Consider the following 56,643-nt stretch of genomic DNA (forward strand, 5'->3'; position numbering starts at 1 on the left):
CCGATCAACAAGATCACTGAAGCAGCAAAGCGCCGCCAGGGCGTTGACCCAGAAGAGCCGGCTCCGACCACAGAGCAGCTGCTTACCGAGATTCGCGACCTCATGGAGGCGCAAAAGGTTGCAACTTCCCCGAACTCCGTAGCTGGCGACACCACCGTTGACCCAGACTCCCCTGGCCGTCACCAGGCTTAATTCCGCGAGGAATTAATTGCCGCTGTGGTTTCTTCTAAACCACCAAGGGGCTCCGCACCTTCCGTCATGGGAGGACGCGGAGCCCCTTTTTCATCTTCTTCTTTGAACGTGCTCTCGGGTCTCAATCTTGCCTTGTCCTTGTAGACCTGTCCGTCAAGGATTGATCGTTTAACCCAAGGGGTCGGCTTGGAGACTTCACCTATGCCCCATAGTGCGGAGGAATCTGTTCACGATAGAACTGCTCATTGTGTGGCTGTTCAGCCGGCTGTTCCTCGTCCAGAGTTACCTCGCGTGTGGCGTCCGAGCCGCGCTCATCCCCAGTTTCATCAAACGCGGAGACAAAGTCCGGACGATCTGCTGTGCGGTCATAGTTGCTCTCAGCACGGCGAACCACGCGGCGACGCTTGCCGGGTTGAACCATTTTAATCAGCTCCTCGCCGCTTATTGAACGCTATATTTCTGCAGCTGATCAATAAGGTGGTGGACCAACGGCGCAAGAGTAGCCATGCCGTCACGCACTGCCGCGCGAGAAGACGCAAGGTTCACGATGACCGTGGACCCCGAAACGCCAGAGATACCACGAGAGGTACACGCGTCTACAGCGCCACAAGCTTGACCAGAGGAACGAAGCGCCTGAGCGATTCCAGGAACCATTTGGTCGAGCACCGAACGCGTAGCGTCAGGGGTCTTGTCACGTGGCCCAACGCCTGTGCCGCCAATCGTAAGGACCAAATCGACGCCACCAACAACGGCTGTCTCTATAACCTGCCGAATCTTGGACTTCTTCGAGCGGACAATGATTGAGCCATCAACCTGAAACTCAGCTTCCGCCAACAACTCCCCGACCAAACGCGAGGTTCCCTCAGCGTGCCGCTCAGGATGATCAGTAACAATCACAACCAGTGCGCGGCGAGGAGCATTGAGGCCTTGCTCTTGCTCGCTCGCGAAGAGGAATGCATCATCTGGCTCAGCGACGTCCAAAAGCGCTCCAGTGGATTCCGGGACTTCAATGGCGCCAGTGTTGGTCTCGATATCAGCATCGTGTGCCAAAGCTGCTCCTTAAATAGGGCCGATATATCAAGGCGTCTTCTTGGAATACGTCTGAAATATGTTCTGTAGTTGTTAGATAACTTACTCCCCTGACAGGGTTACCTCTACCTGTCGGGGATCTTTGCCGTCTTCGCCGCTGACCTCAAGAGTGACCTTGGCGCCAAAGTCCTGCGAACGAGCTGCTGCGATGAGGGAATCCGAGTTATCGATTAGGCGATCATTGACACGGGTCACAAGATCACCCGCTTTCAGCCCCGCTTTCTCAGCTGGGCTATCTGGCTCGACTTCCACGATGCGAGCACCGTTACCACTGTCTCGCGCATCGACCTTCACACCCAGCGTTGGGTGCTTTACAGAACCGTTGTTGATAAGTTGCTCAGCCATGCGCTTGGCAAAGTTCGACGGGATAGCGAACCCCAAGCCAATAGATCCAGCCTCACTCGAGCCAGAATTGGACAAGGAGGCAATCATGGAATTCATTCCCACCAAATTGCCATTAATGTCCACGAGTGGGCCACCGGAGTTGCCGGGATTGACCGCAGCGTCAGTTTGGATGGCGTCGACAAGCGAGCTCTCCCCGCCTCCTTGGGAGGCGCGAACCGGACGGTTCTTCGCGGAAACAATGCCGGAGGTCACCGTTGCGTTAAGGCCCAGCGGGGAACCCACGGCCACGACTTCCTGGCCCACAGCCACGGCATCGGAGTCCCCGAACTCAAGGTATGGAAGACCTGAGACATCAGCGATCTTAACGATTGCTACGTCCGTATTGGCGTCCGAGGCAACAACTTCTGCGGCGTGCTTGCTGCCGTCATTCATCGTGACGCGCAGCTGGCCGCCGTTTTCAGCCCCAGCCACAACGTGGTGGTTGGTCAACACGTAGCCGTCAGGGGAGATGATCGAACCCGATCCCTCTGCGGCACCGCTTTGCCCATAGGCCTCAATCGAGACAACAGCTGGAAGAACCTTAGCGGCTACCGCCTCGACCGAGCCCTTTGCGGGCTCCTCGCCGGTGCTGTTTGCCACTGGCGCATTTTTGAGGACCTCGTTCACAGTGCTGGTGTCATTTTTATTGCTTCCACCCAGCGCAATGCCAGTGATGCTGCCAACGGCAACGGCGCCAGCGAGCATCAACGCCATCGCGGTACCGAGCCCCACCTTTTTCTTCTCCTTCGGTGGGCGTTGCTCGCCAATCAGAGTCACACCGTTGTCAGTCTCCCCCGCCGACATGCCTTGGTTGTAGAATCCTTGAGCTGGACTCTGTGCTTGGTTTGCGCCCGGGTTTCCAAATCCGCTGCGGTACGGCGATGCTCCTCGACCTTGGTTTCCATACATCTGACTGCCATTGCCTTGGCTGCCTTGCGGAGCCTGCGCGGTATTCCAGGCAGTGCCGCCACCAGCACCATTGGCTGCACTCCCGCCTTGCGACTGCATGCCTGATGGGTGATTGCTCGGCGGGTGATTGTTCGGAGACGGGCTACCACCTTGCTGATTGCGCGGCTGGTTCCATCCAGCCGAATTAGAAAAGTAGTCATTGCCCAGCTGTTCGCCGCGCTGCCCCTGGCCCTCAGGCCCATTCATGTTCGAGTTCCTCATGTTCATATCCAGAATTGTGCCGTACCGTGCTGGAGTACATCTGTATCAACTCTGTAAGGCTACTAAGAATTCCTGAAAGAATCCTGCATATCGTGACCTGCACGGCTGGGCCGAAATGCACGCAAAAGCCATCCAGAATATTAGCCCTGATTGAACCACCGTTCAGCGAAGATGGTGCCGCGATCCGAAGGTGAAGATTCCTCCTGCGCGAAGTCAGGCTCAGACAAGCTGTCAACAAAGGGGTCCCCCTCTCCTCGGTAGCCCGGAAGAGTTACCTCCATGCGGGTACCGCCATCGCTGGACTCCTTGATTTCAATGGCACCCTCGTGTCGCTCGATCACGGACTTCACAATGGCCAAACCAAGACCTGAGCCGGGCATAGAGCGAGCTTCGGCTGAACGATAGAAGCGCTCGAAGACCTTTTCTCGCTCCTCTGGCGGGATACCAGGACCTGAGTCATCCACGCGCAAACGGACTTCATGCTCACTGATCTGCTGCATGGATACGCGCACAGTTCCGGTGGCCGGCGACCACTTTGCGGCATTGTCCATCAGGTTCAAGGTCGCACGACCAAGAGCAAACGGGTCCCCCTCCAACACCCACGGGATAAACCGGACACGGAACTTCACGTCAGGGCGGCGTCGTCTAGCGCGCGCAAGCGAAGATTCCAGCACTTCCATCAGAGCGACCGGCTCCGGCGCTTTCTCATTGGCGTCCCCACGGGCCAAATCCACAAGATCACCGATGAGGGCAGAAAGCTCCGACATCTGCGACATCACGTCATCTTCAAGATCACGTCGATCTTTTTCGCTGATGCCGCATCCGCCGCCGGACTTGTTCATCATCAGGAGCAGCTCAATATTCGTACGCATCGACGTAAGCGGAGTCTTCAGCTCGTGACCAGCATCAGTGACGAACTGTCTCTGTTGAACACGCGACTGCTGGAGTGCTTCCAGCATCTGGTTAAAGGAGACGGTAAGCTGCGCCATCTCGTCGTTGTTCACGACCTCAATTGGCCGTAGGTCGTTGGTCTGCGTAACGTAGTCCACCGCACGCTTGAGACGAGAGATAGGCTGCATACCGGTCTTTGAGGCCACCATGCCGGCAAAGATAGCCAACAGAAAACCCAGTGCAACGATCACCAACAACATCGAACCGATTGCAGAGATCAGCTCTTTAGTCTCCGCAAGATCGCGAGCTAGGACAACAGTTGAGTCCAAGTCGTGGCGGATGGCCAAGATGCGTTCGCCGCCAACGGTCCGAACGGAAGATTCGGTGTGATCATCAATTTTGCGGAACTCGCCGCCAACAGGAATCGCGTCACCGTAGGTAGAACTCCGAGATGGAGACGAAACTGCAACTCGCGTTGAGGGGTTGTATAGCTTGAATTGTGCAATTTCTTGATCAATTGTCTCGATGAAGCGCGGGTGCCGGTTCGTCGTAGTTGGTACCGGTAATCCGCGTAGTTGGTACCGGGTTTCCGGGTAGGTGGTACCGTCAATCATTTTCGGTCATTGTATAGGTGGCGTGGGCACAACCTGTGCCGGCGCGTCATCACCTTTCATGACCTTAAGGAGGGCCTTTCATGGCCAACTTCAAAGACATCATGGCACTGTGTCTAGATGGGGCAACCTACTCCGCTATCGCAGCAGCGCTTGGCTGTTCTAGACGCGATATCGCCAAAGTCAAGACACTCATCGCTGACCACGGCATCACTAAGGAGTCGTTTGCTCAGCTGGATCCATCATTCTTCGACGAGCACTTCAGCGACCACCGTGGGGCCCGTCGCAAGCGCTACGACCAGCCAGACTTTGAAAAGCTCGCCAAGCGCCTTGCCAACAACACGCATCTCACTCGCCACAAGCTGTGGATGGACTACGTTGCTGCACCTGCTGGTGAAGGTGAGTCGAAGTATCAGTACTCCCAGTTCTGCGAACGACTGCGCACCCACATCCGCACCTCTGGAATGACCTCGATTATCGAACACGAGCCAGGCCAGGAACTCTACGTCGACTGGGCCGGCGACAAGGTTTCCATCATCGATAAAGCCACCGGCGACGTCGGCATGAAAGCCAGCTTATTCGTGGCCATCTGCCCGTATTCTTCACTGCTGTTTGTGACAGCAACAGCTAACGAGAAGATGGACAACTGGATTTCCTGCCATGTGAAAGCCTTGGACTACCTCGGCAAACGTCCTGGCATCATCGTGCCCGATAACGCACCGACCGCGACCTACCGTCCGGTGAAGAACAAGCCCGGCCGGCGCATCCAAGAACGCTACGCCGACTTCGCCGACTACTACGACATCCTCCTCGTGCCAGCCCGGCCTGGAAAACCTCGGGATAAAGCTGCTGTGGAACGTGCCGTCCAACTCGTCTACACGCGCATCCTCGGCTACTTCGACGGGATGACCTTCTACAGCCTCGATGAGCTCAACGAGACTATCGCCCAGCGCGTCGACGACATCAACATGAACATGCCTAGGCCTGATGGGCTCACTCGCAGGGAGCTATTTGATGCGGATGAAGCACCCATGATGCGTGACTTGCCGGATACTCCGTTTACGGAAGTGTCCTGGCGGGCTGTCAAAGTCGACCGTAACTGGCATATCTGCTGCGATTACCAGTACTACTCGGTGCCGTTTCAGTACATCGGCAAGACTCTGCGGGCACGGCTGACCAACAGCCTGGTCAGCATCTTCGACGGTGACGAGCTGGTTGCAGAACACTCGCGCATGCACGGGTTCAAGTACCGCTATTGCACCGATCCGGCACATACCCCGGACAAGGATATCGCTGGGATCAAACCTCTTACCCGCAACGAGCTGCTTGCTCGGGCCTCGTCGTTTGGGCCGGCAACCACCAAGGTTGTCTTATCAATCTTGGACCGCAACGCCAAAGCCATACCCCGCGGACTGCATACCGCCCGCAACGTACTCGTCAAGCTGGGAAACAAGCACAACAAGACCACGCTAGAGCCTGCCTGCCAGCAAGTCATCGACCATAACCTGGCACCCAACATGCAGGTCATTGCACGGATTCAAGCCGACATCGCCCGCAACGGTCACACCCTTAACCAAACGCCAGCAGTCCAGGTCGATCAAGGCCAGTCGCGCACTGTAGATATCACCGCCATCCCTGATGCAGTGTTCCTGCGCCCCGCCAGCTACTACGACACCCCAACCGCGACCTCGAAGAAGGAGGCCTAGACCACCATGACCACCATCAATCTTGACGACGACATGCGCGCTACACTGCGTAAACTGCGTCTGTCGACCTTCGCCGATATCTTCTTCGACCTGGCCGCTGCCGATGACGCCAACACCGCTCTACCAGAGGAGATCTTCTTAAAGGCAGTGGAAGAAACCGCAGCCAAGCGTCGGCAAACCAACATCGTCAAAGCCATAGCCCAAGCCAAATTCCGCTATCCGGGAGCAACACTCGCCGAGCTGATCAACCCCGATGAACGAAGGTTGAATCTACGCCAGCTCAAACGACTGGCCGCAACACCCTGGCGCGACGAACCTTCCAATGTGCACGTCCTGGCACCGACCGGTGCAGGTAAAACCTACATCGCCTGCGCTATCGGTATTGCTGCCTGCCAGGCCGAATACAGCGTCGCCTACTACCGACTGGATCAGCTCGTCGATGAATTAGCGGCCTTCCCGCCGGCAGATGAACGCTACGTAGCTAAAATGCGCAGGCTACAAAACATTGATGTACTCATCCTTGATGATTTCCTAACGATAGGAATCAACCAGCGCGGACAAGAAGACCTAACCAAGATCATATTCGACCGCGACGGAAGACTGCCGACCATCATCGTCTCCCAAACAACTGCGGCCTACTGGATAAAGAAACTCCCTGACCCCGTCGGAGCAGACTCACTGGTCAGCAGACTCAACGCCGGACAGCGCATCGAACTCGGCGACTACGACATGCGCCAACACCTCGCGCACGCTCAGACAACCGTAGACAGCTAACCTTCACTGACCGGCGAAACCCGACTTCGCTTCTGGGCTCTCGCCGGTCAACCCCCGGCGGTGGTACCAACTAACCGGAAACAGGCAGTACCACGGAGCCGTAACCGCGGTACCAACTACCCGCGCTCAGCACGCGGGTCCTGGCTTTGTTGGATCAAGACGTCGGCCTGCTGCGCAAGCTGCTTGTCGACGGTCGCCGTTAACGAGGTTGACACAGTCCAATAGGTCACCAGCGTCATTAAGGCAACAGACACAGCCACCACTAGGCCAGTAACGAGCGAAAGGCGCCACCGCAGTGGCGCCCGAGAAGCCCAACTTCCCCTACTCCCAGCAATCTCGGAGACTGGGGACGGTTGTTCTTGATCGGAAGCCTCCACGCCTGGCGTGGGCTTCCTCAGAATCACGTTCTGTTCTCCCTAAGCACGTAACCGACGCCGCGCACGGTATGGATTAGGCGAGACTCACCGCCCCCTTCAGTCTTCTTACGCAAGTAGCCGATGTATACCTCGAGCGCATTTCCGGAGCTAGGGAAGTCATATCCCCACACCTCTTCGAGGATGGTGTTTCGTGAAAGAACCTTGCGGGGACTTTCCATCAACAGCTGCAGAAGCGCAAATTCCGTGCGGGTCAAAGAGATCGCACGCTCGCCACGTTTAACCTCGCGGGTATCTGCATTGAGATGCAGATCCTCAAAGGAGAGCTGGGTTTTGGATGCTGTCTTTACGCCAATCGAATTAGCAGCAGCGCGGCGAACCAAAGAACGCACGCGAGCCAAAAGCTCCTCAAGCGCAAAAGGCTTTGGCAGGTAATCATCAGCACCAGCATCGAGACCTGCGACACGGTCAGAGACACCATCGCGTGCTGTCAGAACCAAAATCGAACGGTCCCAGCCTTCGCTACGCAGCGTACGGCACACCTCGAGCCCGTCCATGTTGGGCATCATTACGTCGAGGATCAAGAGCTCAGGGTTTTCACTACGAACGGTCTCGACAGCTTCAACACCATCGCTAGCAATCAGGACATCGTAGCCATTAAATCTGAGAGAACGCCGAAGCGATTCACGCACGGCTTGCTCATCATCTACGACAAGAATTTTCATAGATTTAATTATGAACTATTTTGTGGGATTTTCGAAACGTAGGCCATATGCTCCCCATACACTCCCGCAAAGCAACGCAAGGTGATACCCCGCCTGAAGCGACGAAGAAAGGTCAGAGTAAATGGGCACAATAAAAGCCCGCACGATTTAGCATTTAATCTGCTAAATTGCGCGGGCTCGAAATTCAAAGTGTTCCTTTATATAGGATTACTCCAAATTAGAACTGCTCTACGTCAACCAGGCCGAGCTTTGCAGCCTTGACGAGACGACGCGGGATGCGCACGGTCTGGCCATCGATGGTGACTTCCTGGAGGGCGACGTTGTCAGCCTTCCACTGGGAGCGGCGTGCACGGGTGTTCGCACGGGACATCTTGAACTTAGGAGTTGCCATTTTCTTCTATCCTCCTTACGCGTTCTTCTTCTTGCGACGAGCCATGGCACCGAAGCGCTGGTTGAACTTCTCAACGCGGCCTGCGGTATCCATAACGCGCTGTGCACCAGTCCAGAACGGGTGGGACTCAGCGGTCACGTCAACGACGATCAGCGGGTACTCGTTGCCATCTTCCCACTCAACAGTGCGGTCGGAAGTAGCAGTGGACTTGGTCAAGAACGAGTGGCCGGTACCGGCATCCTTGAAGACCACCGGGTGGTAATCCGGGTGGATATCCTTCTTCATATTTATTCCCTCAGGGTTGAAACTACGGGTCGGTTCTACGCTCTTTTGCCTGGCAAAGCCCTAAAACTTGCAACTTACTTACAGTAATCGGCGGCGCAGATCGTGCCCGAGTTGGGATGTGCAGATTAATAAACGGCGTCAACTCCTCCGCCCCTGCTGGGCGCAGACGTCGACAACTCGGAACATATTACACCCGACCAGCAACTTTCCCAAACCCCGGATCGTGTCCCCAAAACCGTGTCCCAAAAAGATGAAAACCGTGTCCTAAAAGAGATGTTGAAACGAGTGGAAACGATTCGGTGCTAACAACTAGTGAGTGTTACAAAGCCGATTATTCACATCAACCACACCCGTTAACAATGCTAAAGCCCAAGCTCCGAGCCGAAAGAAACCTCCGGCGCACCGCAATCCGGTAGCCACAGGGGCGATTAGGTAATTCGCGCTTTGGGCTGTAAGATTTCCCCTTGCTGTTGTCAAAGTATACGTTTTACGCCCCGTCTACTGGTGTTTGACGGTCTTGCCCTCCAAGCTCAACCTCACTTTCCGAGCGCTGCGCCTCACCGCAGATAGGCATAACCGTCAGTAGCCACGATGTGGGCGGCTAGGAGAAAGAAGACCCATGTCGGCTATTTGCCAGGTAACGGGCCGCAAGCCGGAATTCGGCAAGCAGGTCTCGCACTCGCACCGCCGTACTTCGCGCCGTTGGAACCCCAATGTGCAGCGTCGTCGCTACTACCTGCCCTCCGAGGGCCGTACCATCACCCTGAATGTCTCTACAAAGGGCATCAAGATCATTGACCGCGATGGCATCGAGTCCGTCGTCGCCAAGATTCGCGCACGTGGGGAGAAGATCTAAAGATGGCACGTAATGACATCCGTCCAATCATCAAGCTGAAGTCCACAGCGGGCACCGGTTACACCTACGTGACCCGTAAGAACAAGCGCAACAATCCGGATCGCATCTCTTTGATGAAGTTCGATCCGATCGTCCGCAAGCACGTCGAATTCCGCGAGGAGCGATAATCTATGGCTAAGAAGTCGAAGATCGCCAAGAACGAGCAGCGCAAGGAAATCGTCGCCCGCTACGCGGAGCGTCGCGCTGAGCTCAAGGCCATCATCAAGAACCCGAACACCCCGGACGAGGAGCGTCTGGATGCACAGTTCGAGCTGAACCGTCAGCCGCGCGATGCTTCCCGCTCCCGCATCCGTAACCGCGACGCAGCCGACGGCCGCCCACGTGGTTACCTCCGTAAGTTCGGCCTGTCCCGTGTCCGTATGCGCGGCATGGCTCACCGTGGTGAGCTGCCAGGCGTTCGTAAGTCCAGCTGGTAAAGGGGTAATTGCACAATGGCTATCAAGCGCAATAACCAAAAGAAGTTCCGCATGGAACAGACTCGTCGCCCGAAGAAGAACCCGCTGAAGGCTGAGGGTATCGAGACTGTCGACTATAAAGATGTTAAGACCCTGCGTCTGTTCATCTCCGACCGTGGCAAGATCCGTTCCCGTCGCGTAACCGGTCTTACCCCACAGCAGCAGCGCCAAGTCGCTACCGCTGTGAAGAACGCACGCGAAATGGCTCTCCTGCCGTTCACCGCCCGCTAAATCAGTAGCTGGGTTTCTCAACAGCGCACTTTTGCCGCTGGCAAGTGTGACACGGTAAAAGAACCTACAAAGCCGCTTGGCTTTCAACAATTCTCGTTGAAGGCTAGGCGGTTTTGTTTGTTTTCATTTGTTCGTTTTAACCGGCACGCATTGAGGCCAATGCCTTACTTAGCACCATGCAAAAGGGCAATAATTACAGATTCTGCCATCAGCCCCTTTCGAGTGAGTGATAGATTGGTTCTATCCAACAACCGATTACATTGAAAGGGCTCTTTGAAGCGTCCTGGGTTTAGTTCCGCTTCTTTTACGGCCCCGTGTTGATGGGCTCGGTGAGATAGTACTCGGTTTCTACTTCCTGTGGGGTAGCGTAGTCCAAAGCTTCATGAAGCCGCTTGGTGTTCCACCAATGCACCCACCGCAAGGTGGCCAATTCGACTTCTCCGACCGACGTCCACGGGCCCCGGGCATGAATCAGTTCAGCCTTGTAGAGACCATTGACTGTTTCGGCTAGAGCATTGTCATAAGAATCGCCGACTGTTCCCACACTCGGACGGATTCCGGATTCGGCTAGCGCGGTGGAATACTTCAGTGACACGTACTGGCTGCCCCGATCACTATGGTGAATTAACTGGTTTCCATGGATTCGCCCTGCAGTCGTTAACGCATGCTCCAAAGCTTCCATGGGCAGCGCATCGGTACGCATCGTCGAGCGTGTAGCAACACCAACAATTTTTCGGCTAAATACATCCACGACAAACGCGGTATAGGCGAATGCTGACAGGGTGCGAACGTAGGTAATGTCGGCAACCCAAAGCCTGCCTGGTGCCTGCGCACGGAAGTTTCGGCGGACAAGGTCTGGGCGATGATCCGGTGCCTTCGGGCTAATCGTTGTCACAGGGGTTCGCCCACGTCTGCGGCCAGAAACACCTGCTAGCTTCATCAGGCGTGCAGTCTTGTCGCGGCCGATATGAAAGCCTTCACGGTTCATCGCGTGCCACATTTTGCGGATTCCGTAGACCGAGAAATTCTCCGCGTGAACACGCTGTATTTCTGGGATGAGCAGGCTATCGCTTAAGGCCCTTGCGCTGGGAACACGAGTGGTCGCCTTGCGGTAGCCGCGTGAAGTAATGAATCCACGATCTGCTTGTTTAAGGACTCGGCAGATGGGCCCGGGCCCCAAACTGATCTTTATACGTGTCGATGTAGGAGATCATTTGGTCGTGGATCGGTCGAGTTCCGCTGCGAAAAAAGCCGAAGCTGTCTTAAGAATCCCGTTTGCGCGTTTTAGTTCGCGGTTTTCACGGCGCAGACGCCCCAAGCTCTTCTTCCATTGTCTCGCCGCCTGAAGCGTCAGAGTCATCACGTACTGAAGCGCTGTCACGGTACCAAGCCCGCAACGTGTGGTGAGATACTCCAAGGAGCTCGCCGACCTCCGTGTAGGCGCGTTGCAGTGAGCAAGACTCCAGGCGGACCATTTCGATGATCTGATGGACCGCCTTCTCCTTGAACTCGACGGAATACTTTCTAGGCATAGTTCAATCCTTCCTTAGCTGAGGTATGTGATGTCTATGGAGTTTTTGGTCACGGAGTCTAATGGCTTTTTGGACGGGGAGTCCAGATAGTTTTTGGTCACGGAGTCCAAAGACTTCCTTGTCGTGATGTCTCAAGACTTTTTGGACAGTCGGTGGGTTGGAATACCAAGATGGCTATTTCAACCCATCTCCGCAAGAAAATAGCGGACTTCGACCCAGTAAGAGACGGACGAACCGTCACCCAATTCTGCAAGGATATTGGCGTATCTCGCCAAACCTATGCCAACATCAAACGCCGCGTTGAACAACGCGGCCGTGCAGGCATCCTGCCTGACTCCACCGCCCCGCATTCCCCAGCCAGAATCTACGATGATCACCTTCGTCAGAAAGTCATCACAGCTCGATCAGTGCTCAAGGCCCAGGGACGGGACTATGGCCCGTGGTCAATCTATTACTACCTCATTGATGACCTTGGTTTAGAGCACCCACCGGCACGGTCTACGATTGCGCTTTGGCTCCACGAAGCTGGTGTTGCTGAGGCCAATGCCCGTAAACGTCCTCGTAAAAGCTTTAAACGCTGGGCACGCGATAAAGTCGATGAGCTGTGGCAACTCGACGGGTTTGTCTACCGACTCTTTGACACTCCACATACCCAGATCACTATCTACCAGCTGGTTGATGATGCCAGCCGGTTTGATCTGGGCTCACAAGCCTTCGCCGCCAAAGAAAACGGATTCGATGCTCGCACTACCTTGGCCGCAGCAATAGAAACGTATGGTCGCCCGCAGGAACTTTTGACCGATAACGGTGAAGCTTTCGCCACCTATCACCGGGGCCGGTTGTCCGATACCGAGCGCTGGCTCGCCGCCCAAGGTATCTGGTCCATTGCAGGTTTTGGCCCGCAAACCCAAGGCAAAGATGAACGCTCGCATCAAACCATGACCAAGTTTCTCGATGCACGCCAACCTACAACACTTCAGCACGTCAAACAGCTGTTGGACGACTACCGCGAGTTTTACAACACCAGGCGCCGCCATCAAGGCCTGCTAGTCGGCAAAATGCACATCACTCCAGCCCAAGCCCGTGAGCACTTCGCCCACGCTCAATCCCCAACACAACCCATTGACCCGGATGTGCTGTGGGCCAAGATTGTGAAGTCATACCGGGATACACACTCAGAAAGCGCGATACACCACGAGCATCGTATCGAGAATGGGGTTAAAGAGGCGATGGCGCCGGTTGTGGGAGAAGTTGCAGCTTCTCCCACAACCATCGATGACGATAACGAACCAATCCAGCAAGAATCATCTCCTACCATCAGTCCCACCGTAGACGGTCTATCCGCCCAGTCAAGCAACGCCTGGGGTATCCCCGACACACTGTGGATCAACAAAAGCGGAGTGGTGCGCATCCTGGGCTATGGATTCTATGTAGGACTCCGGTTTAAAAACCGGCTCATATACAGCCACGTTACCGATGACACCGCTGAGTTCTTCACTGATCATGATGGTGAAGCACTGTTTTCATTCCCACTGCCCATCAAGCTACTTGAGCGTCCAGCCGGCGGACAGATCAACATCGGGCATGTCGAAGGAATGTGGCACCGCCGGCCACCAGAGATCAAACCAATCCTGTCGCGTCCGCGCCCGTCGAGACGAAAGAAACCATAACCGGTAAGACGAGCTAGAGACTGTCCAAAAACACCAAAGACTCCCTGCCCAAAAAGCAGGGAGACTCCACGTCCAAAAAGTCATTGGACTCCTAGCCCAAAAAGCTACTGGACTCCGTGTCCAAAAAGCCCATGGACATAACATCCTTAGCTGAGGTAGGAACTAAACCTAGGACGCTTCACTTCATCGCATGCCACTGCACCAATCACTGGCTGATCTCAGCGAGTTGGCTGCGCACTGCCAATCCCCTGCCACAGCCCGCGGTCTTCTAGCTGAGGCCCAGGACCTGTTGCGCAACTCGCTCGATCACCGCGCAGACGAGCTTGAGCTGGCTGCCTGGTTCTCGCGTGTTATTACTGACATCGTCCGCTCCCCTGGCGTTTCCAGCCCAGTCCGCCTATCTGGCCCGGCTGCTCGCGGTGACGCACTGCCCTCGATGGTTGTCACTTGGCTAGGTGATGATTCTGAACTAGAGTCCATCATCAGCGATGCCGGACTCAAAGGCTCTTCTGTAGCCGAATCAACGGCTAGTCGTGCCGACGCCGGTCTTCCACTAGGCGCGGGCAGCGAGGCCGAGCTCCTCAGCGCTGCACTGGACCAACGCCCGCCGGCACTGCGCCTCGTAGATGGTTTGCCCGACAGAAATGCACCTGTGGATGTGCAGGCAGGTCTACTCGCCCCCATTGCGGCCATCGCTCGCTGGGCAGCACCCGCCCCACGCCCCACCCCAGACCGCTTAGCAATCGGCGTGGAGCGAGAGTGGCTCGAAGCCTCCGAGGCTGAGGCCTTAAGTCTTTCCTGGGGCACAGGCATTGCATTGGAGCTGCGCAGGTGGCGCGACGGCGTCGACAGCCACAGCGCTGTCTTGGAAGATCTGCCGCCCTTGGACCGCACCGCCTATGGTTCGGCATGCCGAACTGTCTCCGCGATTTTTGAGTCCATCACTCAACGGCACCCCGAATATCACCCAATCACCAAATAATTAGTTGCTTCGCATACTAGCGAGTACACTTAACTGGCTTTATGAATTAACATTCATTCCAACGAAAGGAGGCGTCCTACCATATGGCTGGAACTGTAGGTAGGCCGCGCAAGAACAGCCCGCGCCGCCGTGGAGCGACTGCCCGTGAAGAAATCCTCGATGCATCATCCGAGCTCTTCACCACGCAGGGCTTTGCTACGACCTCGACGCACCAGATCGCTGATGCGGTCGGCATCCGTCAGGCCTCGTTGTATTATCATTTCCCATCCAAGACGGAAATCTTCTTGACCCTCCTGAACTCGACCATCGAACCTTCTTTGGAACTCGCTGAAGAACTCGCGGCTTCCGATGCATCCGCAGAACAACGCCTGTGGTCTCTGGTCGCTGCCGAGTCGCGACTGCTGTTGACCAGCGCTTGGAACGTCGGCCGCCTCTACCAGCTGCCGGTGGCAAATTCTCCGGAGTTCTCGGAGTATCACGAGCAACGTGACGCCCTCCAAGGCCACTTCCGCGCTATCGCCGCCTCCATCGTTGGCAAGGATGACCCCCGCATCGAGCTCCCCTTCCACATCGCACTCTCTGTGATCGAGATGCGCCCAAATAATGGCACGCCTCCTTTCGACGCATCGCAGCGGGTTCCAGAAACTGCCGCCATGCTTGCCGACGCCGCGCTAGCCGTTCTCGGTGCAAAGGTTCCGGACAACGCAGAAGAGACCACTCTTGAGCTGCTCAAGAACCGCCACGACTCCATCTCCTCTGCCGCTGCTGCTGCCGCGGATCGTAAGAAGAAGTCCAGCAATTAATTAGTGTGTGCAGCGTGGTGCTGCCAAGCAAGCACCTATCGCTGCCAGTAGTCGTTCCAGGTGACGCTTTCTACGGCCACGTTGTCTTGGTAGACGCGCAGACCGTCAGCATTGACCACGATGGAAGAAGGATAGGCATCAACCTGGTAGGTGCCTTCGTGACCTTCGGCGGGCAGCTCCAAGGTGCCACCGAACATATCGGAACGGTAGGTAGCGCCGCCCGAGTTGCCGCAGACAACGACCTTGCCGTCATCACTGGTGCCGGCAAGGATGAGGTCCTCGCCCGCGGTGCATGAGGCATAGCTTCCGGACCAGCCACGGTCAGTTAAAATGCCGCCACTAACCGTGGACTTATCGCGCCCGTGGTCGTAATGCTCTTCCGGGTTAGGCGCTGTTTCCGTCACGGTTACTACGGACGGGCTTGGGCTTTCTTTGGTGCTAGACGCTGCGGAAGTCGTCTCTGCCGTAGCGGCAGTTGATTCCACCGGCTTAAATTCCTGCTGCGCAGTCTGCTCAGTTTTCTCGCCGCCACGCCCGAGCAAGAAGAATGCAGCGGCGGCCACGATTGCGACGAGAATGACGATTCCGACGACGATAGGCACCACGCCAGACTTATCTTTTTGCTGCGGATACGGATAAGTCATAGTGTGCGCTTTCTTTTTCAGTGTCGATACGAGAAATACTCTAGATGCTAGGTGCGCTAGTCTTCCTAGCACTTAACGATAGCGCTGAACCGCATAGTGAGCCAAGCAGTTCTTATAGGGCTTATATACCGCTTCCCCATCTTCTTTCAGGTTCTCAATCAGACGGTCGATCTTCTGATTGGTCTTCTTCTCAGTCCAGCCAAGCGCCTGCGCTAGCTCGCGGATTGTGGGGATATTGGCATCCGTGGCGCCCGGCGCGCGAAGGCAACTTGCCAGTTGACGCAGCAACAGCTCCTGCTCGTCATTCGGTACGTGGCGGGTACGCGTCTGGCCCCTGCTTTCATCCAGTGGACGCGGGGTGCGACGAACCATGTCATTGTTTTGAACGTCGATGTGAATCTCATACACGCAATCTGGCGTGGTGAATGTTACGGCGGTCGGCCCTGGCGGAATGGGCGACAAGCCGCGCGGACCGACCTCGATGCGCGAATGCGAGCGAACATTGCGCTGGCTTATATAAAGAGGAATATGGCGGCCCACGTTGGCGAGCATCCAGCCTTGACCGGAGTACCACAGCTGGAATAGCTGGCGGTGCAGGTCCAAATCCTCAGCGCCTACTACAAAGTCACCAGCACGGCCTACTATGAGCTCGTCTCCCGGGCCCATCCGGTGTATCTGCCCGACCAAATCATTGATCTGAAGCCATGGTCCAGAGTTTGCCGGCGAGCTGGCATTGGGCTGCATAGATGAGACGCTTTCGAAGTTGAGGATAGATGGATAGGGGGATTTTTCAAAAGTCCATACTAATATCTACAAGCGCGAAAGTTAACTGGTTACTAGCGCAATCGTAGTGACGGCAATAGCAAGGATGATGAGAATCGTCGCTGTAATCATCAACGCATTGTTGTTGTCCTTCTGCGGCCGCGCGAGCTGCGCCGGCCGAGCAGGCTGTGCCGGCCGAGCAGATTGAACCTGCTGAGGCAGTTGCGCAGACTGAACGGGGCGCGCTGAGGGCATAGACGCGCCCGGATTGATTCCTGATCTAAACGGCGCATTACTAGAACCGCCATAAGAAGGCACCGAACCCATCGCGGGGTTGCTCCAATTCTGCGCACCTCCGGCGAGGTTATGCGCGCTGCCCATTCCAAAGCCCATGGCGGGAAGCTGGCCGCTTGCCGGATAGTTGGTTGCTTGGCTTTCTGGAACTGCGGATCGCGCATTAAGTTCGGCTCCACCTTTTCCACAGGCCTCCAATGCGTCAATGAACTGGCAGGCTTCTGGGAAACGCTTATACGGAGTGTTATCCAGTGCCCGTTCCATCACTGCATCAATCTGCTGAGTGGCCATTGCCGCCTGTGGATCAAGCCGTGCCATGATAGCCGGGGTGCCCATCCCCGGGACTGTGCGCTTTGCACGCCAGGCAGAATCCGGCATCATCTCTTTAAGGTGATACATGGTCAGCATCTCAAACGCGATGAGTGCTAGCGCATAGTTATCACCTGAAAAGGATGCTTCTTGCCCGCTGTAGTCACGGGAGTTACTTTCCGGCGAGGAGTAGTTTTCGGTTCCGATGACGTTACCGATAGCAGTCAGGCGCGACTGCCCCTCCGAGATCGCGATACCGAAGTCGCTCAGAACGCTATAACCGCTATCGGTGGGCCGGCGGCGTAGCAAGATATTGGCCGGTTTTACATCCCTGTGAATCCACCCATCCGGGCGCATCGAATGCATCTGGTCCAGTGCTTTGGCCACGGGGCGCAAGTACTTGACGACGTCGCTGATGCTAAATCCCGGCTCGTTATTATGGCGACGTTCACGGATGAGCTCTTCCAACGTGCCGCCTTCGAAAAGCTCCATCTCGAAGCCAAGATTGCCCTCGTTATCGGCCAGCTTCTTATTTATGTGCGTGACATAGGAGCTATGGATGGCCGCCAGCGCCTTCATTTCATTGTGGAAGCGCTTGAGCCCTTCTTCGTTGTGTAGCTCCGGCAACACCGTCTTGATTGCAACGTTGCGCCCTAGATCAATATCGGTGGCTGCGAAGACGGTTCCCATGCCGCCGCCCCCGATGCGCCGGACGTTTACGTATCCTTGACGCTCCAGCCAACTCACTACACGGGAATCATTCACGCGTATATTTCATCACACCCGATGCAAATGCAGATCTTCAGAATCACCCTATCTACCCCGCTTATGGGGTAGCATATCCGCTCGTAGAAGACAGACGCTAGTGCTAACTACTCAAGCATCGAATAGTTTCTGCCTGCAGTTATTTCCTATCGCCGATTACTTTGCCGAAGGATACAATGACCAACCCTAACCAAGGCCCAAATCACTACCCTTCGCTGCCCCCGAATATGTACTCGGGCGCGCAGTCGCAATCCCGATTTGGCGAGCAGAATCCCTTTACCAACCCAAATGTCCGCTACCAGTCGACGCAGCCGAGGGGTTTTACAGCGCCCGCCGCGCAGCCCTCGCGAAACTGGGTTCCGATCCTATGCATCTTGGCAGTCATCCTGGCCATGCTGATTGGCGGCGGCGTGGTCTGGGTGGATAAGAGCGACGAGGCTCAGCAGCCACCTGTCGCTCCAGCACCGCCGTCGACGGAGGTTGCGGAAGAACCCGTCACGAACACGGAAGAAACCGAGTCTGGTCCAACGCCTACCCAGGTTTCTTCTTCCCCGGCGCAGAATAATTCGCCGCGCTATCAGCACAGGCAGCAGCCGCGCCAGCAAACCCACACCGCCACGCAGCGCGAGGATTATCCGGCAGGGCTTAGCGCCAAAGGCTGGGACGGAATCCCCGGCGCGCAGTGCGACGGCGGCGAGGCCGTGTACGCAGCCAAGAAGTCCGCACCATCAGCACACATCGTCATCTGTGACGAAGGCTCCGGCTTGGTCTACCGCGGCAGTTGGTCCAGCGGCCCAGCCGTTGGCACTGCCTCGGGAAGCGGCACCTCCTACACCGCTACATTCAACAACGTCAGCCAGCTGCTGATTAATGGCAGCGAGTTCACAATCGTCCCAGACAGCACCTCTTCTGACTACAGCCAGCGAGACACCGGCCAGTTCAGCACCGTCTGGAGCGCCAACTAGCAAGCCGCTTTAGGCCACTTAACCTTTGTACCTGCGAATTCGGTGGCCAATGCACTGAGCATTTGTTGCGCCGAGCCATAGGCGCCGCTTGGCGACGTCGCGTAAATAGCAACTGCAATCTTCTCGCCACTGAGCTCTACCGTGCCCATCTGCCGTGCTTCATAGGCGCCCGAAGTATCTGGGCCCCAACCGCCCTTAAAAGATGAATTATCGAGACTGCCTAAGCCATAGCTTTGGGCAGGATCAGAGGAAGCCATAGCAGTGAGCACCCCGCTGCCCTGTGCGATACAACCCAACTGCCCCATAAAGCGCGCTTGATCAGCAACTGTCCATTGGGTCTGTCCGAAAGCGGAGAACCCCGGACGCGTAATCGTGGGCTGTACCTGTACGTCTAGCCCCGTTTCAGCCAGAACCGCGCTCGCAGCACTAGCTGCGGACTGTCCTCCACCAAGGGATTGCCAGAGATTTTCTGCGGCTGCATTATCGGAATAGGTAATGGCCTGAGAAATCATCGAAGGATCTGCCGAACCAGCGCGCTCTGCGGCAATGGCCACCGGCACCTTCGAGGTAGACCATGCGGCTCGCGGTTCAGAAATACCAGCGCTATAGATCTTGTCTTGACCAGCAACGGCAATTCCTGCGGTACCGCCGTACTTGCTTTCCACGTCTTGGACGATCTTCTGCAGTGCTTCCTGGACGTTCTCCCCCGCTGGAGCAGGAGCTGGGTCCTTGTCAGACTTTCCATCATCGCCTTTAGCATCTGCATCGGGCACCATCGTCTGCCCGCTCAAAGTGGGGCGTGGGTCCACATCCGTGCTGGTAGTCATGCTCACTTCCGCTCTTTCCTCCACATCACCGATAGTGCAGGCGCTTGCAGTCAAAGCCACGCATAGAAGGCCTAGGCCGCACAGGTTCTTTTTCTTCATCTAGTTAGGTCCTGTCTCTCTGCCGAAGCTGATTAAACGATGTACACAATGGCGTTGTTGCCGCCCGTGCAGGTGACATATTCGCCGTTGTCACGGCAATCCATCGTGTAGGTGATGCCAGTAACCGGGCTATACGCGGTGATGACCGCGTTATATTCCTTGGTAGATAGGTAATGCTCTACGTATGCATCGCGGACGGCGCGCGCGAACTCAGGAGAGGTCATCGTGGAATCACGGTAGACGTTGTTCAGGTCTCCGCCCGCAGCTCCAGACATAGCTGCCTCGTTTGCGGCCACCGCACCGGCCGGAAGCGAGGGATACGCTGGGCGTTTCGGAACCTTGGCCGCTTCTTCGGTTGGTGGCGCCTCGGTGGTTGTTGCTGCAGAGGTTGTCAGCATCGGGCTGGTGTTCTTCTCATCGCTGCCGCTCTTAAGAAGGAAAAATGCCAAAGCAGCGCAGAGCGCGATGACGGCAAGCACAATGAGAGCAATGATTGCCCACCTCGTACCGCTCGACTGCTTTTCTTGGTACACCAGCGCCGCCTGGCTGTAATCCGCAGAACCATACTCAGGACCATACTGCTGACCGTATCCGCCTTGCGCATAGTACGGCGCGGAGTCACCAACAAATGGTGAACCCATGTTGGACTGCCCGTATTGGCCGTTGTCCTGCGGCGGGTACCCCTGCTCTGAGTAGCCTTGCGGGAATTGCTGTTGTGGTTGATCCGCCGCGTTCTGCCCGTCTGACTGTATTGCCCAAGGGTTGGTATTGGGTGCTTCGTTTGCGCCTTGGTGGGGGCCAAAGCCATTGTTTTCGCCAGACAAAACGGTCTCCTCTATGCAGGGATACGGTAATTACTTAGATTTCTGATTATGACACACGCGTGCCCTTCGACCAGCTAATTTTTTGCCGAACTCCCCCGAAGTAGGCGGATCTGAGGAAATTTCCTTGGCAGTAGGTGAAGTACCCAAATCTTCGGTTACATTGTCACTATTGCTATCACTGCTTATGTGATTCGCCACCGTCTTTGTTGAGGAAAGGCCGTTTTAGAAATCCCTATGACGAACTATCCAGGTTTCGGCTCGCAGCCTAATAACTCGCGTCCTAATTCATCGCCCCAGTTTGGCTACCCACAGTTTTCTGCGCCACAATCATCGCCACAATTTGGTTCCGGATCTTTTGCCCCCGGTACAAACCCCACGCACCCACCATCGGCTACGCAACCTAATAACTTCGGCGCGCAAATGCCAGCGCACAACGGCAAAGGATTGATTAGCGGCGCAATCCTAGGTCTGATTGCCGCCTTCCTCTTCCTCTCCATTGTCTTAGGCGCCGCGGCATATTTTCTGCTGTCAAAAGACACTCCAGACGCCCCAGCAGACACGGTGTCGACGCCAACCTCAACTGCGCCAACGACCATGAGCGACGTTCCATCCGAAAACGTCTAAAGGGGCCCAGCAACCATAAACTGCCCGGCCCCTCAGCTAATTAGCGCTGCGCCTAATTAGCGGCGCAACCCACTAATTCGCGATAGCGAATTAGTGGAAGAAGTGACGGGTACCGGTGAGGTACATCGTTACGCCAGCCTTCTTAGCGGCCTCGATGACTTCTTCGTCACGGATGGAACCGCCTGGCTGCACAACAGCCTTGACACCAGCGTTGAGGAGAACCTCCAGGCCATCTGCGAACGGAAAGAATGCGTCGGAGGCGGCAAACGAGCCGCGTGCGCGCTCGGCGCCATCCTCGGCTAGGGCGTTAGCGCGCTCGACGGCGAGCTTGGCGGAGTCAACGCGGTTGACCTGGCCCATGCCCACGCCCACGGAGGCGTTGTTCTTGGACAGCAGGATGGCGTTGGACTTCACAGAGCGGACGGAGCGCCATGCGAACTCAAGCTCAGCGAGGTCAGCGTCGTTGAGCGGCTCGCCGCAGGCCAGCGTCCAGTTCTCCGGATTATCGCCCTCGGCCTGGTAAGTATCCGGCTCCTGGCACAGAACGCCGCCGGAGATGTGCTTGATTTCCTCTGCTGGAGCCTCGTGCTCGGCAACGAGGATGCGGAGGTTCTTCTTCTCCTTAAGGATATCCACGGCGCTATCCTCGTAGGACGGAGCGACGATAACCTCGGTGAAGATGTCCTTGACCTGCTTGGCCATCTCGACAGAGACCTCGCGGTTGACGGCGATGACGCCGCCGAATGCGGAGAGCGGGTCGCACGCATGCGCGGCGCGGTGTGCCGCAGCGATGGACTCATCAGACACGGCGATACCGCACGGGTTGGCGTGCTTGATGATGGCAACACACGGACGCTCATGATCCCAGGCGGCGCGCCACGCGGCGTCAGCATCCTGGTAGTTGTTGTAGGACATCTCCTTGCCGTTCAGTTGCTGCGCGTTAGCCAGGCCCTTACCGGAGCCATCGCGGGTAACGGTGGCCTTTTGGTGGGAGTTCTCGCCGTAGCGCAGCGTCGTGGTGGCGCCGCCCTCGGTGAGCTGGTCCACGAACCATGCGGAGACGGCCGCGTCGTAGTCAGCGGTATGCAGGAAGGCGTCGCGAGCAAGAGCGCGGCGCTCCTCGAGGGAGAAGCCACCGTTCTTGGCAGCTTCAGCGACGTCGCCGTAACGAGCCGGGTCCACAACGATGGCCACGGATGGGTGGTTCTTCGCAGCAGCGCGGACCATGGATGGGCCTCCGATGTCGATCTGCTCAACGCAACCATCGAAGTCAGCGCCGGAGGCAACGGTCTCACGGAATGGGTACAGGTTTACAACAACCAACTGGAAAGCCTCGACGCCCAGCTCCTCGAGCTGCGCGAGGTGATCCGACTTGCGGGTATCAGCCAGGATTCCAGCGTGGACCTTCGGGTGCAGCGTCTTCACGCGGCCTTCGAGGCACTCTGGGAAGCCGGTGAGCTTCTCCACTGGGGTGACGTTGATGCCAAGGTCTGCGATCTTGGCAGCGGTGGAACCGGTGGAAACAATCTCAACGCCAGCTGCGTCGAGGGAACGAGCAAGGTCCTCGAGTCCGGTCTTGTCGTAGACGCTGATCAGGGCGCGCTTGATTTGCTTACGGTCATCGCTCATAGTGCGGAGAAAGCCTTCCTAAAAGTTTTAGAGCTGAATCGAAATGGTTTTGTCGGATTCCTGGGAAACCTGGGCGGAACGCAGGACCTTAACAATGAGTTGGCGTTCGACCACCTTGATGCGTTCGTGCAGGCTGGCCTCATCATCGTCAGCGCGGACCGCTACGGGTTCCTGCGCGATGATGCGACCGGTGTCTACGCCGGCATCGACAAAGTGGACGGTGGAACCTGTGACCTTCACTCCGTATGCCAATGCGTCGCGGACGCCGTGGGCGCCCTTGAAGGATGGCAACAGTGCTGGGTGGGTGTTGATGGTGCGACCCTCAAAGCGGGACAGGAAGTCTGCGCCCAGGATCTTCATGAAACCAGCTGAAACAACAATGTCTGGTTGCGCAGCATCCACTGCGGCAACCAGACGCTTATTCCATTCGGCGCGGTCTTGGCCCATCTCCACTACTTCTGCGGCAATGCCTGCGGCTTGGGCGCGCTCGATTCCCTGGCAAAGCACGTCAGCGACGACCTTGACCACACGATAGTTCTCATCCTGTGCATCGATGATGGCTTGCAGGAGTGAGCCGGTTCCGGAAACCAGAACCACGATTTCATTCGGACGGGAGTTACGGGCGTTTTCACCTTGTGGCTGATGCTGTGAAGTCACGGCACTTAGCCTAGTCCTTTGACCCCTTTTGCGGGAATTCTTCGACGATTTCTCCCTCCACTACTTCAAGATCTTCCTCTACGGCTTCGGCGCCTTCCTTGCTTACGTCCACGTCGCCCTGGGCTTGGTTCGGCTGCTCGTCTGCCGGCTCCTCCGCAGCCTCTTCCACAGGTTCCCCCGCAGCCTCTTCAGTCTCCGAGGAGGAGGCTCCCGCTTCGCCAACCGTGCTTTCCTTTATATCTTCTGTTTCTTCAGCATCGTCATCACCTTCGGCTTTCCCTGCATCACCGGTATCACTGGCATCAGATTCCTCTATCTCTGCGTCCACTACGTCCGCATTCACGACGTCGTCGGGCGCTGCACTGGCCGCAGCTTCAGCCCCAGCGTCAGCCCCAGCGTCGACCCCAGTGGTGTCACCATCAGTCAGGGCCGCTTCCCCTGCAGCCTCTTCTGCTTCATCAGCAGCTGCGGCTGCAGAAGCAGAAGCGCTGCGGGAAGCATGCCATGCGCCGATCGCAAAGGCACAAGCAAAGGCGAACGCAATGGCCGCGAACCACAGTGCCACCAGCCCGGTAGTGGACCAGATGTTCAGACCGGTCGCACCATATGTACCGAGGGTGCCAGTCACAAAGTAGCTTGCAATCAGAGTAAAGAGAGCAACGAACACAGTCGCTGCAGCCGCGAAAGCAAAGCTCACGTGACGGCGTGCCCGCCAGACCACCACAATGGCCGCGCAGATGGGCAGCGTCAACAAACCGATTGCCCACGAGGACACAGCCCCCGGAACCACGCCGACGATAGGCAGCGGTGGCAAAGGCACCATGTGGATACTAAACAAGCTCACGCTGCTCTCAGGGCCAAACTGGAATTCGGAGCCAGCAAGGACGCCACTAGTCCCCACGATCGCATTGGGCAAGTAAAGCAGGCTCAGGCAATACAGAAGGAACGTTCCCACACCGTCGATTGCCGGGTAAGAATCCATCAACTGCCCTTGGCGGGACCAACCCACGATCCCCACGATGACAAAAACTAACGCGGCGACCGCACTTAGCGCGCCAAGGTAACGCAGGGCGGTAACCGCGGCGTCGACAAGCATGCGCGGAAAACCGAATCGCTTCGCCAGCGCCTTCCACAAGCGTGGGCCCATGCCGCCCGCCAAGGCCACAAGGTGTAGCAGCAACATGCGTGGCAGAACGGCGAAGAAGTTCGGCGGGGAAACGTCATAAACCTTGCCCGCGTCCCACAGCATCAGCCACGCGATGATCGTCAGAACCAATGGGACCACCACCACGCACGCCAGCAGCACAAGGAGATCGTTGATGCTCACCTTGTGCTTGATGGCCTGGCGCACCCTATGCCCCACCACAAAAGCGAGAAGCCCCGCGGGCAGCAAAGGCATGACAGAGAGCTCAATGCCTCCTGCCGATACAGGCGCGAGATTAAAGACCATCAACGATTCCGCGACGATGGTGGGCAGCCACGCCAGCGGCGAGCTGGTCAACAACAACGCAGCCAGTGTTACCGAAAGCACGATGAGGACAACGACGACATTGGGGATAGCCACGGTCCAGAGCATGCGGCGAATGCGCCCGGCCATCGTGGTCGGCGCAGTGGCGCGGCGCGCTCGTGCCTGCGAGCCGACCTTGCTGGCAACGCGCGCAGCGGATTTAGAACTAGCGGTTCCACCCCGCCCGCGCACTTGCGCGCGCGAGCGGGAGGCCGACCGCGTTTGAGGGCTGGTGTTTTTGTTCATCGGCTCCACTTTGCCACGGCACCAGGCGGTTATAAGGTTGGCACGACGACAAGGTACGCAAATCCTTTAACCCTCTACAAGAAGGCAGCGCTTTCGCCTGGTTTTAAGACGCCAAAACTCTCATGAAAATCATGAGATGCGCAATAGGCCTATATATCCTATATATAAGGAAAGGAAAGAAGAGACACACAGTGCGACTCTTCCAAGTGACGATTTATTTCCACCCCCGACAAATAGCAGCTGATGGAGCCAAATGTGATCCAAAATTTTTCTGCTATTTCCTGCGAATTTCACCGACTTTCCCGAAAAATCCAAAGAACGGGTTGCTGTTACTTTTTCGAGACGCTACTCTTACATCTCGTTGGTAACAGGAAGGTCACAATCGCATAACCAACCTCCCAAAGCTGTAACGCGAAACTTTGACTGATTTTATTGCGGGTGCGATTGGGTGATTGTGAAGATAATGGAAGAAGAATTCATGCGAAGCAAGACTCAGCGGAGCGCAGGCCGTCACCGCAAGATCACCACCTCGCAGACGGCGAAGGGTCGCCTAGCCCTGGTGACCATCGCTGCAGGAGCAGTGTCCACCGCAGGCGTTGGTGGCGCAGCAGCTGCAAACCTTCAGGCAGAAGATGCTGGCACCAAGACACAGACTGTTGACTACAACTTGGCTAACGAGTCTGACGCCCTCGAGAACGTTCAGAACGGTGCCAAAGCGGCAGCTGATGCCGTGGCAGCCGCTACCCCACAGATCCTCGCTGTAGCTGAGGCTAAACCGGTCACTGACCTCACCGAGCAGCTCAACAAGGCAATTCAGGCTTCCGAAGCTCGCACCGCCGCTGACGAGGCTTCTCGCGCTCCGTCCGTAGCCCGCCCAGCAGAAGGCGCCTTCACCTCCGGCTTTGGCCCACGTTGGGGCTCTTTCCACTCTGGCATCGACATCGCTAACGCTGTCGGTACCCCAATCCTCGCCGCTATGGACGGCACCGTCATCGATTCCGGCCCAGCTTCCGGCTACGGCCAGTGGATCCGCATTCAGCACGACGATGGCTCCATGACCGTTTACGGCCACATGCAGACCCTCGACGTTGCTGTTGGTGAGCGCGTCCACGCTGGCCAGAAGATCGCCGGCATGGGCTCCCTCGGTTTCTCCACCGGTTCCCACCTGCACTTCGAAATCCACCCTGCAGGCCAGGGCGCAGTTGACCCAATCTCTTGGTTCGCTGAGCGCGGCATCGTTATCTCCTAAGACCGCTCAAGCCCCCAAAGTTTCTTCTTTTCCCACCCCTTCCCTTAATCTCGTAATGGCAATGAGGCACTTAGCTTCATTGCCATTTTTAAGCTTTCAGCCGCTTTCTTTGTCTTTTCTCTGCCATGAAATAGATCTCTTTTAGAGAATGTCTTTCAACTACAGCGAAATACTTGGAAAAAGCCCCCTTCCACCCTCGTTTCAAAAATTCTGAAACCCGAGTTTGTGGGATCGTCCCCAAACGGAGACCGCTACCCTAATGATTGCCCAAGAAGGCCGGACCATTGCCCTTTTAAAGCTTACCCGGTAAGCTCCAAAGTGATTACCCGGTAACCATCGAGTTTTTCAGATATCGCATACCAGCGCCCTCACTGTCCTTCCCAAAACTCTCCCAAGAACGGGCACCGACCATGTCAATGAAACATTCTTTGCTATCGCTTCTCAGCGCCAGGCCATCCACGGCCAGCCAATTACAGCACGAGTTTGCCGATGCCATGGAGGGCCTGTGGCCCCTCAATATCGGCCAAGTTTCCCAAACCCTCAAACGTTTGGAACGTGACAGCTTCATCGTAGAAAGCGGCGAGGTTACCGGCCCCACGGGCAGAAAGGCCGTTGAATACTCCATCACTGAGGAGGGCCGGAGCGAGCTTGCAGCGTGGTGGACACGCAGCGTCGACAAGCAGCCCATCGAGCGCGACGAGCTCGTGCTCAAGATTGCACTCGCCGCCGGCCGCAGCGACGTTGATGCCCTAAGAATCTTGGATTCGCAGCGCTTTGCCACGATGAAGCAGCTTCGCATCCTCAATCAACAAGCCTCCGAAATGCCAGAAGAGCGCAGCGCACGAAGGTTGGCTCTAGAGAGGGAGATTTTCGACCTCGAAGCGCTCTCCCGTTGGCTCGATCGCGCAGAGTCTTTAGCCACTCCAAGATCTTTGTCCCCCACTACCAAGCCGGAAGAGGATTAACAATGAACGCCACCACCAACGCTCATGCACCGTTCCCCCTGGAGTTGCAGGAGGTCACCCGCGTCTTCGGCACGGGCGCCCGGCAGGTTACGGCCTTGGACAACATCGATCTCCAGCTGCGCCCCGGCGAGCTTGTGGCAGTCATGGGGCCATCGGGTTCCGGTAAATCCACTCTGCTCAACGTTGCCGGGCTCCTACTCCCGCCGACCTCGGGCAGGGTGCTTATCGACGGCGCGGATGCCGCCGATCTCTCCAAGTCAGCGTCTGCCACCATGCGCCGCCGCCATTTGGGTTTCGTATTTCAGAACTTCAACCTGGTATCCACGCTGACGGTCGGTGAGAACGTGACACTGCCTTTAGAGCTCGACGGCGTATCCCGCGAGAAGTGCCGGGAGGCCGCCGAGGAAGCGCTCGCAGAGGTCAGCCTCGAGGGCGTTGCTGACCGCTTTCCCGAAGAGATTTCCGGCGGCCAAGCCCAACGAGTGGCTATCGCACGTGCACTCATCGGGCCCCGCAAAGTGCTTCTGGCAGATGAGCCCACGGGCGCACTCGATACGAGTACGAGCGATTCGATCATGAAATTGCTGCGCTCGCGCATCGACGCCGGAGCGTCCGGACTGCTGGTCACACACGAACCACGCTTTGCCGGCTGGGCCGACTCCGTGGTCATGGTCCGCGACGGCAAACTCAGCAAGGAGGGCAACTAGTCATGTCTTCGTTCTCGGCTGTCACGCGCCCCACGAGGCGCGACATGGTCAAACACCCGTGGCGCTCGCTCGCGGGTCTGTTACTGGTGGCTCTTCCGGTCGCGGCACTCATCGCGTTCGGAATCGGTACATCCTCTGAAAGCCAGTTCAGCTCGCTGATGTACAGCATGGATCGCACCATTAGCCCAGCTTCACCAGAATTCGACAACGGTTCGGAGCGAAACTTCCGCGACGTTGCGAACGAGGCCCTTCCTGGTGACCTGCAGGCTAGCCCTGTGGTCAATTTCTTCCATGGTCCTGTTCGCTTTGGCTCTAAGAGTGCTGGAACGACCTTTTCTCAGTTCGACGTAGACAATCCGCCCGCTGAGGCTGCGGTGCTTCTGGAGCACTATCAATTGCGACCTGGGCAAGTACTTCTTTCTGCTGATACGGCCAAGAAGATCGGCGCCGACGTTAGCGACGTGGTGGAGGTCAGTGGAGGAAAAGAAGCTAAGGTTGCGGGCATCGTTCCCGGCGTTGATAGCTACGCCACGGCACCGGCTTTGGTAAGCGACGAAGACTTGGACCACAATCCCGGCCAAGCCATGTGGGCGATCGTGGGCAGCCACCAGCTCACTGAGGATGACGCAAAAGCCCTAGCCAAGAAAGGCCTGGCGCTGTACGACAGCCACCTTGATTCCAACAGCGATGTGACACCCAGTCTAACCGGAGATGAGATCCTCTTCTTGCTTTTCGTTGCGAGCGTTTATTCCTTCGCAGCGTTGCTCGTTCTGGTCCTCGTTGCGCCAGTCTTCAGCTTTGCGTTGGGTAAGAACCTACGCCTTTATGCGCTCATGGCCTCGCAGGGTGCCTCTCCGAAGCACATCGCCGCTGCCGTGCTGGCATATGGCTTCCTCACCGGAGTAGTGGGCGCGACGATTGGTGCAGTCTTGGGCTTTGCCATCGGTATCGCGGCCTGGTGCATTCGCTTCCCAAGTCTACCCCTCGATATCCCCTGGCTGATGAGCGCGGAAATCTGGGCGATTGCGGTCCTTGGCTCTGCGTGCGCTGCAGCAATTCCAGCTTGGTTGGCGGCACGCTCGGCGCTGACGACCGCAATCCAAGGCGGCAGACCTGACCGCATAGTGCGCTGGCGTAAAGAGATGGCGTACGGGCCAATGGCCCTGCCAATCTTGGTTCTCCTTTCCCTAACACCAGCAGGACAAATGTTCTTCGGCCCTTTGGGGCTTTTGGCCTTCATCGCCGTCGGGGCAAGTGCGCCCGCCCTCATTTTTGCGGCTTCCCGGCTATGCAGCCACGGCGGCCTCGCTCTCCGCCTTGCCGGGCGAGGTCTACTGCGACGTGGCATGCGCACCATTCCCACTGCGGTGGCGCTCCTAGCAATCACGTTCACCTCAGCGGCGGGCTCTGTGCTTTCCTTCCTCGACGCCGCCAAGTGGGAGGAGCAATCCACCTTGGTCAACCCAGGTTCAACGGCGATCATCGCCACCGATGACTATTCAAACGCCGTTGATAACCCCAACTCAAGTGCTGAAACAGCCGCCGCCGATGCCGCGCTTGCTCAGAAACCCGGCCACGCGATGGAGTTGCGCGGCTACGTGGACCCTTATTCCGCGCATCTGCCGGACTCGCAGGTACCCAGCGTCAAACTCACGATGGAATATGACTTCGTCTGCGAGCAGACGGATCCAACAGACAACGTCGAAGAAGCGACCTTCATCGATAGGCAAGGTCGAACAACTGATACTTCAGCTGAGGCTCGCGAGGCCTGTGCGCATGAAATGATGACATGGCTTCCCACCAGCGATCTGATGAAGTACGGAAGAACCCTTGAGGCAACGCCGGAGACACTCGATCTCTTCAACTTCGACAGTCCGGCAGACAAGGACAAGGCAGCTGCCACCCTTGAACAGGGCGGCATCGTCTTAGCCCACGGTCGCCATTTGGAGGGCCGCAGCGAAGCACGCTTCACCGCAGAACGCGCCGAGCAAAGAAATGGCAGCGTCATCGGCAGCGCTACTGCAAAGCTTCCGGCAGTTGAGGCATTGCCTATTTTTGCGCGCGACGTAACACTGATTAGCCCTGGCGCCGCGGAAAAGCTGAATATTAAAGCAGCTCGACTAGGAACCGCAGTAGCTTTTAACGAGACCCCTACGCCAAAGGAGCGGGAGGGCATCTCCTTTGCTGTCGAGCAAGCATCAGGTGGAACCCACACTATTTCCTTCACCGGCACTCCGCAGAGTGATGAATGGGCCCCAGCTGCAATCCTCGCTGTGCTCAGCGTGCTGGCCTTGGTCTTCATCATTGCGAATACCGCCGTTGCCATGCGGCGCGAAGCAGATACCTATAACTCGCTGGGTGCGCCGCTGAGCTTGATGGCCAAGGTTAGTGCGTGGCAGACATGGATCATCGCCGGAGTCAGCATGCTGACGGGATATGTGTTGGGCCAAGCTGTCGGCGTGTTCCTCAGCGAAGCTCCCCGGAATCTCTATAACTCCAATCCGTATTCAATTAACGGTATCGAGTACTTCCAACCGGACCGGTGGATGCTTCTGGTGGTTATTGCAGTGCCCTTGGCCGGTGCCGCAATTTCTGCGCTGAGCCAGGCACGGGGACGTGGCGGTGACATCACTGCCCGTGATCGCGACGAGCAGCGAGCCCTCGCCTAGAAAGCGGTCTAGGCACCAGCCTTGTCGCAGCTCATCCAGCGTTTCTCAGCACGTAGGAGGATTCACCCCCACAACACACCCCCACACATTAAACCCAAACTTCACAGTCATAACTTCTTTCACATCAGTAACACGCGCAACATGCTGGCATGTTCGAATGATTTTCGAAAAATTCCGGCGTTTACCTGCAATTTCAGATATTGCAGTTCACGGAAAAGACCGATAGCTTTATCTCGTTGCCACAAACAGGCCGCCAAGCCGGGATTGAACTTTCCCGGCGTGTCGGACTTGAAATCAATGGCATCCCGCAGGCTTAACCGAGCCACCCCGAACATGCTCCGTCATGAAAAGGACTTGAAGTTATGAAGCGCAATTCCCGCGCACGCAAGATTGTGACGCTCACGGCTCTATCCTTGAGCACTGCACTTGCTACCACCATGGGCGCTAACGCCTCCGCCGCGCAGCCGGCAGCCAGCGTTGACGTCTCTGATGGCTCGTCAAAGCCAGAAGTTACAACTAATGCAGATAACACCACGCTTATCGACGCCTTCGTGGGACTCACCAAGTCCACCGCCGGCGTCTTGGCGGGCGCAGTCTCACCTGAGATTTCTAACAACGGCGGCGCCCTGAACATCGTTCTTGACCCATCCAGCATCCCAGGCCTCGCTGAGGCTTATGCCCCAGCGGGTGACCACTCCGGACTGACCCCAGTCAAGGGCCAGGATAGCTCCGGAAACACCGTTGTGTTCCCAACCTCCGGTACCTTCACCTCCGGCTTCGGCCCGCGTTGGGGCACCTTCCACAACGGTATCGATATTGCCAACCCGATTGGCACGCCGATTTACTCCATCATGGACGGTGAAGTTATCTCCTCTGGTCCGGCGCAAGGCTTTGGCCACTGGATCCGCATCCGGCACGACGATGGAACCATCTCCGTCTATGGCCACATGCCAGGTGACCAGCTCCTCGTAAACGTCGGCGACCGAGTCTCTGCTGGACAGCAGATCTCCGTCATCGGCAACGAGGGCCACTCCACCGGCCCGCACCTCCACTTCGAGGTGCACCCAGGTGGCGGCGCAGCCGTCGACCCGGTTCCGTGGTTCGCTCAGCGTGGAATCATCATCTAAGCGAGCTCCCCCTAGCGCCTAAAGCTTTTCCATCGGAACACCGCCGATAAGCATGAGGCGCACCTTGCCTGCCGATCCGAAGTCCACCGTCACGGTGGCGCGTGGACCGGAGCCGGAGGCATCGATGACCGTGCCCAGTCCGTATTTAGCGTGATTGACACGGTCCCCCACAACTAAAATCAACTGGTTGTTCTTTGGCATTGAGGTCGAAGAGGCAGGTTTCCGCGTGCGTTGCGAAGGGGAAGACGTAACGCGCGGGGAGGTCCTGCCCCACCCAGACCAATCCGAACCATAAGAACGACCGTATTGGTAGGAGTCATCTCCACCCCATGCACTGGACAGCGAGCTGTCTGGTTCTTCACGGCGCCAGTCGATGAGGTCCTCTGGGACCTCGGCGAGGAAGCGGCTGGCCGGATTCGTCATCGGATTGCCCCACGACGAGCGAAGAATCGCACGGGTGAAATACAGCTGCTCACGAGCACGCGTGATGCCTACGTACGCCAGGCGGCGTTCTTCACTGAGTTCCTTGGGGTCCCCCAAAGAACGCATGTGCGGGAATTGGCCGTCCTCCCAGCCGGTGAGGAAGACGACTGGGAACTCCAAGCCCTTGGCGGTATGCAACGTCATCAGCGTGACCACTCCGGACTCATTGTCTGGGATTTGGTCAGCGTCAGCTACCAACGACACCTTTTCCAGGAACGCCTGGAGCGAGCCGGGCAGGGCCTCCCCCTCGGCGAGCTCCGGGCTTATGTCGTTTTCAACATCGGCACCAGTGAATGCCAATTGGTTCGCGGCCTCGGAGCTAAACTCGCGTGCTACAGAAACCAACTCATTGAGGTTGTCCAAGCGGGCGCCATCTTGCGGGTCGTTGGAGTTTTCCAGCTCTGCGCGGTATCCGGTGGCGTCCAGTACTGCGCTCAACAGCTCGCCTAGGTCTGGCTGGTGCGTAACTTCATTGGTCATGCCCGGAATCTGGGCCCGGATACCTTCCATCATCTCGTTGAACTTCGACACCGAATTGACCGCGCGGGTACCCAGGCCCGCAACGTTGCCAGCTGCGGCATCATAAAGCGCCTTGCCAAAGCTGATGCCGAGGTTCTCCGCATGCAGTGCTATCTGGGCCTGGGCTTTGTCACCAATAGCACGCTTCGGCACGTTGATGATGCGGCGCAGGCTCACCGTGTCATCCGGATTATCGATGATGCGCAGGTAAGCCACCATGTCACGAATCTCCCGGCGCTCGTAGAAGCGCGTACCGCCAACCACCTTGTACGGAATGCCGGAGCGAACGAAGATGTCTTCCAGTGCGCGGGACGCGTTGTTGGTGCGGTACATGATCGCGATGTCCGAATAGTCGCGGCCCTTGTCAGACAAGGAATCGATCTCTGAGGCAATAAAGCGCGCCTCATCGTGCTCGTTGTCCGCAACGTAGCCGACGATCTTGGCACCCTCCCCGTGAGCGGTCCACAGGTTCTTCTCGCGCCGGCCCTCATTCTTAGCAATCACCGCATTCGCGGCATTCAGAATGGTCTGCGTCGAGCGATAGTTCTGCTCAAGCAAGATGGTGTGCGCCTGCGGATAGTCGCGTTCGAACTCCTGGATATTGCGGATGGTGGCGCCACGGAATGCATAAATGGACTGATCAGAGTCACCCACCACGCACAGCTCCGGCGCGTCCGGCCCCAGTTCTCCCCTACCGACCAGCGCAGACACCAAAGCGTACTGTGCATGGTTGGTGTCCTGGTACTCATCGATCAGCACGTGCTTGAAGCGACGACGGTAGAAGTCCACCACCTGGGGATGCTGATTGAAGATGCGGACGACCTCACCAATCAGATCATCAAAGTCCACCGAATTAGCCGCGCGCAGGCGCCGCTGGTACTCGTCGAATACGCGAGCCACCGTAATGTCGAAAGGATTCTTGGTCTTCTCCGCCTCAGCCAAGGCATAGTCAGGGGAAACCAGCTCGTTCTTGTGATTCGAGATCTGGTTAGCCAGCACGCGTGCCGTGTACTTCTTCAAGTCCAGCTGCATGTCCTTGGCAATCATGGTCAGCAGGCGGCGCGCATCGTCCCCGTCATAGATGGTGAAGTTGGTATTCAGCCCTGGGACTAGCTGAGCGTTTTGGCGCAGGATGCGCACACAAATGGAGTGAAAGGTCGAGACCCACATGCGCTCAGCCACCGGACCCACGAGCTGGCCGACGCGCTCCTTCATTTCGGCCGCAGCCTTGTTGGTAAAGGTAATCGCCAGGATCTCCCACGGCGCCACGCCTCGGTTACGCATGAGATAAGCAATGCGGCGCGTGAGCACGGCAGTCTTACCTGAACCCGCGCCCGCCACGATCAGCAGCGGCGATCCTGCGTGCGTGACGGCCTCTATTTGTTGCGGGTTAAGCCCCTCCGTCAGCGGATCTGGGCCAGCTGGCCTCTGATCGGCTGCCGCGTGACTAGCGAGCCTCTGGCTGGCCGAGGCTGGTGGAGTGGCGGCGCGGGCAGGCTGCCCAAAGCCGCCGAAGAGATCCGGCTGCTGGCCAGCACCGAATCCACCGGCTGAATCGCCGGGGGCACCAGCACTGCCATGGCCTTCGGGGCGCGGGGCGGGAGAAAATGGAGACGCATCATTCATAATGCCTACCAACCTACTAGTCCCTCCGGACATTGCCCCATAACACGCCATACCCAGCACTTTCGAACACAACGGGAACGCTGCGTTGAAAGTTTCATTTTTAGTTTCCGAGTGGCACAATCAGTGTCTATGTCCACTGCACACGAAACTCCCGATCAGCACGGCGACACCACCGCTGGTGTCGACGCTCATGACGTCAACGTCGTTGATAACGGCATGGAGATCCGCATGCCTTCCGGCACTGACGATCCCCTCACCGACGCGGAGATTCAAAATTATCGCCTCGAGATCAACCGTCTCGACCGAGTCATCCTCGATGCAGTAAAGCGCCGCTCCGAGATCTCACGCACCATTGGCCGCACCCGCATGAGCTCGGGCGGAACCAAGCTAGTACACACCCGCGAAATCGCCATCCTCAACGAATTCCGCGACGAGCTCGGCGAAGAAGGGCCCGCAATCGCCTCTGCCCTGCTGCGCATGGGCCGCGGCAAGCTCGGCTAATCACAATCAATAAATTTCAGTTTTCTGGATAAAATACCGTAATCTCATCAGCATGAATGCTGTTCTCATCGCGGTTATCGTCATGCTGGCCCTCGCGCTCCTGCGCGTCCACGTGGTCGTCGCGCTCTTTCTCGGAGCCCTCACCGGCGGCCTCCTCTCAGGCATGGGCCTCGATGCCACAATGCTTGCTTTCCAGGACGGTCTCGGCGGCGGTGCCAAGATCGCGCTAAGCTACGCACTCCTCGGCGCCTTCGCCATGGGCGTTGCCGCAACGGGCCTGCCCCAGCTGCTAGCTAACTTCCTTATCCGCCGCATCAGCCCGGCGACAGCCGGTACCGCGAATGGGGCGTCGCCAAGCGCGGCGTCTGCCACCAAATGGATCCTGGTGGTGGGTCTCATCGCCATGGCCGTGATGAGCCAGAACGTCATTCCCGTCCACATTGCATTCATCCCGCTCATCGTGCCGCCGCTACTTAAGGTGATGAACGCGCTGTGCATCGACCGCCGACTTATCACCTGCTGCCTGACCTTCGGCCTAGTCACCACCTACATGTTCCTGCCGGTGGGCTTCGGCTCCATCTTCTTGAACGACATCTTGCTGTTCAACATCAACGAGGCCGGCCTCGACACCGATGGCATCTCCATCATGAAGGTCATGGGCATCCCGGCACTGGGCATGCTGTCCGGCCTGCTCATCGCCATCTTCATCAGTTACCGCAAACCACGCGACTACGCCGACGCCCCAATCTCTGACGAAGAGCCCACCGAGGAAGCGCCCGCACCGTACAAGATTTGGGTCAGCATTATCGCAATTGTGGCAACATTCGCCGTGCAGATCATCATGCAATCGCTGGACTTCGAATCCGACGGCCTGATGGTCGGCGCACTGACCGGCCTGGGCATCCTACTCATCACCGGTGCGGTGAACTGGCGCAAGGCAGACAATGTCTTCTCCGATGGCATGCGCATGATGGCGCTCATCGGATTCATCATGATTACGGCCCAAGGATTCGCGTCAGTCATGAGCGCAACAGGTGAGGTCGAGGAGCTCGTCACCGCCACTGCGGATGCCTTCGGCAGCAACAAGATGCTGGCGGCCGGAGCCATGCTCTTGGTGGGTCTCATCGTCACGATGGGCATCGGTTCCTCCTTCTCCACCCTTCCCATCATTACGGTCATTTACGTCCCGCTGTGCATGTCCTTGGGCTTTAGCCCGGCTGCCACGGTGGCAATCGTGGGTACAGCAGGCGCGCTGGGCGATGCTGGCTCCCCCGCCTCCGACTCCACGCTGGGACCGACTGCGGGCTTGGGCGCTGACGGCCAGCATGATCACATCCGTGACTCGGTCATCCCGACCTTCCTCCACTTCAACATCCCGCTGCTGATCGCCGGCTGGATTGGCGCGATGGTTCTGTAATTTCTTGTCTTTGGGACAGCCGGCTAGCGACGGCGAAAGTCGCGGCAGTGGACTACGGTGGATTGGGTAAAAACTCATGTCTAACTAATGCCAGAAAGGCCCTTGTAATGGACATCACCGCACAGCCCCAGTGGACCGCACTTGAGCAGCTGTTCCAAGAGAAGAAGAACCTCAACCTGCGTGAGCTTTTCGCCGCCGACGCGTCCCGCGCCACCACCCTGACTTTTGATGCTGCGGGCCTGCACGTCGATCTTTCCAAGAACCTTGTGGATGCTGACGTTCTCGCAGCGCTTGTCGACGTCGCCCGCGCCGCCGACGTTGAGGGCCGCCGCGACGCTATGTTCGCCGGCGAGCACCTCAACAACACCGAGGACCGCGCCGTCTTGCACACCGCGCTGCGCAAGCCTGCCGACGCCGAGCTCAACGTCGATGGCCAGAACGTCATCGCTGACGTCCACGAGGTTTTGGACCGCATGAGCACTTTTGCCGACGCCCTCCGCTCCGGCAAGTGGCTCGGCCACACCGGTGAGCGCATCACCACTGTGGTCAACATCGGCATCGGTGGCTCTGACCTTGGCCCGGCCATGGCGTCCAAGGCGTTGCGCGCCTACGAAGACGCTGGTGTCAAGGCCAAGTTCGTCTCTAACGTAGACCCGGCAGATATGGCTGCAGCACTCGATGGCCTCGACGCTGCCAAGACCCTCTTCATAGTTGCCTCCAAGACCTTTACCACCCAGGAGACCCTGACCAATGCGCACGCTGCTCGCGCATGGCTCATTGAGCAGCTGGGCAGCGAAGCCGCAGTGGCCAAGCACTTTGTTGCAGTTTCCACCAACGCTGAGAAGGTCGCCGCCTTCGGCATCGACACCGAGAATATGTTTGGTTTCTGGAACTGGGTGGGCGGCCGCTACTCCATGGACTCCGCGATTGGTCTATCCCTGATGTGCACCATCGGCCCGGATAACTTCAAGGCTCTGCTCGCGGGCTTCCACGCCATGGACGAGCACTTCCGCACCACCCCGCTGGAGAGCAATGTCCCGGTTCTGATGGGCATGCTCGGTGTCTGGTACTCCAACTTCCACGGCGCACAGACCCACGCGGTCCTGCCTTATTCCCAGGACTTGGGCCGCTTCCCGGCTTATCTCCAGCAGCTGACCATGGAGTCCAACGGCAAGTCGGTGCGCCGCGACGGCACCGCCGTGACCACCGGCACCGGTGAGATCTTCTGGGGCGAGCCAGGCACCAATGGCCAGCACGCTTTCTTCCAGCTGATGCACCAAGGCACCCGCCTCATTCCGGCTGACTTCATCGGTTTCGCTCGCCCGAAGCAGGACTTCCCTGCTTCCGACGGCACCGGCTCCATGCATGACCTTCTGATGGGCAACTTCTTCGCGCAGACTAAGGTCCTGGCATTCGGCAAGACTGCCGAGGAGATCGCCGCTGAAGGCGTGGACGAGGCAGTGGTTCCGCACAAGGTCATGCCGGGTAACCGCCCCACCACCACGATCCTCGCGGAGGAACTGACCCCGGAGATTCTCGGTGCGCTGATTGCGCTCTACGAGCACATCGTCTTCACTGAGGGCATCATCTGGGACATCAACTCCTTCGACCAGTGGGGCGTGGAGCTGGGCAAGCAGCAGGCGAACGACCTCGCTCCTGCCGTCTCCGGCAAAGAAGCCGCCAACTCCGGTGACTCCTCCACCGACGAGCTCGTGCGCTGGTACCGCCAGAACCGCTAAGACCACATCGCGCGTCCCGGCCTCGCCGGTAGCGCGCTACGGAGAAACTCTCAGTTCACCATCGCGGTGGAACTGAGAGTTTCTTTTTAGGACTGGGACGCGTCCTGCTGCTTCTTATCCCACACGTGCCTGCGGACCAAGTAGATAGGCAGCACGAGGACGAAGGAGAACGCCAAGAACCCCACGACGTTGAGAATCACTCCGTCCGAAGTCACCTCGCTCAACGGCACGCCTTCCTCATCGGAGGAGGCCACCCCGCCCCAGCCTATCCCCTGGCTTACATAAGACGTCGCAATGACCAGCAAAGGAAGGATGCGAGCTCCTCAAGCCTTTCTAGATCACTGACGGGAACGGTTGCCGCAACGCGTTTCCCAGTGCGGGTAACGATCGTCCGCTTCCCGGTACAGCGACTTTCATCAATAGTAACGCCCAATTCTTCGCGTCGGTGACGCAGCGAAATGGAGCTTTCGCGTTCACGTGGCGTCATATCGCCAGCCAAAGTAGTGCCAGTAGGTACAGAGTTTACAAAAATACTGTGTGTACCATTTCTGATTGTTCTTCATTCTGTGGTCTTCGAGATAACCTTTAGGACGCTCGCCGAACGACAGTGGCGCATAATTCGTCGCCATGATCCCGCTGCGTACTCCGCCATGCAGGGTGCCATCGATGCTCTCGAGACCGATCCATTCCCCACGGGCTACGAGAAACTCCAAGGGCGAGAGGGCTATCGCATCCGCGTGGGAAGGTACCACGTGGGGTACACCGTTGACCAAGGACTACTCGTCATCAAGATTTTTACCCTCGGTGCGCGCGGAGGTGTCTATAAGAAATAGGGACGCCCACATCAACCGTGGCGTCCCTATATTTCCAGTGTGGTCTGCGTTTACGCTGCGCTCGATCCCTCATTCTTCGAGCTCAACGCAAAGCCGTCCACAGTGACCTTCTTCTGTGCGACGCCGGTCTCCGGTGCGGTCGCGCTGGCGGTGGCCGTGCCAGCCGGGCAGTCGAAGGTCACGTCCACGGTGGTGCCGGCTGGGGCGTCGAAGCCCACGGTGCCATTCTCCGCGGTGAATTTGAGTTCCTTGGTCTGGATCTCCGGCCACGTGCTCGTGTAGGAACACCGCATGGGAAGGCCGACGCGGTCCACGACGGTGAAGATGACGGTGCCCTTCGTCTCGGTCGGGGCGCTTGACCCGAGTCCCGGCACGAGGGAGGCGATCAGCGTGATGATGAGCGCGACCACCGCGGCGGCAGGGCCGGCGAGCTGTTGCAGTTTATCCAGGCTAAAACCAGGCATGACGAACTCCTTGTAAAAAATGAGAACCAGGTTATCGTCAGCCTATCCCATGTCCGCTGCCGATAACCGGTTTCTGGAGAAAACTCTTAGAGCTTGATCATGGGCTCCCAGCCGTGCGGGATGACATCCGAGTCCACGATCTTGCGGCCGAACGGGAAGCAGGTCACCGGGATCATCTTGAGGTTAGCCAGGGCCACCGGGATACCCACGATGGTCACGGTCTGCGCGAGCGCGGTGGCGACGTGGCCGATGGCCAGCCAGAGACCTGCAACGATAAACCACAACACGTTGGAGACGGCCGACATGCCGCCGGTGCCTCGGGCAGGCTGCACGACGGTCTTGCCAAAGGGCCACAGGGCAAAGCGTGCCATGCGGAACGAGGCCACGCCCATGGGGATGGTGACCACGAAGATGCAGGCGAGGATACCTGCCAGGAAGTAGCCCAAGGCGAGGAAGAAGCCGCCGGAGATAAACCACATCACGTTGAGAACCGTCTTCATGAGCCCCAGCCTAGCCGCACAGACCTGCGGGGCGCGGGGCGGAACGCTCGGATCGCCGCCAGCGTCACCAGCGCCTAAGATTAAGCACCGTCATGAGCACACCGACCCCGCCCAAGAACATCCGCTATCCGCGCATCACTGCACTTATCGCTATCATCCTGGCCGCGGTGAATTTGCGCTCCGTCATCACGGCGATCTCCCCACTCATTCCGGAGATCCAAGCCTCCACCGGCATGAGCGGAACCATGGTTGGCATCATCGGCACGGTGCCCACGGCGATGTTCGCGGTCTCGGCATTCGTGCTCCCCCGCATCAAGGAACGCTTCACGCTCAGCGAGATGATGCTCCTCGCGCTCGGACTTACCGCCGTGGGCCAGCTGCTGCGCGTCGTCTATCCCAACGAGTGGCTATTGCTCGTCGGCTCACTCATCGCGCTGTTTGCCATCGGCATCCTCAACGCGACCATGCCGCTTGTCGTGCGCGAATACTTCCCGCGTCACGTGCCCAGCATGTCGCTCACCTTCATGATGTCGAGTCAGATCATGCTCGCCGCAGCACCCATTGTAGCCGTGCCCATGATGGACTGGGCGGAGAACATGGGCCTGCCCGGCTGGCAGATTTCGCTTGGCTCCTGGAGTGTGCTCGCCGCCATCGCGGCAGTGAGTTGGATGCCTCTGCTCATCCGCCGCGGCCCGAACCCCATCAACACCGCGCCCGAGCCCAACTTCCGTCTGCCGGTGTGGCGCACCACCATCGGCGTCGGCTTGGCCTTCATGTTCGGCTCCAATTCGCTCGTGGCCTACACGATGATGACGTTCATCCCGCAGATCTTCACCGACGCGGGCCAAACCGCGCAGTATGGGGCGAATATGCTCGCCATCTTCAGCGCACTGGGCATTCCTGTCACGATCGTCGGCCCGTGGCTGGCAGGTCGTTTGGCCAACGTCTTCCCCGTCGTCATCATGTCCGCGGTCTTCTTTTCTGCCGCGCTGTTGGGCCTTGCTTTCGCCCCGCTCGCAGCGCCGTGGCTCTGGGTCACGCTCGCCGCCGTAGGTACAGTCATCTTCCCCATGGGCATGGTGCTCGTCAATATCAGGGCACGCACCCTCGAGGGTGCCACCGCACTCACCTCTTTCGGCCAAGGTGTGGGCTACACCTTTGCCTCGCTCGGTCCCCTGCTCACCGGCGCCGCGCACGAGGCGACCGACTCCTTCTTCATTCCCCTCACGGTGATGGCCGCCATCGGCCCCGTTACCCTCGTCGCCGGCTACTTCGCATCCCGCCAGACCTACGTCGAGGATCAACTCCCCGCATAACGCGCGACCTCGCGCGCCATCACCCCGGTAATGAGCGCAATGTCCCGCTCCTCCAGCGGCCGCGACAAGCTAAAGCGCAGGGCTTCCTCCCCGTTTAGGCCCAAGGCCGTCAGCACCGGCGAGGTCCCCCGCCCGCACGCTGAGCCTGCCGATGCCGCCACTCCCGCCGCGTCCAGCGCCACCAGCAGCGCGTCGCCGGAGACGCCGTCGACGACAAACGAGGCATGTCCAGGCAGACGTTCCTCCGGGTGCCCCGTGAGCCGCGCACTCGGCACCCGCTCCAGCACCGCAGCGATGAGCGCATCCCGGCTGTTCATGAGCACCACCGCGCGCTGTGCGACGTCACGCCGCTGCGCTGCCACGGCCGCCGCAAATCCTGCAATGCCTGCGACATTCTCCGTCCCGGCGCGCCGCCCGCCTTCCTGAGCGCCGCCGTGGAGCAACGGCTCAAGCTCCACCGCCCGCTGCAGAAGCAGCGCGCCCACGCCCTGCGGGCCGCCAAATTTATGGGAGGCCAGCGCCACCGCATCCGGCCCCGGTCCCGGCCACCCGTCTGCCGCAAGGCTCAAGGGCAACGCGACCGCGGCTTGAACCGCATCGAGGTGGACCAGCGCCCCCACCGCATGAGCGCGCTCCACCACCGCAGCGACGTCCTGCACGGTTCCGATATCCGAGTTCGCCGCGCCCATCGCAACGAGCGTCGTCTCCGGCGCCAGCTCCCCCATCTCCACGCGTCCCGTCGCGTCGACGTCCGCGTAGTCGACCGCGAAGCCATGCATGCGCTCCAGGTAGGCGACCGACTGCGCCACTGCGGAATGCTCAATGCGCGTCGTCACAATCCGGCGCCCGCGTGGGTGCGCCAGCGCCAGACCGAAGACGCCTAAGTTATTCGATTCAGTCCCGCCCGAGGTAAAGACCACGCCTTCCGGAGCCACGCCGAAAGTTGCGGCGACCGTCTCCCGCGCATACTCGAGTTCCCGGCGCGCCGCCGCGCCCGCGGCATGCAGGCTCGAGGCATTCGCCTGCCCTGCGTCCCACACGCGCTCCATCGCGGCACGCGCCTCGGGGCGCAGCGGCGCCGTCGCTGCGGCATCGAGGTACATCACAGCTCGTCGAGCCCCAAGTCGAGCACGCCCGCGCTGTGAGTGATTGCGCCGACGGAGATGACGTCCACGCCCGTCGCCGCGATCTCTGCGACCGTCTCGAGATTGACGTTACCGCTCGCCTCCACGGTCACACGGCCTGCGATGAGCTCCACCGCCGCCCGTAGATCCTCGAGCGAGAAGTTATCAAGCAAGATCGTGTCGACGCCCGCGTTCACAACGGCCTCGACCTGGCCCAGTCGGTCGACCTCCACGATGATCGACGTTGTATGCCCCACTCGCTCGCGCAGTCCGCGCAGCGCCGCCGTGAGTGCCGTGGCCGGGGCCTGCGCCACGCCGAGCGCCGCCAGATGGTTATCCTTCACCATCACCGCGTCCGAGAGCCCGAAGCGGTGGTTCGTCCCGCCGCCCACGCCCACCGCGTGCTTTTCGAATGCGCGCAGGCCCGGCGTCGTCTTGCGGGTATCCGCAATGCGTGCAGGCCCCGCGAGCTCCACGAAGCGCGCGGTGAGGGTCGCAATAGCGCTCATGCGTTGTGCGAAGTTGAGCGCCGTGCGCTCCGCCGTGAGAATTGCCCGCGCCGGGCCCTCCACCACGGCCAGGCGCTCGCCCGCGGCAAAGCGCGTGCCCTCGGGCGCGAGCTCCGCCACGGCGACGCTCACCTGGCGGAAGGCTTCTTCGATGACGGCGCCGCCGGCGAAGACGCCGGGCTCACGCGCGACGACGGCCACGCGCAGCGTTGCCTCCGCCGGGATCGCGGCCTCGGCCGTGATATCGCCCCACGGCGCATCCTCGCGCAGGGCCGCGGAGACCGCAGTACGGATGGTCTCGGAAGTTAGCATGCGGTGACCTCAGCTTTCAATCGCTGCGCGCGGGCGTGTGCCTGGCGCGGGTCGGTGTGCGGATAATCGGTGCGTTGATGGGCGCCGCGCGACTCGGTGCGCTCCAGTGCGCCCGCGGCGATGAGCTTTCCGATGCCCACCACGTCCGCCGCCGCCTCATCCGTCACGGTCGCCAAGGTGGCGGCGGCGTCGCGAATGCCCGCCCCATCGCGCTCGATGCCAAGGCCTGCCGCGATGGCGTGCTGGGCGTCAGCCAGCGTGCCGTTGCCGGCCCGTGCGGCCGGGGCGATGTCCATGAGGGCACCGTGCAGTCGCGAATCGTCGAAGCGCCACTCTCCGTTTGCGGCCGCGGTGGGATCTGCGGCGGCCGCGTGGCCTGCTGCGTCGCCAAAGACGAGGCCTTCGAGCAACGAATTCGAGGCCAAGCGGTTAGCACCGTGCACGCCGGTATTCGCGGCCTCGCCAGCGGCGTAGAGTCCCGGCACGCTCGTGCGTCCATGGATATCCGTGGCGACGCCGCCCATTGAATAGTGCGCGGCCGGCGCGACGGGCACGGGTTCGCGCGTCCAGTCGTAGCCTTCGGCAGCGAGCATGCAGGAGATGCCGGGAAATTCAGCCGCGAGGCGACCAGGCTCGTTGCCCTCGACGGCCGTGGCGTCGAGCCAGATATGCCCGCCCGTCGCATTCTGCGCACGAAAGATGGCAGCCGCCACGACGTCACGCGGCGCGAGCTCCTCGCGCGGATCCACGTCGAGCATAAAGCGCCGGCCCGCGTCGTCGCGAAGCACGGCACCGGCGCCGCGCACGGCTTCGGAGATGAGGTGGCGCGTGCCTTCGAGCACCGTGGGATGGAACTGCACGAATTCCATGTCCGCGACGAGCGCACCGGCCCGCGCAGCGGCGAGAATGCCCTGGCCGGTGGCTCCGGGCGCGCCGGTCGAGCGCGGGTATACCCCGCAATATCCGCCGGTGGCGAGGACGACGGCATCGGCAAGCAGGATGCCCCGGTTCGTTTCCGCGCCGGTCACGACGCCGTCGCGCAGGACGAGCGAATGCAGCGCGTGCTCCGGTAGCTGAGTGATCCCAGGGGTCCGCGCGACCTCGCCGCGCAGGAACTCATGGAGCTCCGCGCCCGTGCGGTCACCGCTCGCGTGGACGATGCGCGAGAAGGCGTGCGCGGCTTCCAGCCCTTGGTCCAGTGTTCCGTCACTGCGGCGGTCGGCCGGGAAACCTGCGTCGAGCAGCGCGCGGACGCGCTCCCGGCCGCGGCGCACGAGCTCGCGGGCGGCGCGCTCGTCGACGAGACCTGCACCCGCGGCCAAGGTATCGGCGAGGTGCGACTGCCAGGTATCCGCCGGGGCGAGGGCCGCTGCAATTCCGCCTTGGGCAAGCTGCGTGCTGCCCGCGCTTCCCTGAATGGAGGGGCCAGGATAGGCGAGCGTGACGTGTGCGCCCGCAGCGTGGGCGGCGAGGGCCGCGCTTATGCCTGCAACGCCGGAGCCGGCAACGAGAACGTGACGCATCTAAGCCACCTTCGGATGGGCGGCGAGCATGCGTTCGAGGGCGACGCGGGCATCGGCTGCCACCGCGTCGTCGACCATGATGCGGTTGGGTATCTCGCCAGCGGCGAGGGACTCGAGCGTCCACGCGAGGTAGGCCGGGTGGATGCGGTACATCGTCGAGCACGGGCAGACCACCGGGTCGAGGCAGAAGATGGTGCGGTCCGGGTACTGCGCGGCGAGGCGATTAACGAGGTTGATCTCCGTGCCGATGGCGAGCACGTCGCCCGGCCGGGAGGCTGCGACCTCGCGGCGAATGAGCTCGGTGGAACCGGCGGCATCGGCAGCCTGCACAACGGGTGCCGGGCACTCGGGGTGGACGATGACGCGCACGCCGGGGAACTCGGCGCGGGCGCGCTCAATCTGAGCGACGGTAAAGCGCTTGTGCACGGAGCAGAAGCCATCCCACACGATGACGCGAGCGCGCTCGAGTTCCTCCGGGGTGAGGCCCTTCCGCGGGTTCCACAGCACGATCTCCTCGTCCGGGATGCCCATGGCGTGCGCGGTATTGCGGCCCAGGTGCTGATCCGGCAGGAAGAGCACGCGCTGTCCCTGCTCAAAGGCCCACTCGAGGACCGTCGTGGCGTTCGAGGAGGTGCACACGATGCCTCCGTTGCGGCCGCAGAAGGCCTTGATATTCGCCGCCGAGTTCATGTACGTCACCGGGACGGGTGCCTCGATGGCCGCCGTGATGTCAGCCCACGCGCGCTCGACCTGCGCGAGCGTTGCCATATCCGCCATGGAACAACCCGCAGCGAGATTAGGCAGGATGACAGCCTGGTCCGCACCCGAGAGGATATCTGCGGTCTCCGCCATGAAGTGCACGCCACAGAAGACGAAGGCGTCTGCTTCCGGATGCGCCTTCGCGGCTTTCGCCAGGTTGAAGGAGTCGCCCACGAAGTCCGCGTATGTCACGACCTCGTCGCGCTGGTAGAAGTGACCGAGGATCTTCACGCGTTCGCCCAAAGTTTCCTTCGCCGCGGTGATCATGGCGTCGAGTTCCTCGGGGCTGGCTTGGGTGTAGCGCTCCGGAAGCGCGCTCTGGTGGGGCGCATGTTCAGGGAACGGGTCCGCGATGGAGGCGCCCGGGCCGTAGCTCGAGTTCTGATTAAGCGCCCATGGGTCTTGGGCAAGATCGCTGCCGCAGGCTTCGTCCTTTGCAGCAAGCCTGATGAGTTCGCGCACGCTGGGCATGGTGGTCTTCTTTCTAGTCTTCTTCGGGGCGGTACCTGTAGGTTTTTGCGGGTCGATGCTTCACGCCCGCCAGGGAGTGGCCGGTTTCTTCCAACGTCTTCGACGCCAGCATCTGTCTTCGGAAATTCGCCGGATCCAACGGGTGGCCGAGGATGATCTCGTGGACTTCGCGCAGTTGCGCGAGCGTGAACTCGGGGTCGAGGAAGCGGTGCGCCACGGCGGCATACGCCGTGCGCGAGCGCAGCCTTGTGAGCGCCGTCGCGATGATCTCCCCGTGGTCGAAGGCGAGATCCGGCAGGGCATCGGCGCGGAACCACGCGACGTTGGTGTCCTCCCCAGCCGCGGCGGTGGCGCCTGCGGCATCGCGCGCGCTGTACTGCGCCCAATAGGCGATGGTGACAAGGCGCTCGGCATCCGCGCTGCGTTCGACCGAACCGAAAGAGTAGAGCTGCTCCAGATAGCTAGGCTCGATGCGCGTGGCCGCCACTAAGGTCGCGTGCGCGGTCTGCGTGAGCGTCTGGTTCCAGGCGGTGGGCCCGCCGGGCAGCGCCCACGCATCTTTAAAGGGTGCACGCACGCGGCGCACGAGGGGCAGCCACAGGCCCTGCTCCTCGTCTTTGGCGTGGACACGCGCATGCGCCGGGGGCCGCAGCGCAAAGGCCACGGTGGACACGGCGACGCGCGGCGACTGCCGCCGCCTCTCCGCGACGTTGAGTTTCTGCCAGTCGCTCATGGGCCGCTCACCTCCACTTTTAGTTAAGGTCATTATGACTTTAAGTGAAAAGTAGTGTGGTCCCCCTCACGATGTCAAGCATTTTCTGCGGGCGGGGCTAGCGCCTACGCGCCGCGCGGGCTCGGCTGACAGTGCGGGCACCACCAGATAATGCGCTCCAACTCCCCTTCGTCGCCACCGGCATCGACGCCGCCCAGCACCCCTTTTTCAATGGGTGTTCCGCACCGCCGGCAGCGTGCATTATTGCGTCCGAAAACGTACGTCGTCTCCCCGGCGCGGCGTACCCCCGTGGTGACGCGAATGAGCGAGAACCGATTGGCCCACATGATTGTCCGCGAGACGTCCACGATCTTCTCGACGTCGACGTCGCCAACACGCTCCGCGGGATGCATGCCCGCGATAAAGCAGGCCTCTGCACGGTACTCGTTGCCAATGCCCACGACATTCTTCTGATCGAGCAGCGCCGCACCGATGGCGCGTTCCGGGCGCGCTTCGATGCGCCAAATCGCCTCCTCGCGCCCGCCATTTATCTCCCAGTCCGGGTCGAGAATGTCTGGGCCCAGATGCTCGATGCGCCCTAGGTAATCCGACTCCGGATAGACCTCCACGAACCCGAGAGTATGACCGACGATCTCGATATCGCGCGGTTCATTAGCAAGCTGCAACACCACGCGTGCGGTATGCCCCGGCGCGCGCCACCTGTCCCCGGCGTAATGGATGTGCCACTGGCCTTCCATCTTCAGGTGCGTATGCAGGATGAGCGGCTCGTCCTCGTCGCCCGCGAATTCCATGAAGAGATGCTTGCCATAGGGCCACACAGCCACGCACTCCATCCCGTCAAAGCGTGCGAGCGCATAGCGCGGTACCCGCACCGAGGTCTTAGTCACCTCGCGGCCCACCATGAACTGCATGCGTTCGGCCAACTGCAGGACGGAATCACCCTCAGGCATGCAGCACCACTCCTTCTTTAACGACTGGCGATTCTACGCCAGCCCCACACTGAAACCGTAAGGAGTCATCATGACATTCAACTGGCTCAACGCCTACGGCGCCGGCCGACTCGTGATGTTGCTCGTGCCGAATATCATCGGGTGCTCGCCGGCGGCAACGGCGACGCGCAACCGCCGGTGGACGTCCCCGTCGCGCTCACGGTGGCTGAGAATATCGCCCGCTGTGCGTGCATAATCCTCGTGGTTCTCCCGCTCGGCGTGGGCAGAGTTGAGCTCCGCACGCGCGGCGCACGCTGGACCTATTTCGGTCTGAGCGCCGCCGCTCTCACAGTCTATTGCGCAACGTGGGTTCCGTACCTGCACACGCCGACCTTCGTCACCGGTCTGGAACTCGCACTGCTCCCCGCTGTCATGTTCATCAGTTGCAGCGCGGCGCTGCGTCACCACCTACTCACCGCCGCGGGCCTGCTCTTTGCTGCGGCGCACATCTGGATTACGGCGCTCGCCCACAACGGGCTTGCAAGCTAACTCGAAATCGCAGAACGCTCCAACATCCCTGGCGCGTTGTGGATAATCGCAACGGAGCAGAATCCGTACGTCGTAGTGGGAATTTTAATGAGTCTCGTCGGGTGATTGAATTTTATAAACAACATCGTTAGTATCGTTCTTACGAAGCCGCTCAGCGGCAAATAGGCAACGGGCCCCGCACTTGATGCGACGGCCCGCCCTTTATTTTTCTTTCCCTAACCGTGGATCCTTTTCCAATGCAAGAAGGATCCATCGTTCGCTCTTAATCCACGCCCCCATTCCCGGATTCATCATTCTTGCGGTCTCGATGCACGCCTGATGCACATTGGCGATGGCCTTAAGATCAAAAATCAATGGCCGATGATGGGAGGCCCGATTCCTCCACCTAAGGATCTCAGCGCACCTTTTGGTAAAACCACCCAATCATCTTGGTATAGGTGAGGTGCAATCGCTTCCTCCCAAAGAACGTGGCGTGGATTTTCAGGATTGCTGGCAGCTGCCTTATTTGGCAGCAACCGCACCCACGAACCAAAAAAGTCCCGCGACTAAATCATCATGGGTAGGGATACCCCGCACAGACGACACATCCGAATAACTAGCAAGTCCTCTGCTCCGGTTCCGTCTCCCCAGCACGATTTTCGCCAATTCCGCCTCGGGATATTCAATCCACTCCGAGGAACCACAGCGAGGCTCGCCAGAATTCCATTGCGCGAATGAAGTATCAATGACATTCCGCAGAAGCACCTCAACTATTCCGGTCGTGCGTTGAACCGTGGCAGCTAGGTACGAGTTCCATAGATACAAACGAGCCGCCAGCCTCATGTCGCCACGATCAACAATGTCCATATACCTACGCGTGCGTACTGCCGGAATGCTATCGAACAATAGTTGCGCTGTTCTTAGAGTCACTGGGAACGTAGAAACGTCCACAATGTGTACCCCCGAGTCAAAAGTGAGTCATGTACATTGACATGCCCACCTTAACCCATGTAGGTCTCGAAGCGTCGAGACATATTTTCCATAATTGTGCAGGAGACTGGCTGCACATAACGCGCCGCACTGCGCCTAGGAGCGTTGCGGTGTGACTCCCGGCACCGACGCCCCACGCTCCCACGGCGTGATGACATGCTCGCGCTTGAGGTCACGCACCGAGGACACGCCAAGCAGCGTGCAGGCAGTCTCCAGTTCAGAGGTGAGCAGCTCGATGATGCGGTCGACGCCCTCGCGGCCACCGGCCATGAGACCGTAGAGGTAGGCGCGGCCGATGAGCACGAAGTTCGCGCCGAGTGCCAGGGCAATCGCGATATCGGTGCCGGACATAATGCCGGAGTCGTAGACGATCTCGGCGTCAGGGCCGAGCTCCGCACGGATGGCTTCGAGAGCGCGCAGCGTATTGACCACGCGGTCGAGCTGGCGGCCGCCGTGCGAGGAGACCACCACGCCATCGGCGCCGAGCTCGATCACCGTGCGGGCGTCAGCAGGATTGACGATGCCCTTGACGAGCATCTTTCCGTCCCACTGCTCGCGAATCCACTCGAGGTCATCGAAGTTGAGACCCGGGTCGAACATCGTGTTGACGAGTTCGCCCAAAGTACCCGTCGTCGAGGTCAGCGACGCGAAGGTGACCGGGTCCGTCGTGAGGAAGTTGAACCACCACTCCGGACGCCACGCGGCGTCAAGAACGGTGCCAGCGGTGAGCCGCGGCGGGATGCGCATGCCGTTGCGCGTATCGCGCAGGCGCTGGCCCGCGACCGGGGTATCGACGGTGACGACGAGTGTGTCGTAGCCACTCGCTGCCGCGCGACGCAGCAACTCCGCGCTGGCCGCGCGGTCCTTCCACAGGTAGAGCTGAAACCAGCGGCGGCCGCGTCCGGAGGCCCGCTCGACCTCCTCCACGGAGCGAGTACCCATTGTCGACAGCGTGAACGGGATACCCGCCGCCGTTGCTGCCGATGCCCCCGCATCCTCGCCCTCGGCATGCATAAAGCGCGTAAACCCGGTCGGCGCAATGCCGAACGGCAGCGCGGAACGCCCACCCGCAATGTCGACGGACAGGTCGAGCTCCGTGGCACCCGTGAGCACGTTAGGCAGCAGGCGAATGGAACGGAAGGTCTCCCGCGATTCGTCATAGGTAACCTCGTCGCGCGCGGCGCCGTCCACATAGTCGAAGGCCGCCTTAGGGATGCGACGCTTGGCGATTTTCCGGAGATCCCACACGTCAGCGGCCTCCGCAAGGCGCGCGGCGCGACGGTCGAGGGTCGGCCTCTCAAAGCGCATGAGGTTCTTTAGTTCTGAGACTTGGGGCAGTTGGCGCTTGAGACGCATGGTGGGTACTCCTCTTCGTGGTTCGTAGTGCGGCCGCAGAAAGCGGTCCCGCTTTCCATTCCTACTCTTCTACAGAAATAGCGCCAAACTGGGGTCCTCCCCAGACAGTACGAAACCCCAGCGCCACCGAAGTGACACTGGGGCGCATGCGAGGAAGCCTAGTGGCGGATATTCACGCGCTTGTGGTTGTTGGAGCCAGCCTCGATGAGCGCGACCATGCCCACGGCGTAGTCAGCGTAGGAAATCTCATTGTTGCCGTTGGCGTCAACAGTAAACGCGTCGGACTCAATGATCTCGAACGCGCCGGTGCGCTCGCCCTCGGCATCGAACTCGGCAGCCAGGGACACGAAGGTCCAATTGAAGTCGTCGCGCGTACGCAGGTAGTAGAGTTGCTCCGACTGTTGGGAGTTCTCCTTCAGCAGGTTCAACTTTAACGTCGAAGCCAGCCTTACGCACATGCGGTAGCTTTACGGAAGTAGGACCAAAAAGTAACCATCGAGGTCACAGCCATAAAACAGCCGCTTGCCCCTTTGCCCGCCTGCCCCGTCGAGACGACACTCACGCTTCTGTCCAATCGCTGGCGCGCCATGATCCTGCGCGATCTGCTTGACGGCACCATGCGTTTTAACGAGCTGCGCCGCTCCGTGACCGGCATTAGCCAGAAGGTTCTCACGTCGAACCTGCGCGAGATGGAAGACACGGGCCTCGTCCACCGCGAGGTCTTCGCCGAAGTCCCGCCCCGCGTCGAGTACGCACTCACTCCGCTCGGCCAGTCTATGCGCCCCATCCTCGACGCCATGGGGGAATGGGGCGAGCACTACCAGCAGCAGGTTGCCAAGGAGATCGCCTAGCACCGGTATCCACGCTCCGCCGCCGACCCCGCCCAGTCAGCTTTGGGTTTATGGCGCTTCGCGCCGCCAAACCAGCCCCGAAACGCAACAAAACCAAAGCCAGGATGTTCTGCGGCACCAGTCGTAACCCTAGCGCCGGTACCCACGTGGCCGGAATCCACCCGGCGCGGACCGCCAGCCTTCGCGGGCCGCATCAGCAGCACTGTCTCCAGAACCGGGTTCAGGCTCCGGCACGGACTCCAGCGCATCGGACAGCGACCGGCCCCGCCGGCTCGGCGCCGCGGAGGTCGAAAGCTTGCCGGAGATCCGCACGCCCTTCGGCGTAATCCCCGCGCCCTGCTCGCGCAGCTGATTCGCCAGCGGGGTCTCGAAGACCGAGGCCCCGTTGGCCTTTTCGATGGTGAGCGGCGAGAGGCGCCCAGATGCGACGGCCTCAGTGAGCGCCGCCACGATATAGCCCACGACCTCGCCGTCATCGATGCCTGCGGTCACCGGGAAGGTTGTGAGCGTCTTGCCGCCACGCGTGAGGTGTGCGACGGGCAGGCCGTCCACGAGCACCACCAAAGCACCCGCCGCGCGCGTGGGCGAGCCTTCCGTTTCCGGCCAGGGCAGCGCCGCACCGTAGGGGTTCGCCGGATCCGCCGCGGCGAGCAGGTAAGTCTGCGGCTCCTGCGTGCCCGACGGCCAGCCGGTCACGTCCGGAGAATCCGCGAGCCCGCGCAGGCGGTCAATTACCGCCGGGGTGGAAAACTGCGCGGCGCCGAGCCCCTCAATGACGTAGCCGCGCATGGCCTTGCCGGACTCCTCGAAGCCGGAAAGCACCTTATACGCCAGCGCGAAGCCGCCCAGCACATCTTCAGCGACGACGCTCCCGCGCGTGACCACGCCGTAGCGGTCAAGCCAGGCCTCGCCGTGTGCCAAAGAGCGAGCCGTTGCTTCCGATGCCGCCGGCACTGCCAGCGCCCAACGCCCCGCCACGTCCGGCGGGGTCAAGGTTGCACGCTGCGACTGGGCAAAAGACGTGCGGCCCATGCGCAGGCGGGAACGGGTGGGGCGTCGCTTAGCGCGGTGTGCAGTAGCCCCTGACCGCGAGCCCGCCGTGGCCACGTGCGTGCGAATCGGCGCAAAGGAATCCGGGCTGACCAGGCCCATCTCCACCAGCGACCACAACGCTTCGCGCAGCTCATCCGCGGTGCCGGGCACCTGAGAGAGAATGTCACCGAACAGGAAGCTACCGCCGCGCTGCAGGACCTCCAGCGTTGCAGACTGCAGCATGCTGAGCCCCAGCTCCTCTGGTTCGAGCTGCGGAGCCAGCTGCGCCGCGTAGTCGGCAGGCAGCAGCATGATCCACGGGTCATTCGCACCAGCCTTACCTGCACCGACGATGAGCACCTCGCCGTTTGCGGTGAGCTCATCGAGCATCGTCGGCGAATAGTCCCCCACTCGCGCGGGCAAGATGAGCGACTCCCACGCCGAGGCCGGCAAACGCACGCCCGCGAGCTGCTCAATCACGCTAAAGACTCCATCAGCACCGCGCAGGACTGGGCGCTTGCCCACGGGGGCCACCTGCTGCCAGTCCGGCAAGAAGCGGCCAAAGGTCGCCGCACTGACAGGTTCCGTCGCGGCGCGCGCGGCGGCCAGGGAACGGGAGCGAATCGTACGCAGCACCTCAGCCGCGCAATACTCTGCTTCCTCGATGCCTTGACGGTAGCGGCCTTCTACGATGGTGTCGATGGACTGCAACGCTGTGTGCGCAGTCGATGCTGACAGGCCGAAAGCATCCTGCAGATCCCGCAGCACGAATGGGCCGCGGGTGCGTGCCCAACGCGAGACAAGCTGCTGCAGGGCATCTGTGATGGTGGCTTGCTGCGCCGGGACGCCGGGCGGGACGGGGACGCCGAGGGCGTCGCGAAGCAGCGGGGCGTCGAGTGGCTGCGCGAAGTGCTCGCGGCCGCCAATGCGTACCCGCATCACGCGCGCACCCAAGGATTCGATGGCGCTGAGCGGGACATTCGTGTGCTCGGCCATCTCCTCGACAGGAATGGGGCCAAGCAACCGCAGCAGGTCCGCGACCTCCTCCGTGGTGCGGGCGCGGCGGTCCTCGGCTGTACGCTGCAGCTGTGCGTGGACCTGAGCGATGATTTCTGGGTCGAGTAGCTCCCGCAGCTCCACCGTTCCCAGCAGCTTTGACAGCAAAGCTGGGTCGAGGGCTAGGGCAGCCGCGCGCTTTTCTGCCAGCGGGGAATCGCCCTCGTACATAAACGCGCCGGTGTAATTAAACAGCAGCGTGGAGGCAAAAGGCGAAGGCTGCTCCGTAGTGACCTCCGCAATGCGCACGCGTCGGTGCCCCAACTCCCGCATGGTCTCTGTCAGCGCGGGAAGATCGTAGACGTCTTGCAGACACTCGCGGACTGTCTCCAGGATGATGGGGAACGAGGGATACTTGCGGGCGACGTCGAGAAGCTGCTCCGCACGCTGGCGCTGCTGCCACAAGGGGGCGCGCTTGCCGGGGTTGCGCCGCGGCAACAGAAGCGCACGCGCGGCACACTCGCGGAAGCGCGAAGCAAAGAGCGCGGAACCGCCCACCTGCTCCGTCACGATGTCGGTGATCTCATCTGCGTCAAAGACGAACAACGAGCCATCCGGCTCCTTCTCCCCTTCGGGAAGGCGCAGGACGATGCCGTCATCGCCGGCCACCGCCTGTGGGTCCATGCCGGTCAGCTCCGCCACGCGCTGCCCCACGGCCAGCGCCCACGCGGCATTAACGCCGCGGCCAAACGGGCTGTGCAGGACCACGCGCCAGTCCCCTAGTTCGTCCTTGAATCGCTCGAGCACCAGCGTCTTTTCATCCGGGATGATGCCTGTGGCCTCGTATTGTTCTTGGAGGTAGGCCGCGATATTTCGCGCGGCGTTCTCATCGGCGTCCTGCACGACGGACGGGTCCTGGTGGACTTCGCGGCGGTACGCACCCAGTGCTTGGCCCAGTTCATACGGGCGCCCGGCTTGATCGCCATTCCAGAAGGGCAAGCGCCCGGTGTGCCCCGGTGCGGGAGTCACGATGACTTGGTCGCGGGTGATCTCCTCGATGCGCCAGCTCGTGGCGCCCAGAGTAAAGATGTCTCCCACGCGGGACTCGTAGACCATTTCCTCGTCGAGCTCACCCACGCGGCGCGGGCCGCTGTTCTCCCCACCCGCAGGCAGGAAGACACCGAACATGCCGCGGTCAGGGATGGTTCCACCGTTGGTCACGGCCACTCGCTGCGCGCCTGGGCGCGGGCTCAGCATCCCCGTGATGCGGTCATAGACCACGCGGGGTTTGAGCTCAGAGAAGTCAGTCGAGGGATAAACCCCAGAGACCAAGTCGATGACCGAGTCGAAGACCTCCCGGGCCAGGTCACGATAAGGCCAGGCGCGGCGCACCATGGAGTACCAGGCATCAGCATCAAGGCCGCCCACGCTGTCGGCTTCCCCGAAGCCCTCAGCACCCGGCTGCACACCGCGCACAGTCACCGGCGCAACCTCGGCAGCAGCCACCGCCGCCACCGTCTGCTGCGCCAAAACGTCCAGAGGATTACGCGGCGAATGCATCTCCTCAATGAGGCCTTCGCGCATGCGGGAGACCGTCAGCGTCGATTGGACCAGGTCCGCCCGGTGCTTGGGATAGAAGGAGCCCTGCGAAACCGCACCGACGGAGTGCCCGGCGCGGCCCACGCGCTGCAGGCCAGAAGCCACTGAAGGAGGTGATTCTACTTGCACCACCAGCTCCACCGCGCCCATGTCGATACCGAGCTCCAACGAGCTCGTGGCCACCACAGCACGCAGGGAGCCTTCCTTGAGCATCGTCTCCGTAAGCAGGCGCTCGTCCTTGGACACCGATCCATGGTGTGCACGGGCGATAACGGCAGGCGCTGTGCCGGCGACGTCGACCTGCTTCATCAGCTGCGCCGGGTCCCGGCGCGTGGCCGGCGACAAGCTTTCCGGATCGTGCTCCTGCGCGTAGAGCTCGTTGAGCCGGGAGGTAAGACGCTCGGCAGTGCGCCGCGAATTCACAAAGACGAGGGTCGAGCGATGCTCCATGATTTCGGAGTAGAGGTCCTCCTCGATGAAGGGCCAGATGGACTTGGCCGTGGGCAAGGCGGAGTCCGAAGCCTGCAGGCGAGCCCCGTCGAAGGTGCCGGTGATACCCAGCGGATCGTCAACGGTCATCTCCCCAATGGTGGAACCTTGCTCCGGCGTCGGTAGGTCAGACATGTCCTCCACGGGCACATGGACATCGAGTTGCCAGCGCTTTAGCGCTGGTGGGGCCACAATGTCCACGGGGCGATCCCCACCCAAGAAGTTAGAGACCGCCGAAAGCGGACGCACCGTAGCCGAAAGTCCGATGCGCTGGAACTCGCCAGCCACCGCGGCCAGACGTTCCAGAGTCAACGCCAAGTGGACGCCGCGCTTGGTTCCGGCAAGCGCATGGATCTCGTCGATGATGACCGTATCCACGCTGGCCAGGATGCCCGCCGCCTTGGAGGTGAGCATGAGGTAGGCCGATTCCGGCGTGGTGATGAGGATGTCCGGGGGTTTTCGGATCTGCCGTGCGCGTTCGGCCGAAGGCGTATCCCCGGAGCGCACGCCCACGGTGATGTCCGGCACGTCGAGCCCCAAGCGCTCTGCCGTGCGCGCGATGCCATTGAGCGGCGCGCGCAGGTTGTTCTCCACGTCCACGCCGAGCGCCTTCAGCGGGGAGATATACAGCACCTTCACGCCCTGCGCCCCGCCCCGTACTGCCGGGCCCACGGGCAAGGCGGTTTGCCCTTCCTTTTCCACCAAGGAATTTAGTGCCCACAGAAAGGCCGCCAAGGTTTTACCAGAACCAGTCGGGGCTACCACGAGCGCGTGCGCGCCTTGGGAAATCTTGTCCCAGGCTTGTTCCTGAACAGGCGTGGGCGCTGCGAAAACATCCTCAAACCACTGCCCTACTTGCGGGCGGAAACGGCCAAGAATATTTTTTGACATGCCCTACTTTAACGCGCGCGGTAATCTGGCATACATGACCGTCGAGATTTCAGATTCCCGCCTTACCAATTCATTAGCCAACGGCTGTGGTGAGATCCTCAAG

At 59.8% G+C, this 56,643-nt stretch carries 55 protein-coding genes and 1 pseudogene (2 of these 56 only partly in view); 25 read left to right on the forward strand and 31 right to left on the reverse strand.

All coding sequences use genetic code 11. The annotated features are described in order from the left end of the window. Window positions 1–192 carry the end of a large-conductance mechanosensitive channel protein MscL gene (gene mscL / locus I6I72_RS02650; protein WP_049062805.1) on the forward strand. It extends 273 nt beyond the left edge of the window, so 192 of the gene's 465 nt are visible here — the last part of the coding sequence; its start codon lies off the left edge, out of view; it ends in the stop codon at window positions 190–192. Between the two features lie 199 nt (window positions 193–391). Here mscL and I6I72_RS02655 read toward each other — a convergent pair whose 3' ends face one another. The 4 genes from I6I72_RS02655 to I6I72_RS02670 form a co-directional block, all read right to left on the reverse strand. Further along, window positions 392–613 (reverse strand): hypothetical protein, encoded by a 222-nt coding sequence (locus tag I6I72_RS02655; RefSeq protein ID WP_034657194.1) that lies wholly within the window; start codon window positions 611–613, stop codon window positions 392–394. 20 nt (window positions 614–633) lie between these two features. After that, window positions 634–1,224, reverse strand: a complete 591-nt coding sequence (locus I6I72_RS02660) for a MogA/MoaB family molybdenum cofactor biosynthesis protein (RefSeq protein ID WP_049062837.1) — start codon at window positions 1,222–1,224, stop codon at window positions 634–636. A 99-nt stretch (window positions 1,225–1,323) separates the two neighbouring features. Further along, entirely contained in the window at window positions 1,324–2,841 is a 1,518-nt protein-coding gene (locus I6I72_RS02665) for a S1C family serine protease (protein ID WP_049062804.1), read from the reverse strand. 134 nt (window positions 2,842–2,975) lie between these two features. After that, entirely contained in the window at window positions 2,976–4,340 is a 1,365-nt protein-coding gene (locus I6I72_RS02670; protein WP_201807417.1) for a HAMP domain-containing sensor histidine kinase, read from the reverse strand. A gap of 80 nt (window positions 4,341–4,420) precedes the next feature. Here I6I72_RS02670 and istA point away from each other — a divergent pair, with 80 nt between their 5' ends. Next, window positions 4,421–6,043, forward strand: a complete 1,623-nt coding sequence (gene istA / locus I6I72_RS02675) for an IS21 family transposase (RefSeq protein ID WP_201806769.1) — start codon at window positions 4,421–4,423, stop codon at window positions 6,041–6,043. A 6-nt stretch (window positions 6,044–6,049) separates the two neighbouring features. Further along, complete coding sequence (locus tag I6I72_RS02680; RefSeq protein WP_049062347.1) at window positions 6,050–6,817, forward strand: ATP-binding protein; 768 nt, start codon at window positions 6,050–6,052, stop codon at window positions 6,815–6,817. A gap of 116 nt (window positions 6,818–6,933) precedes the next feature. Here the strand turns inward: I6I72_RS02680 and I6I72_RS02685 are convergent, their stop codons facing one another. The 4 genes from I6I72_RS02685 to I6I72_RS02700 all read right to left on the reverse strand — a co-directional run bounded on the left by I6I72_RS02685 (window position 6,934) and on the right by I6I72_RS02700 (window position 8,592). Next, the gene (locus tag I6I72_RS02685; protein ID WP_201807419.1) at window positions 6,934–7,221 is read right to left on the reverse strand and encodes a hypothetical protein; all 288 of its coding nucleotides are present in this window, start codon (window positions 7,219–7,221) and stop codon (window positions 6,934–6,936) included. Beyond that, complete coding sequence (locus tag I6I72_RS02690; RefSeq protein ID WP_005530146.1) at window positions 7,218–7,916, reverse strand: response regulator transcription factor; 699 nt, start codon at window positions 7,914–7,916, stop codon at window positions 7,218–7,220. Before I6I72_RS02690 ends, I6I72_RS02685 begins: the two co-directional genes overlap by 4 nt. A 217-nt stretch (window positions 7,917–8,133) precedes the next feature. Then, window positions 8,134–8,307, reverse strand: coding sequence for a 50S ribosomal protein L32 (rpmF, locus tag I6I72_RS02695; protein WP_005530148.1), 174 nt, complete (start codon window positions 8,305–8,307; stop codon window positions 8,134–8,136). Window positions 8,308–8,322: 15 nt separating this feature from the next. Further along, window positions 8,323–8,592, reverse strand: coding sequence for a type B 50S ribosomal protein L31 (locus tag I6I72_RS02700; protein WP_005530151.1), 270 nt, complete (start codon window positions 8,590–8,592; stop codon window positions 8,323–8,325). 619 nt (window positions 8,593–9,211) lie between these two features. Here I6I72_RS02700 and rpmB point away from each other — a divergent pair. From rpmB to rpsR, 4 genes are read left to right on the forward strand one after another with little or no spacing between them, the layout of a single operon-like run. Beyond that, entirely contained in the window at window positions 9,212–9,448 is a 237-nt protein-coding gene (gene rpmB / locus I6I72_RS02705) for a 50S ribosomal protein L28 (protein ID WP_005530153.1), read from the forward strand. Between the two features lie 2 nt (window positions 9,449–9,450). Next, entirely contained in the window at window positions 9,451–9,615 is a 165-nt protein-coding gene (gene rpmG, locus I6I72_RS02710) for a 50S ribosomal protein L33 (protein ID WP_005530156.1), read from the forward strand. Between the two features lie 3 nt (window positions 9,616–9,618). Further along, window positions 9,619–9,924, forward strand: a complete 306-nt coding sequence (rpsN, locus tag I6I72_RS02715) for a 30S ribosomal protein S14 (RefSeq protein ID WP_005530158.1) — start codon at window positions 9,619–9,621, stop codon at window positions 9,922–9,924. A gap of 21 nt (window positions 9,925–9,945) precedes the next feature. Then, window positions 9,946–10,194 carry a 30S ribosomal protein S18 gene (gene rpsR / locus I6I72_RS02720; RefSeq protein ID WP_034657238.1) on the forward strand — a complete coding sequence of 83 codons (249 nt, stop codon included), beginning with the start codon at window positions 9,946–9,948 and terminating at the stop codon, window positions 10,192–10,194. Between the two features lie 304 nt (window positions 10,195–10,498). Here rpsR and I6I72_RS02725 read toward each other — a convergent pair. After that, window positions 10,499–11,726, reverse strand: a pseudogene (locus I6I72_RS02725) (IS3 family transposase). A gap of 170 nt (window positions 11,727–11,896) precedes the next feature. Here I6I72_RS02725 and I6I72_RS02730 point away from each other — a divergent pair. From I6I72_RS02730 to I6I72_RS02740, 3 genes are all read left to right on the forward strand, one after another. Then, a complete protein-coding gene (locus tag I6I72_RS02730) occupies window positions 11,897–13,396 on the forward strand; it encodes an integrase core domain-containing protein (RefSeq protein ID WP_046646292.1) in 1,500 nt (499 codons plus the stop codon). A gap of 190 nt (window positions 13,397–13,586) precedes the next feature. Continuing rightward, a complete protein-coding gene (locus tag I6I72_RS02735) occupies window positions 13,587–14,378 on the forward strand; it encodes a hypothetical protein (RefSeq protein ID WP_046646347.1) in 792 nt (263 codons plus the stop codon). 83 nt (window positions 14,379–14,461) lie between these two features. Further along, window positions 14,462–15,181, forward strand: coding sequence for a TetR/AcrR family transcriptional regulator (locus I6I72_RS02740; protein WP_005530165.1), 720 nt, complete (start codon window positions 14,462–14,464; stop codon window positions 15,179–15,181). Between the two features lie 35 nt (window positions 15,182–15,216). Here I6I72_RS02740 and I6I72_RS02745 read toward each other — a convergent pair whose 3' ends face one another. From I6I72_RS02745 to I6I72_RS02755, 3 genes are all read right to left on the reverse strand, one after another. Then, window positions 15,217–15,825 (reverse strand): hypothetical protein, encoded by a 609-nt coding sequence (locus tag I6I72_RS02745; RefSeq protein WP_049062802.1) that lies wholly within the window; start codon window positions 15,823–15,825, stop codon window positions 15,217–15,219. A gap of 72 nt (window positions 15,826–15,897) precedes the next feature. Then, window positions 15,898–16,569, reverse strand: coding sequence for a hypothetical protein (locus I6I72_RS02750; RefSeq protein ID WP_049062801.1), 672 nt, complete (start codon window positions 16,567–16,569; stop codon window positions 15,898–15,900). A gap of 81 nt (window positions 16,570–16,650) precedes the next feature. Beyond that, window positions 16,651–17,955 carry a serine/threonine-protein kinase gene (locus tag I6I72_RS02755; RefSeq protein WP_005530171.1) on the reverse strand — a complete coding sequence of 435 codons (1,305 nt, stop codon included), beginning with the start codon at window positions 17,953–17,955 and terminating at the stop codon, window positions 16,651–16,653. 176 nt (window positions 17,956–18,131) lie between these two features. Between I6I72_RS02755 and I6I72_RS02760 the strand changes: the two genes are divergently transcribed. After that, complete coding sequence (locus tag I6I72_RS02760; protein ID WP_046646342.1) at window positions 18,132–18,920, forward strand: hypothetical protein; 789 nt, start codon at window positions 18,132–18,134, stop codon at window positions 18,918–18,920. Here the strand turns inward: I6I72_RS02760 and I6I72_RS02765 are convergent. After that, the gene (locus tag I6I72_RS02765) at window positions 18,917–19,747 is read right to left on the reverse strand and encodes a serine hydrolase (RefSeq protein WP_236592656.1); all 831 of its coding nucleotides are present in this window, start codon (window positions 19,745–19,747) and stop codon (window positions 18,917–18,919) included. The two genes, I6I72_RS02760 and I6I72_RS02765, sit on opposite strands and share 4 nt — an antisense overlap. Window positions 19,748–19,878: 131 nt before the next feature. After that, window positions 19,879–20,670 carry a hypothetical protein gene (locus I6I72_RS02770; RefSeq protein WP_053085021.1) on the reverse strand — a complete coding sequence of 264 codons (792 nt, stop codon included), beginning with the start codon at window positions 20,668–20,670 and terminating at the stop codon, window positions 19,879–19,881. 420 nt (window positions 20,671–21,090) lie between these two features. Between I6I72_RS02770 and I6I72_RS02775 the strand changes: the two genes are divergently transcribed. Continuing rightward, on the forward strand, window positions 21,091–21,294 hold the full coding sequence (locus tag I6I72_RS02775) for a hypothetical protein (protein ID WP_049147544.1): 204 nt from the start codon (window positions 21,091–21,093) through the stop codon (window positions 21,292–21,294). Between the two features lie 90 nt (window positions 21,295–21,384). Here the strand turns inward: I6I72_RS02775 and purH are convergent, their stop codons facing one another. The 3 genes from purH to I6I72_RS02790 are packed head-to-tail and all read right to left on the reverse strand — an operon-like array spanning window position 21,385 to window position 25,333. After that, window positions 21,385–22,923, reverse strand: coding sequence for a bifunctional phosphoribosylaminoimidazolecarboxamide formyltransferase/IMP cyclohydrolase (gene purH / locus I6I72_RS02780; protein WP_005530183.1), 1,539 nt, complete (start codon window positions 22,921–22,923; stop codon window positions 21,385–21,387). A 27-nt stretch (window positions 22,924–22,950) separates the two neighbouring features. Beyond that, window positions 22,951–23,580, reverse strand: coding sequence for a phosphoribosylglycinamide formyltransferase (purN, locus tag I6I72_RS02785; RefSeq protein WP_005530186.1), 630 nt, complete (start codon window positions 23,578–23,580; stop codon window positions 22,951–22,953). A 10-nt stretch (window positions 23,581–23,590) separates the two neighbouring features. Continuing rightward, window positions 23,591–25,333 (reverse strand): cell division protein PerM, encoded by a 1,743-nt coding sequence (locus I6I72_RS02790; RefSeq protein ID WP_053085022.1) that lies wholly within the window; start codon window positions 25,331–25,333, stop codon window positions 23,591–23,593. A 478-nt stretch (window positions 25,334–25,811) separates the two neighbouring features. Between I6I72_RS02790 and I6I72_RS02795 the strand changes: the two genes are divergently transcribed. The 4 genes from I6I72_RS02795 to I6I72_RS02810 all read left to right on the forward strand — a co-directional run bounded on the left by I6I72_RS02795 (window position 25,812) and on the right by I6I72_RS02810 (window position 30,923). Continuing rightward, entirely contained in the window at window positions 25,812–26,582 is a 771-nt protein-coding gene (locus I6I72_RS02795) for a M23 family metallopeptidase (RefSeq protein ID WP_049152317.1), read from the forward strand. 410 nt (window positions 26,583–26,992) lie between these two features. Continuing rightward, window positions 26,993–27,547 (forward strand): PadR family transcriptional regulator, encoded by a 555-nt coding sequence (locus I6I72_RS02800; RefSeq protein ID WP_049152318.1) that lies wholly within the window; start codon window positions 26,993–26,995, stop codon window positions 27,545–27,547. Between the two features lie 2 nt (window positions 27,548–27,549). Beyond that, the gene (locus I6I72_RS02805; protein ID WP_005530194.1) at window positions 27,550–28,254 is read left to right on the forward strand and encodes an ABC transporter ATP-binding protein; all 705 of its coding nucleotides are present in this window, start codon (window positions 27,550–27,552) and stop codon (window positions 28,252–28,254) included. A gap of 2 nt (window positions 28,255–28,256) precedes the next feature. After that, complete coding sequence (locus tag I6I72_RS02810) at window positions 28,257–30,923, forward strand: ABC transporter permease (RefSeq protein WP_049152321.1); 2,667 nt, start codon at window positions 28,257–28,259, stop codon at window positions 30,921–30,923. A 119-nt stretch (window positions 30,924–31,042) separates the two neighbouring features. Here the strand turns inward: I6I72_RS02810 and I6I72_RS02815 are convergent, their stop codons facing one another. Beyond that, window positions 31,043–31,249: a hypothetical protein gene (locus I6I72_RS02815; protein ID WP_128088527.1), complete on the reverse strand. Its 207-nt coding sequence runs from the start codon at window positions 31,247–31,249 to the stop codon at window positions 31,043–31,045. A 36-nt stretch (window positions 31,250–31,285) separates the two neighbouring features. On the opposite strand from I6I72_RS02815, the gene I6I72_RS02820 reads away from it, so the two are divergent. Continuing rightward, window positions 31,286–32,050: a M23 family metallopeptidase gene (locus I6I72_RS02820; RefSeq protein WP_005530200.1), complete on the forward strand. Its 765-nt coding sequence runs from the start codon at window positions 31,286–31,288 to the stop codon at window positions 32,048–32,050. 18 nt (window positions 32,051–32,068) lie between these two features. On the opposite strand, the gene pcrA is transcribed toward I6I72_RS02820, so the two are convergent. Continuing rightward, window positions 32,069–34,678: a DNA helicase PcrA gene (gene pcrA, locus I6I72_RS02825; RefSeq protein ID WP_049152324.1), complete on the reverse strand. Its 2,610-nt coding sequence runs from the start codon at window positions 34,676–34,678 to the stop codon at window positions 32,069–32,071. 216 nt (window positions 34,679–34,894) lie between these two features. Between pcrA and I6I72_RS02830 the strand changes: the two genes are divergently transcribed. The 3 genes from I6I72_RS02830 to pgi all read left to right on the forward strand — a co-directional run bounded on the left by I6I72_RS02830 (window position 34,895) and on the right by pgi (window position 38,335). Beyond that, window positions 34,895–35,179, forward strand: a complete 285-nt coding sequence (locus I6I72_RS02830; protein ID WP_236081483.1) for a chorismate mutase — start codon at window positions 34,895–34,897, stop codon at window positions 35,177–35,179. A 52-nt stretch (window positions 35,180–35,231) separates the two neighbouring features. Continuing rightward, a complete protein-coding gene (locus I6I72_RS02835; RefSeq protein WP_005530204.1) occupies window positions 35,232–36,596 on the forward strand; it encodes a Na+/H+ antiporter family protein in 1,365 nt (454 codons plus the stop codon). A gap of 107 nt (window positions 36,597–36,703) precedes the next feature. Continuing rightward, entirely contained in the window at window positions 36,704–38,335 is a 1,632-nt protein-coding gene (gene pgi, locus I6I72_RS02840; protein ID WP_005530206.1) for a glucose-6-phosphate isomerase, read from the forward strand. Window positions 38,336–38,421: 86 nt separating this feature from the next. Here pgi and I6I72_RS02845 read toward each other — a convergent pair whose 3' ends face one another. After that, window positions 38,422–38,589 (reverse strand): cell division protein FtsW, encoded by a 168-nt coding sequence (locus tag I6I72_RS02845; protein WP_236251931.1) that lies wholly within the window; start codon window positions 38,587–38,589, stop codon window positions 38,422–38,424. A 312-nt stretch (window positions 38,590–38,901) separates the two neighbouring features. Here I6I72_RS02845 and I6I72_RS02850 point away from each other — a divergent pair, with 312 nt between their 5' ends. Beyond that, window positions 38,902–39,168, forward strand: coding sequence for a type II toxin-antitoxin system RelE family toxin (locus I6I72_RS02850; protein WP_053085481.1), 267 nt, complete (start codon window positions 38,902–38,904; stop codon window positions 39,166–39,168). 50 nt (window positions 39,169–39,218) lie between these two features. On the opposite strand, the gene I6I72_RS02855 is transcribed toward I6I72_RS02850, so the two are convergent. Continuing rightward, entirely contained in the window at window positions 39,219–39,632 is a 414-nt protein-coding gene (locus tag I6I72_RS02855) for a hypothetical protein (RefSeq protein ID WP_005530212.1), read from the reverse strand. A gap of 86 nt (window positions 39,633–39,718) precedes the next feature. Next, entirely contained in the window at window positions 39,719–40,132 is a 414-nt protein-coding gene (locus I6I72_RS02860) for a YccF domain-containing protein (protein WP_049152329.1), read from the reverse strand. 92 nt (window positions 40,133–40,224) lie between these two features. On the opposite strand from I6I72_RS02860, the gene I6I72_RS02865 reads away from it, so the two are divergent. After that, window positions 40,225–41,448, forward strand: a complete 1,224-nt coding sequence (locus I6I72_RS02865) for an MFS transporter (RefSeq protein ID WP_049159258.1) — start codon at window positions 40,225–40,227, stop codon at window positions 41,446–41,448. On the opposite strand, the gene I6I72_RS02870 is transcribed toward I6I72_RS02865, so the two are convergent. The 6 genes from I6I72_RS02870 to I6I72_RS02895 all read right to left on the reverse strand — a co-directional run bounded on the left by I6I72_RS02870 (window position 41,433) and on the right by I6I72_RS02895 (window position 47,829). Further along, window positions 41,433–42,551 carry a cysteine desulfurase family protein gene (locus I6I72_RS02870; RefSeq protein ID WP_049152335.1) on the reverse strand — a complete coding sequence of 373 codons (1,119 nt, stop codon included), beginning with the start codon at window positions 42,549–42,551 and terminating at the stop codon, window positions 41,433–41,435. The genes I6I72_RS02865 and I6I72_RS02870 overlap by 16 nt on opposite strands. Continuing rightward, window positions 42,551–43,393 (reverse strand): carboxylating nicotinate-nucleotide diphosphorylase, encoded by an 843-nt coding sequence (gene nadC, locus I6I72_RS02875; protein ID WP_005530220.1) that lies wholly within the window; start codon window positions 43,391–43,393, stop codon window positions 42,551–42,553. The genes I6I72_RS02870 and nadC overlap by 1 nt, the downstream gene beginning before the upstream one ends. Next, complete coding sequence (locus tag I6I72_RS02880) at window positions 43,387–44,916, reverse strand: L-aspartate oxidase (RefSeq protein ID WP_201807432.1); 1,530 nt, start codon at window positions 44,914–44,916, stop codon at window positions 43,387–43,389. The genes nadC and I6I72_RS02880 overlap by 7 nt, the downstream gene beginning before the upstream one ends. Beyond that, window positions 44,917–46,146, reverse strand: coding sequence for a quinolinate synthase NadA (nadA, locus tag I6I72_RS02885; RefSeq protein ID WP_201807445.1), 1,230 nt, complete (start codon window positions 46,144–46,146; stop codon window positions 44,917–44,919). It lies immediately after the preceding gene. A gap of 13 nt (window positions 46,147–46,159) precedes the next feature. Then, entirely contained in the window at window positions 46,160–46,879 is a 720-nt protein-coding gene (locus I6I72_RS02890) for an NUDIX hydrolase (RefSeq protein ID WP_005530226.1), read from the reverse strand. Window positions 46,880–46,983: 104 nt separating this feature from the next. Next, complete coding sequence (locus I6I72_RS02895) at window positions 46,984–47,829, reverse strand: DNA-formamidopyrimidine glycosylase family protein (protein WP_149721463.1); 846 nt, start codon at window positions 47,827–47,829, stop codon at window positions 46,984–46,986. Between the two features lie 177 nt (window positions 47,830–48,006). Here I6I72_RS02895 and I6I72_RS02900 point away from each other — a divergent pair, with 177 nt between their 5' ends. After that, the gene (locus I6I72_RS02900) at window positions 48,007–48,357 is read left to right on the forward strand and encodes a hypothetical protein (protein WP_046646878.1); all 351 of its coding nucleotides are present in this window, start codon (window positions 48,007–48,009) and stop codon (window positions 48,355–48,357) included. Window positions 48,358–49,422: 1,065 nt separating this feature from the next. Here I6I72_RS02900 and I6I72_RS02905 read toward each other — a convergent pair. Both I6I72_RS02905 and I6I72_RS02910 read right to left on the reverse strand, forming a co-directional pair. Beyond that, window positions 49,423–50,682, reverse strand: a complete 1,260-nt coding sequence (locus tag I6I72_RS02905; protein WP_005530237.1) for an alpha-hydroxy acid oxidase — start codon at window positions 50,680–50,682, stop codon at window positions 49,423–49,425. Window positions 50,683–50,840: 158 nt separating this feature from the next. Continuing rightward, window positions 50,841–51,140, reverse strand: a complete 300-nt coding sequence (locus I6I72_RS02910; protein WP_005530239.1) for an NAD(P)-dependent oxidoreductase — start codon at window positions 51,138–51,140, stop codon at window positions 50,841–50,843. Between the two features lie 72 nt (window positions 51,141–51,212). Between I6I72_RS02910 and I6I72_RS02915 the strand changes: the two genes are divergently transcribed. Next, window positions 51,213–51,533 (forward strand): winged helix-turn-helix transcriptional regulator, encoded by a 321-nt coding sequence (locus I6I72_RS02915; protein WP_265342600.1) that lies wholly within the window; start codon window positions 51,213–51,215, stop codon window positions 51,531–51,533. Between the two features lie 129 nt (window positions 51,534–51,662). Here I6I72_RS02915 and I6I72_RS02920 read toward each other — a convergent pair whose 3' ends face one another. Beyond that, the gene (locus tag I6I72_RS02920; protein ID WP_201807448.1) at window positions 51,663–56,540 is read right to left on the reverse strand and encodes an Lhr family ATP-dependent helicase; all 4,878 of its coding nucleotides are present in this window, start codon (window positions 56,538–56,540) and stop codon (window positions 51,663–51,665) included. A 34-nt stretch (window positions 56,541–56,574) separates the two neighbouring features. Here I6I72_RS02920 and I6I72_RS02925 point away from each other — a divergent pair, with 34 nt between their 5' ends. Continuing rightward, a protein-coding gene (locus I6I72_RS02925) for a 3'(2'),5'-bisphosphate nucleotidase CysQ (RefSeq protein WP_034657244.1) crosses the window boundary here: on the forward strand, window positions 56,575–56,643 show its start. The gene runs 690 nt beyond the window's last position; only the first 69 of its 759 coding nucleotides appear in the window; the start codon lies at window positions 56,575–56,577; its stop codon lies off the right edge, out of view.

The sequence above is a fragment of the Corynebacterium striatum genome (genome assembly GCF_016728105.1).
Classification (GTDB): Bacteria; Actinomycetota; Actinomycetes; order Mycobacteriales; family Mycobacteriaceae; genus Corynebacterium; species Corynebacterium striatum.

Excerpts from the sequence above, each read along its gene's own strand:
- pgi (WP_005530206.1), top strand. The coding sequence starts at position 36,704 with ATGGACATCACCGCACAGCCCCAGTGGACCGCACTTGAGCAGCTGTTC.
- I6I72_RS02805 (WP_005530194.1), top strand. The coding sequence starts at position 27,550 with ATGAACGCCACCACCAACGCTCATGCACCGTTCCCCCTGGAGTTGCAG.
- I6I72_RS02795 (WP_049152317.1), top strand. The coding sequence starts at position 25,812 with ATGCGAAGCAAGACTCAGCGGAGCGCAGGCCGTCACCGCAAGATCACC.
- I6I72_RS02765 (WP_236592656.1), bottom strand. The coding sequence starts at position 19,747 with ATGACTACCAGCACGGATGTGGACCCACGCCCCACTTTGAGCGGGCAG.
- I6I72_RS02655 (WP_034657194.1), bottom strand. The coding sequence starts at position 613 with ATGGTTCAACCCGGCAAGCGTCGCCGCGTGGTTCGCCGTGCTGAGAGC.
- I6I72_RS02735 (WP_046646347.1), top strand. The coding sequence starts at position 13,587 with ATGCCACTGCACCAATCACTGGCTGATCTCAGCGAGTTGGCTGCGCAC.
- I6I72_RS02870 (WP_049152335.1), bottom strand. The coding sequence starts at position 42,551 with ATGTACCTCGATGCCGCAGCGACGGCGCCGCTGCGCCCCGAGGCGCGT.
- I6I72_RS02865 (WP_049159258.1), top strand. The coding sequence starts at position 40,225 with ATGAGCACACCGACCCCGCCCAAGAACATCCGCTATCCGCGCATCACT.
- I6I72_RS02690 (WP_005530146.1), bottom strand. The coding sequence starts at position 7,916 with ATGAAAATTCTTGTCGTAGATGATGAGCAAGCCGTGCGTGAATCGCTT.
- nadC (WP_005530220.1), bottom strand. The coding sequence starts at position 43,393 with ATGCTAACTTCCGAGACCATCCGTACTGCGGTCTCCGCGGCCCTGCGC.
- I6I72_RS02820 (WP_005530200.1), top strand. The coding sequence starts at position 31,286 with ATGAAGCGCAATTCCCGCGCACGCAAGATTGTGACGCTCACGGCTCTA.
- I6I72_RS02835 (WP_005530204.1), top strand. The coding sequence starts at position 35,232 with ATGAATGCTGTTCTCATCGCGGTTATCGTCATGCTGGCCCTCGCGCTC.
- rpmF (WP_005530148.1), bottom strand. The coding sequence starts at position 8,307 with ATGGCAACTCCTAAGTTCAAGATGTCCCGTGCGAACACCCGTGCACGC.
- I6I72_RS02920 (WP_201807448.1), bottom strand. The coding sequence starts at position 56,540 with ATGTCAAAAAATATTCTTGGCCGTTTCCGCCCGCAAGTAGGGCAGTGG.
- I6I72_RS02730 (WP_046646292.1), top strand. The coding sequence starts at position 11,897 with ATGGCTATTTCAACCCATCTCCGCAAGAAAATAGCGGACTTCGACCCA.
- I6I72_RS02860 (WP_049152329.1), bottom strand. The coding sequence starts at position 40,132 with ATGAAGACGGTTCTCAACGTGATGTGGTTTATCTCCGGCGGCTTCTTC.
- purH (WP_005530183.1), bottom strand. The coding sequence starts at position 22,923 with ATGAGCGATGACCGTAAGCAAATCAAGCGCGCCCTGATCAGCGTCTAC.
- rpsN (WP_005530158.1), top strand. The coding sequence starts at position 9,619 with ATGGCTAAGAAGTCGAAGATCGCCAAGAACGAGCAGCGCAAGGAAATC.
- rpmG (WP_005530156.1), top strand. The coding sequence starts at position 9,451 with ATGGCACGTAATGACATCCGTCCAATCATCAAGCTGAAGTCCACAGCG.
- I6I72_RS02700 (WP_005530151.1), bottom strand. The coding sequence starts at position 8,592 with ATGAAGAAGGATATCCACCCGGATTACCACCCGGTGGTCTTCAAGGAT.
- I6I72_RS02890 (WP_005530226.1), bottom strand. The coding sequence starts at position 46,879 with ATGAGCGACTGGCAGAAACTCAACGTCGCGGAGAGGCGGCGGCAGTCG.
- I6I72_RS02750 (WP_049062801.1), bottom strand. The coding sequence starts at position 16,569 with ATGCAGCCCAATGCCAGCTCGCCGGCAAACTCTGGACCATGGCTTCAG.
- I6I72_RS02760 (WP_046646342.1), top strand. The coding sequence starts at position 18,132 with ATGACCAACCCTAACCAAGGCCCAAATCACTACCCTTCGCTGCCCCCG.
- I6I72_RS02670 (WP_201807417.1), bottom strand. The coding sequence starts at position 4,340 with ATGATTGACGGTACCACCTACCCGGAAACCCGGTACCAACTACGCGGA.
- I6I72_RS02855 (WP_005530212.1), bottom strand. The coding sequence starts at position 39,632 with ATGCCTGGTTTTAGCCTGGATAAACTGCAACAGCTCGCCGGCCCTGCC.
- pcrA (WP_049152324.1), bottom strand. The coding sequence starts at position 34,678 with ATGAATGATGCGTCTCCATTTTCTCCCGCCCCGCGCCCCGAAGGCCAT.
- I6I72_RS02800 (WP_049152318.1), top strand. The coding sequence starts at position 26,993 with ATGTCAATGAAACATTCTTTGCTATCGCTTCTCAGCGCCAGGCCATCC.
- I6I72_RS02740 (WP_005530165.1), top strand. The coding sequence starts at position 14,462 with ATGGCTGGAACTGTAGGTAGGCCGCGCAAGAACAGCCCGCGCCGCCGT.
- istA (WP_201806769.1), top strand. The coding sequence starts at position 4,421 with ATGGCCAACTTCAAAGACATCATGGCACTGTGTCTAGATGGGGCAACC.
- I6I72_RS02880 (WP_201807432.1), bottom strand. The coding sequence starts at position 44,916 with ATGCGTCACGTTCTCGTTGCCGGCTCCGGCGTTGCAGGCATAAGCGCG.
- I6I72_RS02680 (WP_049062347.1), top strand. The coding sequence starts at position 6,050 with ATGACCACCATCAATCTTGACGACGACATGCGCGCTACACTGCGTAAA.
- rpmB (WP_005530153.1), top strand. The coding sequence starts at position 9,212 with ATGTCGGCTATTTGCCAGGTAACGGGCCGCAAGCCGGAATTCGGCAAG.
- I6I72_RS02665 (WP_049062804.1), bottom strand. The coding sequence starts at position 2,841 with ATGAACATGAGGAACTCGAACATGAATGGGCCTGAGGGCCAGGGGCAG.
- I6I72_RS02895 (WP_149721463.1), bottom strand. The coding sequence starts at position 47,829 with ATGCCTGAGGGTGATTCCGTCCTGCAGTTGGCCGAACGCATGCAGTTC.
- I6I72_RS02790 (WP_053085022.1), bottom strand. The coding sequence starts at position 25,333 with ATGAACAAAAACACCAGCCCTCAAACGCGGTCGGCCTCCCGCTCGCGC.
- I6I72_RS02775 (WP_049147544.1), top strand. The coding sequence starts at position 21,091 with ATGCCAGCGCACAACGGCAAAGGATTGATTAGCGGCGCAATCCTAGGT.
- I6I72_RS02905 (WP_005530237.1), bottom strand. The coding sequence starts at position 50,682 with ATGCGTCTCAAGCGCCAACTGCCCCAAGTCTCAGAACTAAAGAACCTC.
- I6I72_RS02910 (WP_005530239.1), bottom strand. The coding sequence starts at position 51,140 with ATGTGCGTAAGGCTGGCTTCGACGTTAAAGTTGAACCTGCTGAAGGAG.
- I6I72_RS02810 (WP_049152321.1), top strand. The coding sequence starts at position 28,257 with ATGTCTTCGTTCTCGGCTGTCACGCGCCCCACGAGGCGCGACATGGTC.
- I6I72_RS02745 (WP_049062802.1), bottom strand. The coding sequence starts at position 15,825 with ATGACTTATCCGTATCCGCAGCAAAAAGATAAGTCTGGCGTGGTGCCT.
- I6I72_RS02830 (WP_236081483.1), top strand. The coding sequence starts at position 34,895 with ATGGAGATCCGCATGCCTTCCGGCACTGACGATCCCCTCACCGACGCG.
- nadA (WP_201807445.1), bottom strand. The coding sequence starts at position 46,146 with ATGCCCAGCGTGCGCGAACTCATCAGGCTTGCTGCAAAGGACGAAGCC.